Genomic DNA, 57,671 nt, shown 5'->3' with positions numbered 1-57,671 from the left:
GAGAGCAAGGACCAAAAAAGTTATATTGGTTATCTTTGTGAAAAAGATAATCTGACTTTGGTGGAGAAAGTAAGCATGCTAATTCCATTTTTCGACATGCTATCTTCTGATAAAACTATGGAATTACCTATAATGGTATTAAAAAATATCTTTGGTACGCCATATAATTATATGCGTGTCATGACAGGAGAAATGTCATTGGACTATGCAGTGGAAGAGAGTGCTCGATTAATGGATGGATTATTTCTTAGCAGGTTTGCATTAGAAGATGTTCAAGTAGGAAGTAGACTGGTAAGGAAGGGCGATAAACTTAGTATACTTATATCAAAGGCTTCTCAGGATAGTGCTGTTTTCGAATGCCCTCATATGTTCTCGCCAAACCGTAGTAACCTGAATGATAGTTTGAGTTTTGGGGTTGGAGATCATCAATGTTTGGGAAAAAATTTTACAAATCAGATGATAAAGACTTTAGTGGGGCATCTATTACACCAAAAGTTAATTTTCTTTGAATTCAGTTGAGAACACAGTTATATTAAGTTCCACTGTCTGCTCTAATTACATTGTAAAACATAGATAAAACATGAGAGTATTGTTTTTGATTTTCAATCCCATAAGGAGAGTGATGACGGTGGTCAAGAAAAAAAGAGAGGTTATCCCCCCAAAAATTAACTCAGACAAACTGAAACATGTCAGGAACCTTACTTTGGAGGATGAAGATCACTATAAACGTGTGGCCCTTGTAAAAAGTGACCTATCCCATCGGATCACCAATCACCTTATTTTTTCAGAAGTAACACTTACGCAAATTGATTTCATAGCGACTAATTTTAATCGTTCTGAATGGTGTGATGTTATTTTTATAAAATGTGATCTCTCCAACACCGCGTTCGAACAAGCGATCTTCCATCGTGTCGAATTTATTGATTGCAAACTTAGTGGTGTAACTTTTACGGCGAGTGCATTTCGTCATGTTACTTTCAATAACTGTTATGCACCTCTTGTTATCTACGGTGATTGCGACTTTAAATATAGCGCATATTTAAAAAGTGTGTTAGATGAATCTAGTTTTTACAATAACAAGTTTTCAAATGTCGAATTAATCGAGATTAATATTAATGATGTCGAGATTCATCAAACAAGTCTTTCTGGTATTGACTTGAGCAAATGTTCATTTGAAAAATTACTCGTTTCGGCTGATGACTTAAAAGGTTGCATTATTTCTCCTGAACAAGCGGTCCCGTTTATACAAGCACTTGGACTTAAAGTGAAGTTTAATCAGTAAATACATAAAAAGCAACGAGAAGAATACAAATATTTTTATCCCTTTATATTGGAGTGAAACATTAAAGATAACAGTTTCAAGTGTCTTTTCTATATTTGATTAGGCTTCTATGCTCAAGTGCGTAAATCACCTAAACCGATAAATAGAATTAAAAGAATGCCACATGCATTCGGATCAACTGAGTTTTCGTTGATAGGAAAAAGGGGATAACAAAGTGCTGAAACCATCTCCTTCCTGAGACTAGGTAATTGAAGCTCCTATCAAAAGAGGTTTTAATAATCTTTTTCAGGTTGAGAAACAATAATCAGAATGTATCGATGATTAATAAACGACAACCTAAAGGTCATCCAAGGAAGGTTGCTGAATTTATTCCTATTGTGGGGATAACAAGAAAAAGTAAGAGTTAGTTTATTGAGAATAATCTTCTTGAGTAGTTAATAAGGTGATTTCAGTATGGTGCTGGGGTCGTCTTTTTTGGGGCCAAAAATAACAGAATATTAATTTTATTATGGAGGGGTAATGATATTAATGTGTCTCTTGAAAATAGGAGTAATTATATGAACGGAAATTGTGAAATAATATAAACTCAACGGATTTCAATAAAACAATCAACCGGTGCCATTTCTGGTGCCAAAAAGCAAATTAAACGAGGATAACCAAGGAAACCCATACAAAAAAATAACACTCGAAAGCATTGATTTATCAACACTTTCGAGTGTTTCAGGATAAAAGAGGAATATGACCAGGCGACCATGGTAAGGTGGGGGTCAGCGGTTCAAGTCCGCTTGGGAGCTTCACTAGAACCCTTGGTATGGTGCTGCACCCCAAAAGTTAGAGTAAAAAATCTAACTTAGGGGTGTTTTTGTATGGCAAAATACAGTGACGAATTCAAATTGGAAGTGGTCCAAGAGTACCTAGAAGGCTCCCTAGGATATGGAGCTTTAGCAAAGAAATACGGGATACCCGATACAAAATCTATTCGAAAATGGGTAGGTTCCTTTCGAGCTTTTGGTTTAAAAGGAATCAAAAGAAATATGAAACAAGAGATGTATTATGGAGAACCACTTTTATCTTATAATGATCTAAAACAAAAGATTGAAGCGTATATCCATTACCATAATCACAAACGTTTGAAAATAAAATTGGGTGGTCTAAGTCCAGTACAATACCGAACTCAAACCACCCTATTCTCTGCTTAATCATAACTCTAACTTTTTGGGGTCACTACCATTATCGGGATCTTACCTTTTTTATGGCGGTCAGGTCGCACCCAAACAAATACATCATTCCGTCTTTCTCATTTTCTATTGATCTTGCTTTCTTTTGCACTTGTGGCGATGATACGTTTCTTCCATGATCCAACTGCAGATATGACATATACTGCGAGCATAGAACAAACTGCAAATGTGCTCGCTAATCTTAGCTTTTCCTCATATTTATTTTTATTCGTTGCGGGCTGGCTCGCAAGCACAGCGCTCGTGTTGCCGGGTGTGAGTGGCGCTTTAATTATGTTAGTGCTTGGTGTATATAATACAGCCACAACTGCACTGAAGCATGTCCACATTCCTGTCATTGTCACTATTGGTCTTGGAGTTTGTGCGGGGGTTCTTACTACAAGTCGTGTTTGTCGCTTCTTTTTTAACACATACACACAAGCGACGTATGCAGTTATGATTGGTCTTGTTGCAGGTTCGGTCGTTGTGATTTTTCCGGTAGGTGTGCCTCATTCACTCCTGTACGGAATCATTTGTGTTCTCTCCCTGTTTGTTGGATTTATGACCGCAATTACATTTGGGAAAGCAGAACGAACATAGATAGAAACATGCACATTATGTGATAGTAGAGGAGATTTATGGTGACCTTTGTTAAATGACACGTTTAAAATATAAAAATGTGTTTATATAGACACATATAAATCCATCTATAAACTTTTATACCAAAAAATGTTTGACAAGCTCTCGCATCTGCAGTACATTAACGGTAGTTCCATAAGCATTATCAATCATTGGCTCTTTGAAAACTGAATAGTAGACAAGAAAGAACTTTAGAAGAGTTGCTCAGTTGTGTCATGATCTTATCCATCTAGGAGGGCTATTCAATGAACAAAAACAGAACAGTTCGTTTTACGAAAGTGGCATCTGCTTGTTTGTTAAGTACAGCTTTACTTCTGGCACCAACGACTTCCTTTGCAGCGACCGATGCCCCCGGGACATTATTTCGTGACGGGGTAGAAGTGAACTTGTCGGCGCAATTAAACGAAAGTACTTATTATCCCCAGCCTGACAAAGATCCTTATAAAGAGCCAGCGCAGTACATGACCGTTCAAACGAAAACGGCACCGATGACTGCTACGGATATGATTGAATTGAATACGAATGGAACGAACGCTTTAAAACTAAAAAATGGTGTACTATACATCGATATTGATGGATCAGGGCTTGCGCCGCTGGGGAATCCACAGGCACAGGCTTATAAAGAACTCGGGTTTACAGACGATGTGTTAGACGGCACCGAGTTTAAACAGGAGATTCGCTGGAAACGAATTTATAATCGACTCCAACCAAGATCCACGCAGCACCAATGGACATTGACAGAGACACATGGCGTGAGTACAGCGAACACAAAAGAGTTTGCTTATTCTGTTGGCGCAGAGGTGGGTGCCACACTTGACGGTGTGACAGGCAAAATCTCTGGGAATATTTCGCAAAAATTTAGTACGACGACCACGATTACAAATCAAACGACCAATACCGTAACAGATACGTTCCCAGCAAAACCTGCTTCTTACCCATATAATGATTACCGCGTAGCCATTTATCAAAAAGAAGAAGTATATACGGTTGTTCCAGGGGAAAAATTGACACGGGCCATGACTAATTTAGCAGCGAAGTTAAACACTTCAACAGCCAATGTGTATCCAACGTCGTTTACGTATACGACAGGTGAGTTGCGGCCAATTGTCACGCCAGATCAACCATAGAGAAAATATAAGGATGACCACTCTTTTACAAGGGAGGTCATCCTTTTTTGTTGCGACTAAATCGTTGTCGCATTCTTTGAGATGTGATACGATAATAAAAGCATAGTAAACACGTAGGTTTAATTAACTTTATGGTTGAAAGAGGTGTTTTTCGTGGGAAGAGAATTCGATCAATTGTTTGATGAATGGGCAGACACATACGATGAAACGGTTGCTGGCATCCAGCCAGAGTATAGACACGTGTTTGACCGGTATGATGAGATTTTGCAAGCTGTTGTCGATGCAGTAGACGGGCATGTAGTTGAGTTTGGTGTAGGAACTGGGAACTTGTCATTGAAATTACTTGAAAAAGGTGTCCGTTTGACAGCCGTTGAGCCGTCAAAAAATATGCGCAAGATCGCGCAAGAAAAGTTGGCTCCTGTTTTGGTACATGCGGGTGATTTTCTCTATTTTTCCCCTCCAGAAGCAACCGTTGACGCAATTGTGTCTAGTTACGCTTTCCATCACTTAACAGATGAAGAGAAAGCGCAAGCGGCGCGTTCATATGCAGCATTATTACAGCCAGGAGGCAAGGTTGTGTTTGCCGACACAATGTTCGCGAGTAAGCAACACCATGAAGAACAAATTGAAGATGCGCGTGCACGTGGTTATGAACGGTTAGCTGAAGATTTGCGGACAGAATATTACCCAACTGTAGAGACAATGGCACGTATCTTTTCTGAGGCAGGTTTTGAAACTTCCTTTACACAAATGAACACGTTTGTATGGGTGATGACGGCAGAAAAGCTAGCGTAAGGTGAAGAATTCTAAAGGTTTCATGCTCGGAATAATATCATGGGAGTGGTAAAATAAAAGACAGTACCATGATGTTGAGCGAAAAGGTGGGATCAATCATTGATTTATAAACGAATTCAATCTTTAATTGGCGAGACGCCGCTGTTTGAGATCAGTCGGATCAACGTGCCAAATGAGGCGACGATTTATGCGAAGTTAGAGTTTTTACATCCAGGTGGGAGTGTGAAAGATCGTCTTGGTGTATCATTGCTAAATGATGCGCTTGCCCGCGGGAAAATTACGGAAACAGGTACACTCATTGAGCCAACAGCTGGAAATACCGGGATTGGTTTGGCGCTTGCAGCAAAAGGAACATCGGTATCGGTCATTTGTGTTGTGCCAAAGAAGTTTAGTCAGGAAAAGCAAACATTGATGCGCTTGCTTGGGGCGACAGTCGTGAATACACCGACGGAGCAAGGAATGAAAGGTGCGATTGCAGAAGCGGAGCGGCTTGTACAAGAGACACCTGACGCTTACTCCCCAGCACAATTTGCCAATGCGGCGAATCCAAAGACGTATTATGAAACGATGGCACCAGAGATTTTGCAAGATTTGCCAGCGTTTGATACGTTTGTTGCTGGTGCAGGATCGGCGGGGACGTTTACGGGGTGTGCAACATATTTTCGCGCGCATGCGCCAAATGTCCGGACAGTGATTGTGGAGCCAGAGGGATCGATCTTAAATGGTGGCGAACCTGGACCACACCGCACCGAAGGGATTGGTATGGAGTTTATTCCTGATTATGTAGATACAAAACTTTTTGATGGTATTCATACAATTTTAGATGAAGAGGCATTTAAGTATGCGCGGTTATTAGCGGAGAAGGAAGGGTTACTTGTGGCCGGTTCTTCGGGTGCCGCGTTTGCAGCGGCATGGAAGGAAGCAGAGAACGGCCCACCAGGGCAAAAAATTGTGACCGTTTTTCCTGATAGTAGTGAACGATACATTAGCAGCAATCATTTTTAGAGAGGTGAGATATATTGCAAAAAAAGACACAGCTCATTCATGGCGGCATTTTTGGTGATGAGACGACAGGGGCGGTTTCAACGCCAATTTATCAAGTGAGTACCTACAAGCAAGACGGCGTCGGCAATTTCACATATGAATATTCGCGTACGGGCAATCCGACACGGACAGCGTTGGAAGCGTTAATTGCAGATTTAGAAGGCGGTCATGCTGGCTTTGCTTTCGCTTCAGGGATGGCAGCCATTTCCGCTGTTACACAGCTATTTAAAAGCGGAGATCATCTTGTTATTACTGATGACGTGTACGGCGGAACATACCGTTTATTGACGTCCATTTTGCAACGGATGAACATTGAGGTGACGTTTGTAGATACGAGTAATGCGGCACTTGTGCGCGCGGCCATTCGAGAAAATACGAAGGCAATCTATATTGAAACACCAACAAATCCGTTATTAAAAGTCACCAATTTGCAGGAAATGAAAGAGATTGCCGCAAGTCACGACTTGTTGTTTGTCGTAGATAATACGTTTAGTACACCGTATTTCCAGAACCCAATTGCGCTTGGTGCTGATATTGTGCTGCATAGCGCGACAAAGTATATAGGTGGGCATAGTGATGTCGTCGCTGGGTTGCTTGTTGTGAACTCAGAACAACTAAAAAAAGATATCCACTTCATTCAAAACTCAGTCGGTGCGGTACTCGGACCACAAGATTCGTGGTTGCTCATCCGGGGGATTAAGACATTAGGGTTACGGATGGATCAGACAGAGAAGAGCACCAAAGCGTTAGCGTCATTTTTAAATGAGCGTAGCGATGTGGTGTCGGTGTATTACCCAGGTTTGCACACACATCCGGGGCATGAGTTACACCAGAAGCAAGCCACTGGCTTTGGCGGGATGATTTCTTTTGATGTCGGCAGTAAAGAGCGGGCGGAGCAGGTCGTGAAGCAAACGCGCTACTTTACGTTGGCAGAGAGCCTTGGTGCAGTCGAGAGTTTAATTAGTATCCCCGCGCAAATGACACATGCGTCTATTCCGCGCGAACGGCGCTTGGAATTAGGAATTACGGATGGACTTGTCCGGATTTCAGTCGGGATTGAGGATACCGATGACTTGATTGCAGACTTGCGTCAAGCGTTAGATGGATCGATGTCATAAATAGGGGAGAGTGCTCCAATCGGAGCGCTTTTTTTTTTGCATCTACATGGAAATAAAAACCTATTTGACAAAAAAAGCGTTTGCATGTACAATGAAAGCGTTCAATCGAGAAAGGGTTTTACTCGATCTGGATGCACAGTACTTTATAAATCTCGATGTAATCGCAATCATTAGGGTTGTAACTTTGAAAAAAGGCAAAACCTAAGTTGGGATGGTCGCACGATACGTGTGTACTATTTTAGCTTAGGTTTTTTTGTGTCTTTTATGGTAGGGAGCGTGAAGGGAGGTTAAAGCGTGTGATCATTAAAAAGGTGCTTAACAATAATGTCGTGTTGACAGAAGACGAGCTTCACCATGAACTTGTTGTTATGGGCAAAGGAATTGCCTTCGGTAAGAAGAACGGTGATGAAATAGAAGCTGAAAAGATCGACAAGACGTTTTCGTTAACGAGTGTGGAGGTCTCACGCAAGTTCGAGCGACTTTTAGCAGAAGTGCCTGAAGTGTATTTACACATTGCAGAACGGATTGTTTCTTATGCAGAAGAGACCCTCGGAGAGACGCTTAATGATTATGTATATGTGGCATTAACCGACCATCTTTATTTTGCGGTGACACGCCATCAGGAACAAGTGGTGTTAAAAAACACACTGCTGTGGGAACTGAAAAAGTATTATCGCAAGGAATTTGAAATTGGTTTAAAGGCACTTGATTTTATTGCTGAGATGACGGGGGTGCGGCTAGACACGAGTGAAGCAGCATCGATTAGCTTACACATCGTCAATGCGCAAAAAGAACATGCGCGCATGACAGATACGGTTGAAGCAATCGAAATTGTCGATACACTGTTGACGATTGCAAAGTACGATTTAAAGATGGCGTTTGATGAGACATCAATTAATTACGACCGCTTTTTAACACACTTACGTTTCTTTGCTTACCGTATTGTGCATGGCGAAACGCTTTTAGAAGAAGAGGATGACTTCTTATTTGAGCAAGTAAAGCGGAAATACCCAGTCGAATACGAAACAAGTACGAAAATGAGTGCTTACATTATGCACCGGTTTGGGCGCGCGGTGTCAAAAGATGAGCGTGTATATTTAACCGTTCATTTACATCGGGTCGCGTCTCGCGAAAATAGGCTGACGTAAGTAGAAAAAGAAAAGGGAGGAGAACAATATGAAAGACCCAAAAACATTGGCGCAAGCAATTCTCACACATGTTGGTGGAGAAGAGAATGTCATTTCGGTTGTTCATTGTGCGACGCGGCTGAGATTTAAATTGAAAGATAAGAACAAAGCAGTGAAACAAACGATTGAACAACTGACAGGCGTCATTCAAGTTGTCGAGAGTGGTGGACAATTCCAAGTTGTGATCGGTAATGAAGTGGCTGATGTATACCGGGAATTGACACAAATGATGTCACCAACGGAAAACGCAGATGAGGTCCCGCAGGAAAAAGGGAATGTATTAAGCAAGGCGATTGATATTATTTCAGCGATTTTCACACCGATTCTTGGTGTTTTAGCCGGGGCGGGGATTTTAAAAGGATTGTTGTTAATCTTTGAAGCGGTTGGTTGGTTAAGTGAGGCAGATGGGACGTATCATATTTTATTTGCTGGTGCAGACAGTTTGTTTTACTTTTTACCAATCCTGTTAGCAATCACTTCGGCCCGGAAATTCGGGGCAGATCCATACGTAGCAGTTGTTGTTGCTGGGGCACTATTGTATCCGACAATTGTTGATGCTTTCGAGTCCGGTGTCAATTGGACATTTCTTGGCATACCGGTTGTCCTGGCAAGTTATGCGACGTCGGTGATTCCGATCATTTTAGCAGTGTATGTGTTAAGTCATCTGCAAAAGTTTATTACGCCACGTATTCCGTCGAGTGTGCGGTTGTTCTTCGTACCACTGATTCTTATTAGTGTCACCGTTCCATTGACATTGTTGCTTTTTGGACCATTTGGTTCAATGGTGAGTGGTTGGCTCGCTGACGGGTATAGTTTCTTATATGCATTAAGTCCAATTGTTGCCGGAGTCTTTATTGGTGCGGTATGGCAAGTGCTTGTCATTTTTGGTTTACACTGGGGATTAGTGCCAATTATGATGAATAACTTATCGGCATTTGGATCTGACACACTTACCGCCTTAATTGCGCCGGCTGTTTTTGGACAAGCGGGTGCAGCGCTGGCCGTATTTTTCAAGACACGTGTGACATCAGTAAAAGCAATCTCGGGCTCGGCATCTCTTTCTGGCTTGTTTGGTGTGACGGAACCAGCTGTGTATGGTGTAACCCTGCGCTATAAAAAACCTTTCGTAATGGGTTCGATTGCCGGAGCCATTGGTGGTGGGATTGTCGGTCTGTCTGGTTCGGCGGCCATTGCTTCCGGGTTACCAGGTTTGGCATCATTGCCGATCTTTTTCACAGATGGTTTTGCTGGCCTAATTGTTGCAATTACAGTAGCTTTCGTGTTGGCCATTCTCTTGACTTATCTTTTCGGTTATAATGATCGGATGGTGTCCGGAGAGAATGATCAAAAGAAAGAAGTCGCTCCTTCCGAGTCATTAAACAAAACGTACACGTTAACGAGCCCTTTAAGCGGGAAAGTTGTCCCATTATCACAGGTGAGTGATGAAGCATTTTCAAGTGGTGCTTTAGGGGAAGGTGTCGGGATTAAACCGCATGAAGGGAATTTATTTGCACCGGCAGATGGGGTCGTGCAAACGGTGTTTCCGACACATCATGCATATGGCTTACAAAGTGACGATGGGGTTGAAGTGTTAATGCACATTGGTATTGACACGGTGCAACTTGATGGTGCTCACTTTCAAGCGCATGTAAAACAAGGAGCCCATGTGAAACAAGGCACGTTACTTGCAACATTTGACATCGAAGCGATTGAAAAAGCAGGGTACGACGCAACAACGGTGGTTGTTGTCACCAATAGTAAAGCGTATTTGGATGTTGTTCCGGCAGATTCAGGTACAGTCACTGGCAATGATCGTCTAGTTGAAATTATGATCTAAAAAGGAGAGAGTAGAAATGACATTTCCGGCAAATTTTTTATGGGGTGGCGCGACGTCAGCAAATCAAATTGAAGGAAACTATGATGTAGATGGAAAAGGGCTATCGACAGCGGATGTCGTAGAGTATGTGAAACCGGAAGACCGGACGAACATGGAAATCCCGTTCCCGTCTTCTGATGAAATAAAACATGCACTAGAAACGGAATCTGGACGGACGTTTCCGAAGCGATTTGGCATTGATTTTTACCACACGTACGAATCAGATTTGGCTTTAATGAAAGAAATGGGTTTTAAAACATTCCGTGTTTCAATTGCATGGGCGCGCATCTTTCCAACTGGTGTAGAGTCTGAACCAAACGAATCCGGGTTAAAATTTTATGATCGATTGTTTGCGGAGATACGTGCAAATGGGATGGAGCCACTTGTGACCTTATCTCATTATGAAATGCCGCTCCATTTGACATTAGCATATGGTGGCTGGCTCAACCGTAAGCTCATTGACTTGTTTACGCATTATGCCAAAACAGTGTTTGCTCGTTACAAAGACCAAGTGAAATATTGGTTGACGTTTAATGAGATCAATTCATTATTAATGGCGCCGTATATTGGCGGCGGTTTTACGCGTGATCAAGTAGAAGATGGAAAACTGCTTCAAGCTCAATATCAAGCAGCACACAATCAACTTGTTGCAAGTGCGAAAGCGACGAAAGCGTGTCATGAAATTGTTGACGGTGCAAAGGTTGGCTGTATGGTGATTGGCATGATCAATTATCCGCAAAGTACGCATCCTGATGATGTTTTTGCGACACACGAATCGATGCGTAATACGTTCTTCTTCACGGACGTACATGTGCGTGGGAAGTATCCAACGTATATGAAACGTTTCTTCCGAGAAAATAAGATTACAATAGAGAAATCGCCAGAAGACGAGGAAATTTTGCAAGCCGGGACGGTTGATTTCATCTCGCTTAGTTATTATATGTCGGGTGTCGCTGCGCGCCAAGAGGTAGAAGGCGAGCACGCCGCAGGAAATCTGTTAACCGGGTTGAAAAACCCGCACTTGGAGGAGTCTGAATGGGGTTGGCAAATTGATCCGGTTGGCTTACGCACATTGTTAAATGTCTTTTATGAGCGCTACGAGATGCCTTTATTTATTGTAGAAAATGGATTAGGGGCAGTCGATCATGTGACCGAAGACGGGCGTGTCCATGACTCATATCGCATCAATTATTTACAAAGCCATATCGAACAAATGAAAGAAGCAATTGCCGATGGCGTAGACCTTTGGGGTTACACGACGTGGGGACCGATTGACTTAGTTAGCTTCTCGACTTCGGAGATGACAAAGCGATATGGTTTCATTTATGTCGATCAGGATGACTACGGGCGCGGCAGTAAAAAGAGATTGAAAAAAGATAGCTTTTACTGGTACAAACAAGTTATTGCAACAAACGGTGAAGAACTGTAAAGATATGATAGAAGGCGGGAGGGAGATCCCGTCTTTTTTTGTATGTTTATGGAGAAATAATATATATATGATATTGTTTTACACTTTGCTTTTTGATAAGCTAGCATAAAGGGGAGGTGCATGGCATGAACCATGAACAGCGGGTGCTTAAAGCATGGTGGGTAACGGAGCTGCTTCAAATGCCGTCTATAGATGAAAAAAATTCTTCTATAGAGAGGCTGAAACTGCGACAAGGAAAGGAAATGCCATGGACACAAAATAAAACGGAAAATCATCAGAACATTGCGGGTTATCGCATTTACATTGGAATTATGCCACTAAAAGGTGTCATGACATTTGTTCGCGATACATTTGCTTCAACCGAGACTTTTTATCAGCTGCCAGGCGAGAAAAAATTTATGGCGGTGGTTCATGTTGCACCTGATGGGCAATATCAGGGTGATGGTTTGCAATTGCCATACATGAGCGTGCTCTTAGGGAAACTTAGGACATTTGTTGGAGAAAAAGGCTACGATGATTTTATTGATTATTTCAACACAATAGAAAAGGAGCTGCAAGCTCTCTTTAATCAATTGTTTTATGGGAAACATCTTGGTGAAGCGCATGTGAAGGAAATGAAAGCAGTGCTCGTCAATGCGTTACAATTCCCTGAACACTTATTTGTCCAAGTAGAACAAGGATACTTATTTGATTGTCGGATCGAGAAGCTAACGAAACGGTCATCGGCACTGCTGATGAAAAGCTCCTTTGCTGAGGAATTACAAATGTTATCAAAAAAGAAAGCGCTTCCTCCTGCTTTATTGGCGTACTTAAATGGCTGTCAGCAGCGTACCGATGTAAATGAAGTCCGCGAAGTGCTTGAAGATTGGATTGACCCTGGCAAAATGCCACCAGCGCGCTGGCCGGCACCGGCGCATCATCACTTGTCGCTAATGCAACAGGTAGCAGTCAACGTCATTTTGAGTGGTGAATCGCCACTAGATACAGTTAATGGACCACCGGGGACAGGGAAAACGACGTTATTAAAAGAAGTGTTTGCTGCACGTGTATTTGAGCGGGCAAAAGCCATGGTGGCGTTTCAACATCCCGCGGATGCGTTTACACCAATGGACACTGTGCTAAAAACAACCAATTTTTCACACCAGCCCTTTCAACTTGATCCAAGCATTACCGGTTATAGCATAGTTGTCGCTTCTTCAAACAATGCTGCGGTCGAAAATATTTTTACAGAGCTGTCGAACAGAAAAGCGGTGGCGCGAGAGAAGGATGAGAAATTACATGCCGCATCGCAAGCGCGTGAACAAGAAATTGCGCATCTTGCGGCAGAGGTCGACTATTTTTCTTCCGTGGCGGATGGGGTTGGTGGCGTAGAGACAGGTTCATCGTGGGGATTGTTTTCTGTTGCGTTAGGGAACAAAAAAAATAACGACAATTTTTCACAAGCCTTTTGGTATGATAAAGCCGCTGATCATAAAACAATGGCCGCATATTTGGATGGCGAGGATGCTTATGATCTGACAGACTGGGAAAGAGCAAAGGAAGCATTTTTGTTGCTTGCAGAAGAAATCGAGAAGCGGAAATCACGGCTTGCACAATGTGCGTATGTGTTACGTCGGTATGAAGCGCTGCAGGAACGGAAAAAAGAAGTGAATGAGTTACTTTTAAAGATGGGTCACAATTTATCAGTGCGAAAGCAGCGAATGATCCAAGTTGCACATGAATTAGCAGAGACGAAAGCATCAATAAGGTCGATGTCGATGGAGGGACTTTGGCCGCGGATAAAAGGGAAGTGGATAGGGCGGAAAACAAAGTTGACGGAGTTGAAACAACAACTAACGGTGTTGGAACGAGAATTGGGAGAAGTACATATATTGTTGGTTGAATTAGAGAAAGAAATAGAGGCAATGAAACGGGAACGCGATGAATGGAATGAAATGATGGATGATGTGGCTGCGTTGCTGAAAAGGTTGCGTAAAGAAGGTGTGATCATTCCTGATGATGATTATTGGGAAGGTAGTTACGCGCAGCGCCAAAAAACAGCGCCGTGGTTATCAGAAGAGCTCAATCATTTACGCTCGCAAGCCTTTTTACTGGCGCTAAAGGTACACAAAGTGTTCCTCTTTTTGGCAAGAGATCGTGTAAAGCGCAACATGCGGGTTTATTTTAATCGCAAGCAATTTGATTTAAATACGGAAGTAGCGCGTCAGGCTGTATCGGCATCTTGGCAAACGTTGTTTTTGATGATCCCAGTCGTATCGACAACGTTTGCTTCGGCAGGTCGTTTGTTTTGCGAGTTAGGCGCAGAAGAGATTGGCGATTTGTTTATTGATGAAGCGGGTCAAGCAGTTCCGCAAGCGGCTGCGGGGATGATTTATCGGTCTAAACATGCTGTAATCGTCGGTGACCCTAAGCAAATTGAGCCAGTGGTCACAATGCCTGAGACGTTGTTGCATGATATTCGCACACTTTATAAGGTAGAAGAAGCGTATATATCATCGTCATCTTCTGTACAATTAGTTGCCAATCTAGGGAATCCAATGGGAACGTTTATTGGTGAGCAGTGGATTGGTCTGCCATTATGGGTACATCGGCGTTGTACTGACCCGATGTTTACAATTGCAAATACAATTGCTTATGAAAACAAGATGATCCTTTTTTCAGATAAACATTCCCCTCACAGCCGTTGGGTCAATGTGACTGGTAGCGCGGTGCGCGGTCAGTATATTGAGGAGCAAGGACAAATGGTGGAAAAGCTTGTATTTCAGGCATTTGAGCAGGGAGTGATACCTAGTTTATATGTGATCACACCGTTTACAATTGTGAAAGAGGAAATAAAAAAGAAGTTACGTCGCAAGAACGAAGCACTCGCACATCTATCAGGGCATCCCGTCGAAGAAATAAATCATTGGATTCAACACAATATCGGGACTGTGCACACATTTCAAGGAAAAGAAGCAGACACTGTTGTCTTCGTAGTGGGGACAGATGAGTGCCAGACAAGTGCAGCGAATTGGATTGTCGCAAAACCGAACTTGATTAACGTTGCAGTGACCCGTGCAAAAGAAACGATCGTGATGATAGGTGATCGTGAGCGTCTGTCAAAGTTGCCGTACTTTAATGTGGTAGTTGATATATTGGAGGAGTTTGCATATGTAGAATTGACATGAACATAAAGTTAGTAGTGTTAAAAGAGGTGAACCCGGTCATACCGGGTTCACCTTTTTTATTCTTCTGGTCGTTTTCCTGGATCCATTTGTTCGTTTGTTGCTGTACGTAATGGTTTTACTGTTAAATCAGAAGAGACACGAATCTGGCATGACAATCGGAGAGAGTCGTCTATAATGCCCTTTTTTTCTCGAATGGCCGTTTCGGCTTCATTAATTGGGCCAGGATCTCCGGATTGGATCTCACATAAACATGTTGTGCAGCGGGCCTGTCCTCCGCATCGGTGTAGAATGTCGACACCATGATCTTCTAACGCGAGAACAAGTTTTGTTCCTTCTTTTACTTGAAAGGTGCGGTACCCTTCGACATGAATCGTTGGCATCATAAGCATCCCCTTATTTTTAGTCTATGTCTATAAATTAGTGTACCACAAGAGGGGAGTATAAGGTGCATTTCATGTCTGTTTTCGTGTGCGATAAAGAATGACAATAACTTTGTCAATACATGGGTATTTGAGATTGCCCGGGAAATGAAATATGGGGAATATTAGGGAGTGAAGGAAAAGGAGTAGATGTCTTGACATTTGTATGAAATAGATGAGGATACAATTGTCTGGAATCGTAGAATAATGGCAGAGAAGAAGCCTCTTTAGAGAGAGGCTAGAAGCGATGTCGTTTATTTTTAGATGGTGCAGTCAAATGTTGCTGTTGTTGACCATAAATTGGGGGACATTGCTGATGAGATGTTGTCTGTGGAAAGGTATGAACGTGCCGATAGACATGGTCGGTTACATAGGTCGTTAATACGGGTTGGATTTCTCGGACGACATATTCTTCTACATAGCCAGATGGAGAGAAGTGCTGGCAATGTGCACGTGTCTTTTTCGGTTGTGGAAACAGGCGATCAAACATTGTTGTCACTCCTTTCTTCTATTCGGCAATGTATGGAAAAGTCTAACACTTATTTATTATATGTTTGTAAGCTTAGATTGATCTAGGCACTAAAAAAAGAAGCGTTGCATGTGCACGCTTCTTTAAGGAATGCTTAAAAAACATTTTGTCTCACTATGATTTAACCGGGGGCGTATGTGACGTTCTCATACGAATACGAATGAGACGATAAGTATGTTGAACAATGACTTTCCCTACCGCATAGGTTGGTACGGCAAGTAAGATGCCAACAAAGCCTGCTAGCTGACTTGCAACGAGGAGGACAAAGATAATGGTGATTGGGTGAACCGATAATTGACGCCCCATGATTTGTGGGGAGAAAATATTGCTTTCGACTTGTTGGATGACAACGACGCCAATAATGACAAGCACAGCGGTGAATGGCTCATGAAACAACGCTACAATGACAGCAGGGGCTGTACCAATCCATGGTCCGAGGAACGGGATGACATTTGTAAATAGCGCTACAACAGCCAATACAAGTGCATAATCTAGTCCAATAATTAAGTACCAAATTAAACAGAGCGTTCCTACGCATGCGCTCACCAAAATTTGCCCTTGGATGTAAGAGCTTAACGCCTTGTCCAAGTCTGCAAGTACCTTTTTTCCTTCTTCTTGTTCTCGACGTGGGAACAAGTTAAGAATCATAAGGGGCGCTTTCTTCCCCTCTTTGAGCATGTAAAACAATACAAAAGGAATGATGACAGCGACAATAATAATATTGGCGATCGCTCCGATAAATGCACCGATGCTTGCTAGAAACGACTCAATATACCCTTGGAGGTTGTCACTGAATGTTTCTGAAATGTTGTCAATGGATAAATCACTGCTATGTAGCAGGTTTTGTACGGCAGGTTGTTGTTGTAAATCCATAGCAAATTGTTGTACGACTTTTCCATAACGCGGGGCATTATCAATGAAGTCTAGAATTTGTGCTTGGATGATTGGCACGATATATAAAATAGCGGAAGTGATCACACCAATTAATGCCAAAAAGACAATCAAGATGGAAAGACCACGGGGAATTTTCTTGTTCAGTAAATTAACAAAGGGTCTAAGTAAATAGTAGATGACTAAAGCAATGACAATCGGTGCAAACAATGTTTGTACGAGCACCGCGAGCGGCTTAAAGATGAAATTGACTAGCGAGCCAAGATAGATAATAAGGAAGATCACAATGATCCAACAAGCAAAACGAAATAATCTACTTTCCATCATTATGTAGTACCGCCTCTCTTTTTTCGTATATCGTATTGATTCATTACTTCTATATTATAGGGAGAATCATTTGAAAGCAAGTCTAACGTAGGGATGGGCGTGGTTGCTGTGTCTACTTAGAAATAGTTTTTAGTATTATTTTTCAAGAGAATATCTTACTTGTTAAAAACATAGTAATGAGTATACATCATTTGATTACGAGGTTCCCGACACGAAAGAGAGAGGGGTTGATTGATTGACAATCGAGGAAGTGTTACAGAAGCATGAGCACCATTTATTAAGCATTCCTGATGTGATTGCGATTGGTGTTGGGAAAAAAAACGGACAAGATGTCATTCAAGTGTTTGTCGTGAAAAAGGTGGGTGAATTAAAGGAGGCAGTGCCACATCACCTTGAAGGATTTTTGGTGGATGTGATAGAGGCAGGCGAGATTACACCGCACGTGTAAAATAGAGAAGGTGGGTGAGGGTGTGAAAGAGAAAGGGTACACATTGACGACGCAAATGCAACAGGATTTGCAAAAAGTTCAAGTAGAGACAGAAGAAGCATTGTTAAAGTTAAAGAATGTCAATGGTGTTGGTGTAGGTCTCAAACAAGTGGACGGTAAGGTCACGAGTACGCCAGCGCTTACGGTCATGGTCGAACAAAAAGCGGATATGGAAACATTAGAGAGCAGTCAAATTGTACCACCAGAAGTGAACGGGATGAAAACCGATGTCATCCAAGTAGGTCATTTAATGACAGGTCAGCAGATGGCTATGGAGACTGGCATCACAACACTTGCGAATCGTGTACGTCCAGCAAAAGGAGGGTATAGCGTTGCACATCGCCATGTAACTGCAGGAACAATCGCGACGTGTGTATATGATGTTTTGCCAAATGGATCAACGAACCCGCCTACGCACGGGTACGGTGTGCCAACAAGGTATTACTTGTTAAGCAACAATCATGTGCTTGCCAATACGAATAGTGCAAACATCGGTGACCCCATTTTGCAACCCGGTCCAATTGATGGAGGAACGGATCCAACTGATCGCATTGGGACATTATCGCACTATATCCCCATTATGTTAACACCGCAAGTGCCATTGTCGAATCAAAATAATTTGGTTGATGCGGCAATTGCCCAAGCACCTTTCCATCAAATTGACCGATCGATCTATTGGTTAGGGCACGTACGTGGCTGGCGCTTAAAACAAAATGTGACCGTTGGGACACGAGTGAAAAAGACGGGACGAACAACAAATACGACTTATGGCATCATTACAACGGTCAATGCAACGGTCGATGTAAACTTTGGTTCTGGACGGGTAGGGCGTTTCCGAGAACAAATCATCACCACAAATATTTCAGCAGGGGGCGACTCCGGGTCGTTGGTCATGACCGATGATAATGTGGCTGTCGGTTTGTTATTTGCTGGTTCTTCCGCAGTGACGATTGCGAATCAGATTGAAAATGTTCGCGCGTTGCTTGATGTGGAAATAGCTGATCAAATATTGTAGAGAGAATATGCCTGCCTCAGTGTTCGTTTAAAAGAGGCAGGCATATTTTAGGTTAAAAAGATAACTTTTGCTTGACGTCTGCTGTGTCGCATACGCACATAGTCTGTGACCAATCCAGAACGGTGGCGATAAAGTCTCGGACATCTAATTCGCTTGTGTCGTATGTACCACCGTGATTGACTGTGGCAGTGGCGTCTTCAATGAACGTTACATCATAGCCACGGTCATATGCGGCAATGGCAGTAAAGAGACAACAAAATTCACTATTAAAACCAGTAATATATAATTGACTGACTTTATGTTTGACTAGCGTTTCTTGCAAGTCAGTATGATAGAAAGCACTTGGGCCGCTTTTTTCAATAATGTGGTCGTTCGGGAAATAGTGTAGCATTGGTGAGAGTGTGGCACCTTCAGCTTTGTAATAAAATGGGTCATCTTGATCATTAGAAATATGTTTTACAAATATCACCAACCAATCTTGTGTTTTAAATATAGAAATAAGGTCATTCATCCGTGCCAATTCTTCCGAAAAATCACCTTGTTTTACAAATGTTTGTTGCACATCAATAACAAGAAGCGCTTTCATATCAAATGTCCCCTTCATTTAGATGGTGTCCAATAAGTATAAGTGGCACAGGTACAATGGTCAATATGTTGGTGGTACTTTCAGTTGACGCGTATCGCATTGTCAACTAAACTATAAGAATAGCGCGAGAAAAATATTAAATAAACGTTTGTTTGATGGGAGGAGGATGTTGTGAGCATGACGTTCCAAGCGAAAGAACAAGTATTATTGTCCAAGTTAAAAGAGCAATGTTCGCCGTCATTATATCGTTACGCCGAACGAGAATTGACCGATTTTTACACGAATTGTTATAAGACATTTGATGAGCGGGCGGTCCATACAGATCGAGAAGGACAACCAAGGCTTATTCGGTATGATCGTTTTGGTGAAGAAGTTTCTCATGTTTGGGTTAATGAAGGATATAAACAGACGGTAGACGCTACATATAAGACGGGGATTGTTGGTTATATCCATAAAGATATTCCGGAACTTGGGGAAAAAGGAAATTATACGTATTCGTTTGCGCAAGGATATATTTTATCTCAAGTGGAACCAGGGTTTTATTGTCCAGTCACCTTGACGATGGCTGTGGCTTATGTTGTTGACCATTTTGCTAGTGATGCGCTAAAAGAACGGTTTTTACCGCATTTGCTTGCCACAGGAGACGTTGAATTATATGAAGGCGCAACATTTTTAACGGAGAGACAAGGGGGCTCAGATGTGGGTGCGAATGTCGTATGTGCAGTGCCTGATGAGAATCATTACCGTCTTTATGGTGAGAAATATTTTGCATCAAACGTTGGTCAATGTGGTGTCGCCGCTGTATTGGCACGGATTGAAGGGGCTGAATCAGGTACAAAAGGATTAAGCCTATTTTTAGTTCCATGGAAAGAGGATGATGGTAAGGTAAATCAGTTATATGTGCGACGCTTGAAAGATAAGCTTGGTGTAAGGGCAGTTCCTTCTGGAGAAGTGGTGTTTGATGGGGCGAAAGCTTATTTAGTTGGCGATGAAACACGTGGACTGGCGTATATGATGGAAGCGCTTAATTTATCACGCATATGCAATAGCATCGCATCCGTAGGAATCATGAAACGTGCACTAAATGAAGCTGTGACTTATGCAGAGAAAAGAGAAGCATTTGGGAAAAAATTAACGGAGCACACAATGATACAAGAAACGATCGCAACGTTATATGCCCGGCAAGAGATTCAGTTATCAGCGTTGTTTGAATCCATTGCTCTATATGAACAAGTCGCGTCGGAACCAGAAAAAGCACGTTCAGATGATATTGCGCTTAATCGTTTGTTCATTGCTTTATTAAAAGCAAGAACAGCCAAAGAAGCGATCACATTTTCGCACGAAGCCATTGAATTGCACGGGGGCAACGGATACATTGAAGATTTCGTGTTACCACGTTTGTTACGAGATGCGCAAGTACTTACGGTATGGGAAGGTACGGAAAATATCTTGGCGTTGGAAGTGCTACGCTTGCTTCATACGTATCAAGTAGACCAATTGTTTTCACGGGCACTTCAAGAAGCGCTATCTCGTGCGAAACAAGCGATGGCACCAGTCGTGTTGGCACAAGTAGAAAAGAAGCATGCATCACTGACAGTTTTCCTTGCAAAGCTGAAAAAGGCGAGCCGAGAGGAGCAAATGTATCATGCGAAGAGGCTAGCAGACCAAATGACCGACTTATGGCTCGTTGTACACGGTTATGCACGTAGTGTGGATAAGCGATCACGCTTACTTGCTGATATATTGAGAAGACACCTTTGGATGGCAGACGAGTATGATGACACGATGTTAGAATCTTTTGCGGTTGTGATGGCACGACGAGAGGGAGCACAGGCGCTATAAAAATGTATGTATGTTCATCCCCTTTTCTATTAAGTTGGAGAAGGGGATGAACGTTTATGGACAACGGGCTTATTTTTTGCTTTTGTAACATATTGCGTCAAAATGGCATTCGCATGTTCGTGATGCCCTTTGTTTTGGTACGATTCAGCAAGCTCGATTGCATATGGGACGAGGTTTGGTCCGTGATCAGCTTCATTAAAATAAGGCAACATGACATTTTCAATAAAGTGATCGATACGATTGCTGCCCTTCAGATGGAGCAGTGAGTATCGCGCCTGCAGATTTAAATGAGGAAAACCATGCTTCTCACTCAACGCCATGACTTCGTGGAGCATGTTGGTAATTTGGTCGTGGTTCATGGATAAGCGTGCGCACACTTGTGCAGTAGCTAGTAAGCAATGGCAATAAACTTCGCTTGATTTTTCGAAGTATTTCAGGCATTCGCTTAAGTACTGATAACTTTTTTGATCGCACTTCATCTTTTTTAGGACAATGCCATAATGGTAGTGGGTTTTGTAGTACAATGCTTGCTGATTGAACAGGCGCGCATGACGCAATAAGGTTTTAAATAGTCTCATTGCATCTTCAATCATATTCATGCTTGCATAATTAGTTGCCAGTAACAGTTGCGCTTGAAACGTATGGATATAGTTATCTGTTTGTTTGAATATACGCAAAGCGTCTCGCGCATGTATGACTGCTTTCTCGTGCTCGTGCAGTCTCGTGTAACATTGACTTAATGCAAAATCAATCTCTTGCATGGGAGTATGGGTAGTGCAGTGATCTTTTCTGCGTATATCTAGGAGTTGTTGCTTCGCCTCTGAAAATCGGTGTTCAGTCATAAGCAATAAACTGTTAAAAAACGCGCAAAGCAATGTTTCATCATAGGTGAGGCTCGATTGGTTTTTTGATAAAATTTGTTGCTGTTTTTTTGCATTGATAATGTCATCATTTTGCAAGTGGTACCGCAGCATGTACAAATGGTACGTATAAAGAAAGCTTGTGCGGGTAATCATTTCTTCTCTTTTGTGAAGGAATTGTGCAAGCTCTTTTGCTTCTTGCATGTCAATAAACTGAATAGCCTCTATAAATGAGTGAAGAGCCTCTTTTAGCTGCGTATACTGCGCTTGTTCTTCCTTCATATCTACATTGAGCTTTTTTAATAGTTGTTTTGCGGTATTGTGGTTGACGTCGTAAACACCGTTTTCAATTTTGCTCAAATGAGGAATAGAACAAATTCCAAGTGCTAGTTCTGCTTGTGTCATGTCTTGCTTCAGCCGATAATATTTAATTGTTTTTCCTAGATTCATGGTCCACCAGCCTACTTTGTAAAATACGTTAATTCAACCTATTCGACATCGAAGGCAATATTTCCTGCAAAAAGTATGAAAAAAAGCGTGCATTACTCCGAGGCGTTGCTCGCATGTATGAGTTCATTGATTGTATAACCAAAGGTCATTTGTAGATGAGGATAATCTTTGAAGCCATGCCAATCGCCGCCCCACTCGAAGCCCAGTTCTTTTGCGAGTGCAGCCACTTCAAACCAATCAGGTTCCCCGTTGTTGTTTCCGTCATAAGTAGTGTCCCAAATGATCGTCTCGTTTTGATCAAGTAAGGCAAAGTCAACAGCAAGGCCATAATTATGGTACGATTGCCCCCCTTTTGCATGGGTCACGATGTTGCCCCCTGTTTGACGTCCTTGATGATACAGTTCATCTTGCTTTTCGTGTGTGCGGTAACCATCTGTAATGACAATGTCTATATGAATCTCTTTGGCAGCTGTGATGAGCTGTTCGGTTTTTTCTGCAACGGTTGCATGAAGTTCATCAAGTACGGCAATTTCTTTTAACTGTGGATCATCGGCTGTTGTTTGCAGTGAAAATAAAGTGTGTGTCATCGCATATAGTTGTGCCCGTTCTTTCCAGACAAAAAATGCGATAGAGCCGAGCGCAAACGCAATAAGTAAACGTTTTGTTATTCGATGCATCTGTATGTCTCCCTCTCATGTTCCTCCTATTTTAATGTGTAAAGGTGGTTATGTCGATGCCGTGCTCACATTTGGATAAATGAGGAAGTTGAACACCTTTTCCGCGCATAACAAGGAAAGGTGTTCATTCATCACTCTTTATCTCTAATGTGAAAAGAAAAGTCTGGATTGTGCCGACGTCGGAAAATATAGTAGATGAGTCCGAGCGTGAGCCAAGTAGAGCCGATGAAGAGGGCATGTTGATCTATGCTCGCTAACAACCATAAGCAAAAGGATGCTCCTAGAGACGGAATGAATAAGAAACGGATCATGTCAAGTAGTGAACGTTTTCGCTCGCGAATAAAGTAATGACCAATGACGGACGCATTTACACTAGTGAATCCAATGAGTGCCCCGAAGCTAATAAAGGAGTAAATGATTTCTAGTTCTCCAAAAGCGGCTGTTAAAGAAATAACCCCGATTAACAATACATTGAATAGCGGTGTTTTCAAACGTGGATGCACATAGCCAAAAAATCGCTTCGGTAATGCATTGTCTCTTCCCATTGCAAACAAAATGCGCGCAGCACTTGCGTGTGATGACAGTGAGGAGGAAACAACAGCTACCATTGTTCCAGCGAGAAAGAATGCGTGTAAGAAAGCACCGCCAGCATACAGCGCAATCTCTAATGAAGCCGAGTCGGCCGATTGGAACTGCTGGAAATGCGGATACACTTGTTGCATGAGATAAGAAATACTGACAAAAAGAACACCGCCAACGAGGACAACGAGCATAATGGCACGGGGGACGGTTTTCTCTGGATTTTTCGTCTCCTCAGATAAAGTAGATACGGCATCAAAGCCAAGAAAAGAAAAGCAAAGGATTGATGCGCCAGTAAAGACAGTGGTGAATTCAAAGGAAGGGCTAAAAAATGGTAATGGAGAAAGTAGTTCACCTGTACCGAGCCCGTTTTGTAGACCGACGACCATGAAATAGGCGAAAACGCAAGCGACAATGATTTGAAAAGTGACCAACAAAGATGTAATATTTGCGGTTAATTGAATACCGAAGGCGTTGATGGTTGTAATGCTGATCGCTAAAATGAGTACCCAGACGAATGGAGAAACATCTGGAAAAGCAGCTGATAAATAAGCCATTCCGATGGCAAAGTTGACCATCGGTAAAAACAAATAATCGAGTAGTAAAGTCCATCCGGCAACAAATCCGACGTGTGGATGGAGACTATGGTAAGCATACGTATACGCTGAGCCCGCTTTCGGATAAGCTTGGACCATTTTCCCGTAACTATAAGCTGTGAGAAGCAAAGCGACAATGGTAAATAAATATGCAGCGGCAACATGTCCTTTTGTTAATTGCGCAACAATACCATATGAGTCAAACACAACTAATGGGTCCATATAAGCGAGACCGATGACGAGTAACGGTACCAGCGTAAGCGTACGCCGTAACTGTTGTTCCTTCTCCAAAGGAACCACCCCCTAAAAAAATGTCCACCTTATTGTAAATTGTTATGGCAGGAAGTGCAACAGTGAAGGAGAATAATGTATGAAAGAAATGAAAAAAGGAGAGAAACCAATATGTTCATTTCCGCAAAGGAGCTTGTGCGTAACGAAAGATCGTTTTTAATTTTAGATGTGCGACATACACTAGAGGACGTAGATGCGGGACAAAAACTGTATGAAGACGCCCATATTCCGCATGCGCAGTTTGTGAATATGGCGACTGAGCTGGCCGATAAGACGAAAAAAGAGGGAGGGCGCTATCCGCTGCCCTCTGTTAAAAAGATGACTCAGTTGTTTCAAGAAAAAGGTGTCTCACATGACATGCCTGTCGTTGTGTATGACCAAAGTGGTGGGATGATGGCGGCGCGAGCGTGGTGGATGCTCTATTATTTGGGACATAAGCAAGTGATGGTATTAGAGGGTGGTTTTTCACGTTGGTGTACGCTTGGGTATGAAACGACGTCTGAGGTTTCGCGAGCGAAGAAAACAATATTTGTACCGCGCGTACGTGCGGATATGTTGCTTTCTGCTTCGGAAGTATACGCACGTGTGAATGATCCAAAAACAACGTTAATTGATGCACGTGCACCCGAGCGTTTTCGTGGTGAGCATGAAACACGTGACGCAAAATCGGGACACATTCCAGGTGCAAAAAATTATTTCTGGAAAGGTGTGCTGCGTGAGGATGGTTCATGGAAAAATGAGGAAGAATTAAAACAACATTTTTCCGTGCTCCCAAAAGATCATGACATTGTTGTTTATTGTGCGTCTGGGATCTCTGCTTGCACAAACGTCATGGCATTGAAGCGAGCGGGATTTAAATACGTGAAGTTGTATGCGGGTAGTTGGAGTGATTGGATCACACACGTTGGGTATCCAATTGAAACAGGAAACTAATACGCACATGTGAAGGTTTTGATTCCCGTCTTCTCTTGTTATACTTAGAAGAACTAACGATTGTTGATGTTTGAACAAGACACATATATTTTTAGAAGAAGTTGGTGAGCGTATGCCAAGTGCATATAAGCACTTTTTACATCAGGCATTTTTATCACTGGATGAGTTTGCAAGTCAGCTAGCAGACGTACTTTCCTGTCCGGTAACGATTGAAAATTTAAATCATGAACTAGTGGCATATTCGCAACATGGAGAGGGGGCAGATGCTGCGAGAATTTCAACCATTATCTCACGGAAAGTGCCGGACCATTTAATTCAACGTTTTTGGAAAGAAGGAATTATGGAGGCACTTCATGCCTCTTCGGAGCCGGTTGCCATTCAAAATATGCAAGATGTAGGCTTAGGTCCACGTGTAGCATTGTCGATTCGCAATCAAAAGGGTTCGGTTATTGGCTACATTTGGGTTTCTGAGACTAGGCGTTCACTCACGCTTGATGAAAAGCAGTGGTTGAAAAGAGTCGCGACGAAAGCGTCTACTTTATTACAAAAAGAGGGGCGTGCCGGACAGAACAGTAGTGATATGGAAAGGTTATGGCGATTATTAACCGGTACCTTCTCTGAAAGTGATATTCCTCCTGAATTGCACAGAGAAGGTATTCGTGGCTGTGTGCTTATTTTAGATGCGATAGAAGAAACGAAATCCGTTCATTTTCAACGTTTATTAACGGAAAAAAGGTTTCTTTCTATTGTTGATGGCGCGCGTATGATCATCCTTGTTCTAGGACAGGATGTAATAGAGGAAGTCACTATTTTAGTAAAAGCTGTTTCAGTGTCATGCGTTTATGCTTGCGGAAACCCGACTGATATGGGTGCGGGGTTGTCACGCTCGTATGAACAAGCGCTGCGGCTCCTTTTGTTAAAAGAACGGTTTACAAAACAGTTGGAGACAGCAATATTTTACTATGAGTCAGGGCCATTACGTTATATTCCGGCATATGAAGAAGAGTCACGTGCGAGCGACTGTCACCCGGCATTGTCTATTTTGTTAGCGTATGACCATGTCCATCATACAAGTTTACTACCGACACTCGCGATCTATGTGCAAGAGGGCGGGCACATGATGAGAACAGCAGAAAAGCTGCATATTCATCCAAATTCACTACAATACCGTTTAAAGCGTATTAGCGAATTGACGGATGTGCAATTAAAGTCTTCATTAGAGAGAAGCGGTCTATTACTAGACTTACATCAACAATCTTGGCTGCATTTGTGGAAAACACACAAATGATACCCCGTAGTTTGGCGTGTCCACCTAAAGAAAAAACGATGATCAGATTATATACTGTAGAAAAGTGATTTCATCAGGAGGAAATGGCATGATTATTGGAATTCCAAAAGAAATAAAAAGCTATGAAAATCGGGTCGCGATGACACCTGCAGGCGTCGTCTCACTGATTGAAAGCGGTCACCAAGTCATGATCGAGACTGAAGCTGGTGTTGGTAGCGGCTTTTCAAACGCTGAATATAAAGAAGCAGGAGCCGTCATTGTAGACAATGTAGCAGATGTATGGGCAACATCCGATATGATCATGAAAGTAAAAGAGCCACTAGCTGCGGAATATGGTTATTTTCGCCCGGGCTTAATTTTATTTACGTATTTACACCTAGCAGCCGAAGCAAATTTAACGAAAGCACTTGTGGAATCAGGAGTCACTGCCATTGCTTATGAAACAGTTGAGGTTAACCGCGCACTGCCATTGTTGACACCAATGAGTGAAGTGGCGGGACGGATGGCAACACAAATTGGTGCCCAGTTCTTGGAGAAGACGCATGGTGGGAAAGGTGTACTCCTATCAGGTGTGCCAGGCGTGAAACGTGGGAAGGTCACAGTCATTGGGGGCGGTGTTGTTGGAACCAATGCAGCAAAGATGGCGATTGGTCTAGGAGCAGATGTTACGTTACTTGATGTGAACGCCGATCGTTTGCGACAATTAGACGATCAATTTGGGACAGACATGCAAACGATGATGTCAAACCCATTAAACATTGCGACTGCTGTGGCGGAAGCAGACTTGGTCATCGGTGCGGTACTCATCCCAGGAGCGAGGGCACCAAAACTTGTGACTGAAGCGATGATTAAAAGCATGAGCCCTGGAAGCGTTGTGGTGGATGTGGCCGTTGATCAAGGTGGCATTATTGAAACAGCAGATGCCGTAACGACACATGATGCGCCAACGTATACAAAACATGATGTCATCCACTATGCGGTGGCAAATATGCCTGGTGCAGTGCCACGCACGTCAACAATCGCACTAACAAATGTGACGATCCCGTATGCGAAGCAAATTGCAGACAAAGGGGTTAAAGCTGCCTTGCAGCAAAATCCTTCTTTAGCAAAAGGGCTAAATATTGCCGGTTCAAAAGTGACATATGAAGCGGTTGCTCGTGATTTAGGTTATGAGTACAGTGATGTAGAAGTGGCACTAGCGTCGTTGTGAAGAAAAGATGTAATGAGACGTAGGATATCCTGCGTCTTTTTTGTGTTTATTGCTTTTACCCGTGTCTAACTTCCTCTCGAAATCATAAAAATAAGTAAACAGCTTTGTTTGCGAGGGGGGTTAAAGATATTTATGAAGAAAATTGTAAAGCCACGCGCCTTGAAACGGGGTGACAAAATAGCTGTGATCGCACCAGCCGGTCCCCCTAATATGACTAAGGTTGTGCGTGGAAAACAGATTTATGAGCGATTTGGATTGGAAGTGGTGTTTTCCCGGTCTTTAGGGAAGCAAGATGGTTACTTGGCAGGCAGTGATGAGGAGCGGTTGCAAGATATAGAGGAAATGTTTTATGATCCTAATATTCGGGGCATTTTTTGTGCGCGTGGCGGATACGGGACGCCTCGTATTGTTGATAAGCTTGATTATGAGATGATTGCTCGTAATCCAAAGGTTTTTTGGGGATATAGTGATGTGACGTGTTTACATGTCGCGCTGCATCAACAGACGGGACTGGTGACGTTTCATGGTCCGATGCTTGCGAGCGACTTACACATCGAACCATTGCCACAGGTGACGTACAAAGGTTTAAAACAAATATTACAACCGCAAGTGATGCGCATTGATGAAGAAAGTGGGCCGCTTGAGACAATGATTGGTGGTGAGGTAAGTGGCAAATTGATCGGTGGGAATTTGACGTTGCTCGTAAGTTTGCTTGGCACACCTTATGAAATAGATACAACAGGTGCAATTTTATTTCTTGAGGAGATCGGTGAAGAACCTTACCGAATTGATCGGATGCTCAATCAACTAAGATTAGCAGGGAAGCTTCATGATGCTGTTGCAATTGTACTTGGGAGCTTTCGACATTGTGATGCCAAGGATCCACACGGTTCTCGCTCCTTGGCAACAGTATTGGATGAATATATTTTAGGAAGTGGAAAGCCGGCGCTCAAGCATGCGCAGATCGGGCACTGTATGCCCGTACATGCTGTTCCTTACGGCGCAACGGCCCACCTAGATACAAATAAAAAGTTATTGCTCGTTGAAGCGGGTGTTTGTCTGTCACGATGAGGAAGTCATAGATGGATGAAATGGGTGTGTATGAAAGGCTGTAAACGTATCATCGGTAAAGATTGCTTGGTGGTGATATGGCTTTTGATCGAACAAGACGATCGGTAAAAAGCGCCGTCCAATGATGTCAATGCCTTCATTTTGTGGGTTGAGTAACCATGAAATCGGTTTCCAATCTAGGAGCCCTTCCTCGGTGGCGAGTGGTGTTTGGATGGTGCGTTGCGTAATCTTGGCGACGAACACAAACATCCCATCTGGTTTAAACGCACCGCTGGTTTCTTCCCATGTCACAACCCCTTTTTCCTGGATCATCTCTTTATCGATCACGAGTGTTGTTTCTTCTTCAATTTCACGAACAATGCAATCAAGAGGTGATTCGTTGACGTTCATTTTACCACCAACCCCAGTCCATAAGCCTTGTAACGGGGCATTGTTGCGGTTAAGCATTAAAATGTGGTCATTGTGTCGGATGAAGCATAAGGTTTGCTTGTACATAAAAAACATCCTCTCAATACAAATGGATTGTCATCGTTTAGTTTACGGTGACAGTTCTTTTTCTTCAGGAAAAGGATCGTCTTGAACGCATACATAATTTTACATAGAAAAAGGATAGGCAGCGTAAATGATTTATGATATAGTGTGTCAATAGTATAATACAGAAGTCAGGTGATTGAAAGTGAAAAAAATGATATTGATAAGCTTGGCGAGTGTGATCCTTTTATCGTCTTGCGGAATGAAGGACGCACCACAGAACAGTGAAGAAGTGAACAAAAAACAGCCGACGACAACCGAAGTGACAGAAAAAGACAAAGACAAAGAAGATGAACTGACACTTGCAGCGGCTTTTTTTAATGAAATAGAGGAAGTGAACGGAGAACGTATCATTACAAATCCAGACAATATTGCAGTAAAAGTAAATCAAGAAGCGCGATTGCCTGATGAATACCGTCCGGAGGATCTCGTTGAAGTCGATGTTCCGTTTATGTATGAGACAACAGATGAGCGTAACATGCTACGTGAGGAAGCGGCAAAAGCGTTAGAACAGTTATTTGCCGCAGCGGAAGAAGAAGGGTATCAATTGTATGCCGTCTCTGGTTTTAGACCGTTTTCTCGTCAACAAATGTTGTACAACCAGGCAGTTGAAAATCAAGGTAAAGACCAAGAACTTGTGGCAATGCCAGGTCATAGTGAACATCAAACCGGTTTGGCGATGGATGTCGCGACGGATGCATTAACAGAAGAATTTGGCTTAACGTCAGAGGGCATATGGGTTGCAGAAAAGGCGCACCAATATGGCTTTGTTATTCGGTATCCAAAAGGAAAAGAAGAGATTACAGGTTATCAGTATGAGCCGTGGCATTTGCGCTACGTTGGCAAAAAAGTTGCGGCTGATTTGGTGGCGTATGACTATACGTTAGAGGAATATTTCGAAAACGTAAAGAAGATGTAAAAAAAGTAATTCCTCTGTAATACTTTTCAAACGTCTGGTTTTCTGTTAAACTATATCTTTGTAACCTGTCATGTAAAGCAAAGACGGTGCGTATTGCCCATAAGTGCGATATGAGGAGAATGAAGGATTTGGTGATAATCCTAAAAGAACATTCTATAGACTCAGTGATTGTAAACTTCGTAGATAAATACTAGAAGACCCGTATTAGAAATGTAAAAAAGAGAGGGGATAGTGTGATGGTAGCCAATGTTAAAGCTGGTTTTAGACGGCTAAAGTTCTTTTGGTTAGCAGTGTTGTTGTTGTCAGTTAAAACGTATGTGCTGTATAAAGTGGCATTCATGATCCCTACAGATAAGATGTTGCAGGAATTTTTATTGCTTATTAATCCAATGAGTTCAGGGATTTTACTTTTAGGGATTAGTTTATTGTTTAAGAATCAAATGAGGAATACGATGGTTGTTGTGCTCTCTTTAGTGGGAACTCTCGTTTTGTATTTCAATCTATTGTTTTTCCGTTTTTACAATGATTTTGTGACGTGGCCAATTTTATTACAGGGAAAAAACGCCCAAAACTTGTCCAGTAGTGTGTTGGAGTTAATGAGCATCTGGGATTGCTTATTATTCATTGATGTCGCTGTGTTGTTCTTCCTTGTTTTGCGTAAAAAAGTTCCTGTTGTTGGACGCTTAAAGCGAGAAACGGCGATGATTTATGCGTTAGCTGTTTTGTTATTTATGGGGAACTTGACGATTGCGCAAGCAGAACGTCCACAATTATTAACACGCTCATTTGACCGCCAAATGCTTGTGAAAAATATTGGTTTGTTTAATTATCATGTGTACGACATGTACTTGCAAATGCAGACAAGTACACAGCGCGTGCTTGCTGATAGTTCTGATATTGTTGAAGTGAAAAATTATACGGATGCAAATTATAAAGCGCCAGATCCGGACATGTTCGGCATTGCAAAAGATAAGAATGTGTTCGTCATTTCGATGGAATCCCTTCAGTCGTTTGTCATTGATAATGATGTATATGGTCAAGAAATCACACCGTTTTTGAACAGCTTGAAAGATGAAAGTTATTACTTCGAGAATTTTTACCATCAAACAGAACAAGGGAAAACATCAGACTCTGAGTTTATTGTTGATAACTCTTTGTTCGGACGTGATAGTGGGGCGGTTTTCTTTACTCATGGTGACAATAAATACCGTGCTACACCTGAAGTGTTGGGCGAGCATGGGTATACGACATCGGTGATGCATGCGAATAATGGGAGCTTCTGGAATCGCGATGTCATGTATAAATCTCTTGGGTATGATGAGTTTTACGATGTTGCAGACTACAATGTCACAGAAGAAAACTCGGTTGGTGAATGGGGTATGAAAGATAAGGAATTCTTTGAGCAGTCAATTCCTCATTTACAAGCACAAGGAAAGCCATTTTATACGAAGCTTATTACGCTAACAAATCATTTTCCATTTGATCTTGATGATGAAGACAAATTCATTGATGAGTTCGACTCTACTAGCAATACTTTAAACAAGTATTTTACAACAGTGCGTTATATGGATTATGCACTCGAGAAATTTTTCGAAGATGTGAAAGCTGCTGGCCTCTATGAAGATAGCATTTTCATTATGTACGGTGACCACTATGGTATTTCAGCAAACCATAATCGTGCAATGGCGCAATACCTTGAAAAAGACGAGATCACGCCATATGATTCAGTTCAATTACAGCGTGTGCCACTGTTCATTCATATTCCTGGTCAAGAAGGCAAATTGGTTGATACAGTGAGTGGTCAAATTGATCTCCGTCCGACCATTATGCATCTACTTGGTTTTGATACAAAAGGTGATATCCAATTCGGATCTGATCTTTTCTCACCAGATTATGACCCGTACATGATATTCCGTAACGGTGGCTTTGTAACAGATGAAGTGGTATTTACAAATGAAACTTGCTATGACCGAGCGACAGGAGAAGAAAAGGAGCTTGCGTCTTGTGAAGCTGTTTCTTCAAAGGCGACGGATGACCTAGCATATTCTGATAAAGTTGTGTACGGTGACTTGTTACGTTTCTTAGATGACGCAAATGCTAACAAAGATGATGAAGAAAGTACTGACCCTTCCTCAAATGAGAACAAAGATAGCAAAAAATAGCAAAACAGCCGGTGCAGTGCATCGGCTGTTTTTTGGACATGCGTGATTATTTTAGTGAAAGTGTGGTGGTTCGACGTGAAGATGAGTAACAAAAAATTGTTTATCATAATTGCGGTGGTTGCATGTTTATATGGCATCGCGTATTGGATTTTTCGGGGTGATATCGAGCTGCCTTAAAGAGATAGGTGGTTGTGTGTATGACCTCCGCCCCACGCAGTAATCATTGTTGTTGCAATGCCGGTAGCAATGACTGCAATAGTTGACAAGATAATTTCATCAAAACTAACGATGGGGATCCCTGCTACAACAACGGCAAGGTCGAATCCAACAATTAAAATTCCGACATTCCAGGCCGTTCTTGCGGAAATCATTTGTGCAAGCAGGTCGAAACCGCCTGTGCTAATGTCAAGTAAGAACATGATGCCTGCGCCGATGCCGAGCATGAGTCCACCAACAATAGCGCTTGGTAAGGGCGAGAGAATGGGCGTCGTCGGTGTAAACGCTGCAAGAAGATCGATGAGAAATGAAGAAGTAAGCACGCCTGCTAAAGAATGATAGAAGAAAGGGCGATAATAAAACCAGGCACCAATGTATATTGGGATACTGATAATAAGAATGGTCATGCCGACAGGGACACGCCAAATATAATGAGCGATCAATCCTGCCCCGAAAATACCACCATCAAGTAAATGGTAGGACACAAAGAAAAAATTGATGCCGACACTAATGAGTATACATCCTAAAAGCAGCACGCTAATATATCGAATGATTTTCATCTAGAGACCACCCTTATGTTCTGTGACAAGCTCTTTTCATCCTATGCAGTGGATAGGACGACTATGACGAGCAGGGTGCAAAGTGAGAAGAGCCTCTGACCAATTATGGTGGAGGCTCTTCCTTCTTACATATTAAGGCGTGTATAAATGCCGATTGCAATGAGAACGGCGATAACAATTAGAACGATTCGTATGACTTTTTGGTTGCGTGCGCGATTTTTCCATCGGTTTGGTTTGAATGAAATGTCATCTTCATCGAGGTAGGTTTTACGACTTGTATGGCGCACTGCATAAAAGGGCTTTGCGTTGCGCGTGAATAAAGGCGCAAGGATGAGTCCACCTGCTAATCCGAATAAATGACCTAGAATATTAATTTGTGGTGAGACAAATGTCATGACAACTGAAATGGCAAGAATCGTTAGGACGAGCTGACTGTTTTGGGTGTCGAGCAAGTCTTTCCGCGCTAAAAACATATACAAGTAAACACCAAACAACCCGAAGATCGCACCTGAAGCACCAACGTGTGTGTACATGGGTGTTTCTAGTAAAAACGTAGCAATATTGGCAACAACGCCAGCTAGTAAATAAACGGCAAGAAACTTGAATCGCCCAAGCATGATTTCGAGTGCAGGAGCGAAGATGACGAGTGAAAATGTGTTGAATAACAAGTGGAAAAGTGATTGCGTTGAATGTAAAAAGATTGGTGTTAGCAGACGCCAATATTCTCCTGTACTAATGAGAAAATTTGCGCCAACACCTTGGCGGTAAAGTTCCGCTCCATACGGTAAAAACAGCACCCATAGGTGGATGATGATATTTAAGCCAGCAAGGGTTGTAACGACAGGGTATCGGTGGACAAATGTTGAAAAGGATTCGTTTCGGATAAACATCATTGATTTCACTCCCTATTGCTTAAATGTATGTATGAGTAAAAAATTTCCTTACTGTTATAGTATCACACTTTTTCCTATTTAGACGTTTTGTTGTCTATAGACCTTTCAAACCTGCTTTTTAAAACGACTTGTCTGCATATTGTCTAATGTCGCCTCATATAGTGTACAGCAACGAAGGGTGGACGACTTTGTTCACATTTACAAGTAGATTAGAAGGGGTGAAGGGAGTTTATGGCGAAGACAAAGTGGTTGACCGTTGTTATGTGCTGTATGTTGGTCATGCTCGCAGCGTGTGGTGAGAAGTCAAAGGAAGATGTATTAAATGATATTGAGGGTGCACTTGAAGATGTAACAAGTTATAGGTCGAAAGGAACAATGGTACTTGAGACAGGTCAAGAACCACAAACGTATAATGTGGAAGTATGGCAGAAAGACAATGCTTACTATAAGGTGATCTTGACGAATGCGAATAACAAGCAAAGTCAAATTATCTTAAAAAATGATGAAGGTGTATTTGTGCTCACACCTGCATTGGATAAGACGTTCCGGTTTCAAAGTGATTGGCCAAAAACAAGTAGCCAAGCATACTTGTATGAGTCGTTGTTAAAAGACATTAGTTTAGACGCAGATGTCGTGTTTACACAAGATGAAGCAGCATATGTGTTTAAAACGATGACCAATTATCAAAACAAAAATTTAAGCAACCAAGAGATACGCTTAAATAAAAAAGATTTATCGCCGGTATCAGTGAAAATTATGGATGCCGATGGTCAAGTGTTGGTTGATTTGAACTTTGAAGAGTTTGAGAAAAATCCTGCGCTTGCAAAGGAAGATTTTGATACAGAAAAAACCTTAACAGGTGCAAAAATGTCGGAGCCAACAATTGCAGCAGCAGAGGAAAGTGAAGAAGAGGAATTGGAAGTTCTTTATCCGATGTTTGTTCCGGATGGGGTGAGTGATCAACCAAACACTGAGATTGTTGAAGTGGACGATAGAAAGACGTATGTTCAGCAATACGAAGGAGAAGCGCGATCATTTACGCTTATTCAAGAAGAGAGCGCGCCGGTTGAGGAAGCATCAGCATCGTTTAATGTCATTAAAGGAGACCCGGTTGATTTAGGTTTTACAATTGGTGTTCAGGCATCAGGGCGTGTCATGTGGTCTCACAATGGTTCTGATTTCTTCCTTGTGTCAGATACGATTGAACAGGAAGAGTTAGTTGAAGTTGCCCGATCTGTCTATGGTCGGACGATGAAATAAATTTAACAAGTTTTTGACCGCGTAGGCGGTCTTTCTTTTGTTATTACATGGGAATTAGTGGATATCATCAACATTTAACACAATTTCCTCGACAATTTTTTTTACTGCTTTTATAATAGTAAGGATAGGAGAGGGATGTTGGGGGAGAAAATCGTGAAAAAGAAACCCTTGTATTATAGAGATACATGGATTGAAGTGGACTTAGATGCGATCGCAACCAATGTGCGTTCGCTTTTATCGCTGTATAAACAACAATCACGTCCTGTGAAGGTGATGGCAGTTGTAAAAGCAAATGGTTATGGACACGGCGCATTTGCGGTGGCTAAAACAGCACTTGAGGCAGGAGCAACGCATGTGGCAGTGGCCTTGCTTGATGAAGCGTTGTCATTGCGAGAGCAAGGAATTGAGGCGCCAATTTTCGTGATGGGTAAGATTCGTGCTGAAGACGTGTGCATTGCTAGAGAACACCGGATCGCTGTCACTGTTTGTGAACGGGAATGGCTCAGAGAGGCTGAACAATATATGGACGGGGAAGATCCAGTCGAACCATTGCGGATGCATGTAAAAGTTGATACAGGGATGGGACGTTTAGGTGTGCGAACATCGCAAGAGATGATCGCAATTATGGAAGACATTCAACATGCTGAGGGGATGATGCTTGAAGGTGTGTTTACGCATTTTGCTACAGCGGATGAACAAGATACGAGGTATTTTCAGTTACAAATGCAGCGGTTTCGAACGTTTTTAGCGCAAATGCAAAAAGCGGGTTTATCGGTGCCGTATGTTCATTGTGGCAACAGTGCTGCCGCATTGAGGTTTCCGGACGACATGTTTTCAATGGTTCGGTTTGGGATCGCTATGTACGGTTTAGTCCCCTCACCCGAGATGAAGGATGAATTACCTTTCCAGTTAAATCCAGCACTTTCTCTAAAAGCAAAACTAAGTTTTGTCAAAGAAATTACTGCTGGAGAGGCAGTCAGTTACGGTGCGACTTATCGAGCGACTGAAAAAACGATTGTTGGAACAGTCCCTATCGGTTACGGTGACGGATGGCTTAGAAACAACAGCGTTGATGGAAGCTATGTGCTTGTAGATGGTAAAGAAGCGCCATTTCTAGGGCGTATTTGTATGGACCAATGTATGGTTTCACTCCCTTACCGTATGTCGGTAGGGACAGAAGTGACGTTAATTGGTGGTAGTAAAGAAGCATATATTTCTATGGATGAGGTGGCAAAGCGTTTAGGGACAATTAATTATGAAGTCCCGTGCTTGTTGGGTGCGCGTATTCCACGCATATATTTAAAAGGCGGAGACGTTCTTTCTTAAAGGTCATGCATAAAATTTTTATTTAAGGAAAAAATGACGAACAAGTAAGAGTCTATGTGAATGTACATTTGACGTCGAGATTCAAATTAAATATGAAAAAGGGCTTTTCAAAACGGGGCAAGAATGATATGATAAACGGTGTAACATGTGTGAAAAACAACGTGAAATGTTGTAAAATGATGTGAGACGATTGATTCATTAGGGATACATGTGTGCTCTGTAACTGATGACGAAGATGAGGTGGACGCTGTGTTGGAACAACAAAACTGGGATGATGCCAAAAAGCTAGCTGCTCACGCGAGACGTCAAGCGCGACTAGAAGCTAAATATGACATACGCGAGTCGATGCAACAAGGTTATATGGAAATGGCGAAGATCAACTTGAATATTGCATCAGAAGCCTTTCTGGCTGAGGAGGAAGCGGACCACACGCTGACACGTCTCGTTAGTGGGGTGTAGTTTTGATAGTTAAAAGAGGAGATGTTTATTTTGCCGACTTGTCACCTGTTGTCGGTTCAGAACAAGGTGGCATTCGACCTGTATTGATTATCCAAAATAATATCGGGAATCGCTTTAGTCCAACAGTGATTGTCGCTGCGATTACGGCAAAAATACAAAAAGCAAAATTACCGACACATGTTGAAATTAATGCACGTAAATATGGTTTTGACCGAGATTCGGTCATTTTGCTTGAGCAAGTCCGTACGATCGATAAACAACGATTAACAGACAAAATTACGAACTTAGACGATGAGATGATGGCGTCTGTTGATAAAGCTTTGACAATCAGTTTAGGTTTAGTCGATTTTTAATTCATCATGTTTGTTAATTGGATAATAGTGGTTGACGCGCCATTTTTTCTCTTAAAAAGATAATTTTACATATTAAGGGATAAGTATGCAAAAAAATAGGTCTATAGGCTCATTTTTAGAGAATAGGAGCCTTTTTTGTTGTGCTTCCTATCAGGACATGCTATGATCAATACCGGGATTGGAAGATCCCATAAAATGTCCAAGGATGGTGGAAGACGAATGAAGGGTCAATTCGATTACAAAGAAAAGATGCAGCGAAACAAGCGCCGTCGCACTAATTTTGTGAAACGCATGACAGCTTTGACGCTCGCGGCAACAGTGGCTGTTTCTGTACCTGCAGCAGGAACAGCGTTTGGTGCGACAACAGATGCAATTGATGAAGTGAAATCAGTTGAGAAAGTAGTTAACGTGCTGACAAAAGAAGATGTGTTGGAAAAGAAAGACGAGGTACTAGCAAAAGGTGAGAAAGATGAAACAAAAGAAGGCGAAGTTGTTAAAGAAAACAACGACGACAACAAAGGTGTCGAAGCCGATAAAGATGTGAAGAAAGACGAGGAACCAAAGGTTGAAGAAAAAGTAAAGAATGAAGAAGAAACAAAGACTGAAGAAAAGACTTCTGAAGAGGTAAAGAATGAGTCTCAAAAAGAAGACAGCAAAGAAGATCAGTCTAAAGAAGAAGTGAATCCAGAACCAGAAAAGGTTAAAGAATTAAGCGAGCTTATTTTTGGTGAAGATTTTATTTTTGATGTTGTTCATGCGGATGGAGAGTGTGAAGTCGTCTTCTTTGGTCCTGACCTTGAAGATGAGATGATTGATGTACTCTTAGAAGAGTGGCTTAACAGTCTTTCTGAAGAAGAATATGACATGTACTTCGGTGAGTGTGATTTGGAAAATGGTGAAGAACAAATTGTCACAAAAACTAAGAGCATAAATAACGCTTCTGGTGAGAAATCTACAACACCAGCAGTGGCGAAGGTTTCAAAAAAAGAAGCTAACAAACAAGAAGCTAATAAGCAAGAAGTCAAGAAGACTTCAGATGGAAAAAAAGAGGTCAAGAAAAATACAAAGCCAAAAACAGAAGTGAAGGCAAAAGAAGGTAAGAAATTACCTAATACAGCAACAGATACAGGTATGTATGCTGTGGCCGGTACAATGGCTGTATTGCTTGGCTTTGCAGTGAAGTTAATTTCTCGCGTTCGTCGCACGGCATTATAAGATATAACATAACATAAATGATGATAGGTCTGGAGCCAGTGATGGTTTTAGGCCTTTTTAAGTATATGAGTATTCAGTTTCAACCTGCTATTTCTTTTGGTTTCTTTCAGTGTCTTTTCTGCGTATAATTAAAAATGAAGGAGGTTGATAATCGTGATGGAAACATTATTTGATCAACTAGCGAGTGAGATCGGTATTTCTGAACGGCAAGTGAGGAAAGTTGTGGCGCTGTTAGAAGAAGGCAATACGGTGCCATTTATCGCCCGTTATCGTAAGGAACAAACAGGAGGACTCGACGATCGGCAAATAAAAGAGATTGAAGACCGTTACGCATATGCGGTTCAGTTGCAGCAACGTAAAGAAGAAGTACTACGCTTAGTGGACGAGCAAGGAAAACTGACGACTGATTTAAAGCAAAGCATTTTGAAGGCAGAGAAACTGCAACAAGTGGAAGACTTATATCTCCCTTATAAGAAGAAGCGGCGTACGCGAGCGACCATTGCGAAAGAGCAAGGACTCGAGCCGTTAGCGACGCAAATTTTAACCTTTCCGCGTGTAGATGATCTTTCAGCAGCAGCGAATGAATACATAGCTATCGAAAAAGGATTGGACAGTCTTGAAAAGGTATGGGCTGGTGTGCGTGATATTATTGCTGAGCAAGCCGCAGAATCTCCCCAAGTACGTGCCCGGTTGCGTGATCTCGGGCAGAGACAAGCAACGATCGAAGCAGCAAAAAAGGCAAATGGTGAGCTCGATGAAAAAGGTACTTATGCAATGTATTATGAATATCATGAAGCAGTAAGTAACATCGTGCCGCACCGAATATTGGCATTGAATCGGGGTGAAAAGGACGGTGTGTTAAACGTTCGGGTGCGTTTTCCTAAAGAAAGATTACTGGCAGAAATGAAGCGGATGTACATAGGTGCGCGTACTTCTCCAGTTATTCCACTGGTCGAAGTGGCAATTGAGGATGGTTATGCGCGTCTGCTGGAGCCATCGTTGGAACGAGAGACACGGACGATGTTAACGGAAAAGGCGGAAGAACAAGCGATGCGCGTGTTTGCGAAAAACTTGCAGCAATTGTTATTGCAGCCACCGATGAAAGGGCGTATCGTTCTTGGAATTGATCCTGCTTTTCGAACCGGTTGTAAATGGGCGGTCGTGGATGAGACGGGGAAGTCATTGGAAGTAGGTGTATTTTATCCAACAGCGCCACACCATAAGACAACAGAAGCAGTGGCGATGCTTACGCGTTTAGTGAGGCAGTACGGCGTCAAAATGATTGCGATTGGAAATGGAACGGCTTCGAGAGAGACGGAGCAGTTTGTTGCAGACGCATTAAAACAACTCGATGAGGCCATTTACTATGTCATTGTGAATGAAGCGGGCGCAAGTGTTTATTCAGCGTCTCCGCTGGCGCAGGATGAATTTCCGTCTTTATCAGTTGAGCAACGCAGCGCCATTTCAATCGCGCGACGTCTGCAAGACCCGCTGGCTGAGTTAGTGAAAATTGACCCAAAGTCGGTTGGTGTGGGTCAGTATCAGCATGATGTGTCACAAAAGCAGTTAAATGACTCGCTCCGATTTGTCGTTGAGACAGTCGTCAACCGTGTAGGTGTGAATGTCAACACTGCTTCTGTAGCGTTGTTGCAGTATGTGGCAGGTTTAAATAAAACGCAAGCGACAAATATTGTGCGTATGCGTGAAGAGGGAGGTTCCTTTTCTTCTCGTACAGCGTTAAAAAAAGTCCCTCGTTTAGGTGCAAAGACATACGAGCAATGTATCGGATTTTTGCGGATTCCATCTGGACGTCATGCGCTCGATGCGACAGCCATCCATCCCGAAAGTTACAATCACGCTGAGTCACTGTTAGCGTTGACGGGTTCAACAGCCAAGGACATTGGTACAACGGTGTTAAAAGAGCGTTTAGAAAGTTTGTCGTTAAAAGAATTAGCCGAGAAAATCGGTGTCGGTTTGTTAACGTTGCAAGATATCGTTGATTCACTCATTCGTCCAGGACGAGATCCACGTGATGAAGTAAGTGCACCCCAATTGAAGCAAGACGTGCTCTCGTTAGAGGACCTAGAGGAAGGGATGTCCTTGCAAGGAACGGTGCGAAATGTTGTAGATTTCGGTGCTTTTGTTGATATCGGTGTAAAGCAAGATGGGCTTGTTCATATTTCAAAGCTGACTAATCGGTTCGTGAAGCATCCATTAGATGTCGTGTCCATTGGTGACATTGTGACTGTCTGGGTCGAAGGTGTTGACAAGCAAAAAGGGCGTGTGAGTTTGACAATGAAGGCGCCTGATGGGGCAAATGTTTAGTCGTAGTGGCAGGCGCCGGGGTGTGGTTCTTCATTCGTTGTGTGATAATAAAACCAGCACTGATTGAGAACAATTAATTGATGACGATTTTTCTCAGCAAACGCTTTTCGCAGTTGTTTCTTTAACCAATTAGGCATCTGAGGCGCTCCTTTGCTGTTTTGCAGTAGTATATGTCGGGCAGTTTGTCTTTGTGCGGTTGTTTTTGTAGAGGTGAATAAATATGACGGATCAGGAGTTGCAACGGTTGGTGGAGCGCATTTCATTAACAGTGTTTGGCCGCCCATTTTTACATGAGGCCCGTTTTAACCGGCGCTTACGTACAACAGGTGGACGCTACTTGTTAAAAAGTCATGCAATCGAGTTTAACATAAAACAGTATGAGAAGTTTGGCTTAGAGACGTTGGAAGGGATTATTAAGCATGAACTCTGTCATTATCATTTGCATTTGCAAGGAAAAGGGTATCAACACCGCGATAAAGATTTTCGCTTATTATCACGAGAAGTAGGTGCCCCGCGGTTTTGTCTGTCTACTGAGCCTGAACAGCCAGTCCACCGATACCAATGTTGCCGATGCGGTCATATATACCAGCGTAAGCGACGTTTCGACACGGAGAAGTATGTGTGTGGGAAATGTCGTGGGCAGTTGTATTTATTATAATTTTGATGGACTAATTTTTTAAAGTGGAGGTGCAACATTTTCTTCAAAAAAAGTGTTGCACTCTCGGTTTTGCTATGCTATATTATAATAGTCGCTAAAAGAGACGTTCTTTGTTTCTACATATTCCACAGTAGCTCAGTGGTAGAGCTATCGGCTGTTAACCGATCGGTCGTAGGTTCGAGTCCTACCTGTGGAGCCATATGGAGAAGTACCCAAGTGGCTGAAGGGGCTCCCCTGCTAAGGGAGTAGGTCGCGTGAGCGGCGCGAGGGTTCAAATCCCTCCTTCTCCGTTCAGAGTATCAGATAGGTACAGATAAAACCTCCAAAAACGTTGATATATCAATGTTTTTGGAGGTTTTTATGTTGGAGAGAATCATACCAAAAACGATAGGTTTTGAAAACTTTTTGGTGTGATTTAGTATGGAGATCATGCTGGGAGTGGGTGTTCTTGAAGTGCTTATGGGAACAGAGAAAGCGCCCTGAGTGATGAGTTGTTCATCATACGGGACGTTGACCAAATGGATGAGTGGGGTTCACACACATCTAATGAAATATTTGTTTATACTGAAATAACTTATATATTGGCAACCCATTCCATTCATTTGAAAAATATGTTAGTATTTCAGAGTAATACTTTTTAAGATAGTGTTACCAATACCACATACGATATTTAGGAGGATGTTAGCAATGAAAAAAGTATTATCGGCTTTAACTGCTGTAGCTTTACTTACTGCAGGAGGTTTTGCGTCTGCAGGCACGAAGTATGAGAATTACAGCCTCACTGTACCTAAAATGAACGGAAGTGTCAAAACAAGTGCGCAAACGAAGTCTAACGCAGGTAAGAGTGCAAATTTGAAAGTAACCACTCTTGGTAAACACGTAGATGCTCGCGCGTATTCAGCAAAAGGTGGCACTGGGAAGTGGGTTAGGGTTTCAACGACAGGCACGTATGACCTTCATAATGAGATTTCAAAGAATGATGCTACGCGAGTTCATGTGAGCAGTGATTTACTAACGGTGGTTGCTTCATCAATGAAAGGATCATGGAGAAGCAACTGATGCCCGTGGACTAACCACATTTTAAACCTATACTTCATTTAAAAACATAAAGCAAACGGATCGAGTATCGATCTGTTTGCTTCTATATCTTAGATTTGGAGGGTCTCAATACATGTCTCAAGTGAACATAGAATTAAGAAAAACTTCCTCTACATCCCAATTGGTCATTTGGATACTGGTCATGTTATTGTTACCAGTAATTAAGTTCATGTTAATCAAGGATAATTACGTCTTCTACCGGCAGTTAGAGGTGTTTTTGAGAGTCAATTCTGATTTTGTACCATTGCTCTTTCCGCTTCTAATGATGTTGGTTTACCCGATTCGTTTTGTGGGGGAACAAAAATATAATTTTTTAACTTATGTTGGTGCAAGAATTACCTTACATAAATATTTTAATGCAAAATTGACCACAAATGTATTGTGTGCCTTTTTTATTGCTTTTGGAATGGTTTTTGTCCCGTTTATATTTATTATGTATGTTGAACCAATTTTTGGTTTCATCGCTTTGGAGGATGCTATGGGAAATCCGATCCCATACACCACGTTTGAACAGTTTCTCCCTTTTGGTGATTTAACCTATGGAATTTTATATTCCATGTGGGTTGGATTGAACGGGGCATTATATGCTACGTTTGGATTATTATTATTAATGATAACCCAAAAACCTTTAACAGCACTCACAACCCCATTTATTTATTACTTCATGGGAATGTTCGTTACTCAATTACTAGATTATGAACAATTCTCCACAGGACTAACTATTTTTCCGTTTTCAACATCTCAACATCCATTGTGGACCGTCTTAGTTCCTTTCGGTGTACTCTGCGTCATTATTACCGGACTTTATATTAAGTTAAGAAAGAAGGTTAACTCCGGCTATGAATGATTATAGGTTTAAAATAAGGCGCTTCATAGAAAAGGAATCCGCTGTGCAGTGGATATTGGTTATTTTGGGGGTTCTCTTATATGGATTTTCGATAAGGCTGAGCTTGTTTGAAGAATCTATTTCTTATGGAGCAACTTTAAATAAATGGGATCTGGTTATCCATGTGATGAACAATCCTTACCTGTGGTCTTTTATTTTGCTGTGGTTGCTATGGCTGTCCTTGAGATCAACTAACAGTGAATTCAATTATAATGTGTTAGTTCGGATGCGCTCTTATAAAAAGTGGATTATTTCAACGCTACGCTTATTTTTTTTAAGAATTATTCTGTTGGTTGGCTGTTTAGTAGCGGTAATGATAGTATTAATGATAGGTGTACCTTCTGGTTTGGGATGGAGTGATTTCGCACTTATACAAGGAGAAGAACACTCGATGATACTAGCTCAAGGGATTAACCATCCACTCATTGCTATCATTTTTCATGTGCTGTTACTCTTTCTTTCAGGTGTCACAATACATCTTTTCTTAACTTGGATTTATTTGTTCACATATAAATTATTTATAGTGAGCGTGGTAGCGATTTCTTATTGGGTAATGTTTATCGTTTCATTCAAATGGTTTCCTGCTGAGTATAGCATATCAAATTATTGGAGTTTATCCCAAAGCTATTTGTCCTTCGGGAATTTATGGGCTGTCTTTTTAGTTGGTATGATATTTTTCATAATCGCTTTGGGTTTGTGTGAAACTCTCGATATGAATTTTAAAAATAAAAAAGGTGGAAGATCTATTATGATGCTATTATATTTATATCGAGAAGAAAGGAACAGTGAATGAAGGGATTAAAAAAGATATCATCCGAGCAACTGGTAATGAAATCAATCGTCTACAGTGTGTGTATATGTTTTACCATAATCATTCTACTAGGAAGGGAAGAGGTTCATTCTTTGCCAGAAGGATTCGTAAAAGTCTTATATGGCTCTTCGAAAAACGGTTTTGATTTGCTTTCTTTTTTAGTTTATATTGTAATGAATTATGGGTTCATTTACTTCATTCAGCTCTTGTTGCAACGAGAAGTAACATCACTTGGTTACTACAAGATTTTACGATTTAGGTCTGTATATGTTTGGCTATGGTTGTTATTGAAAAAAGTGATGCGTATGTCTGTTCTTTTTTTAGTTTGTTTGTTTCTGGTGATCACAGTAGGTTATTACATTTATACTTCTAATGGAAGCTTTTCCTATAGTTCTCAATTAGATGTAGAGATAGTGTCTATCATCTATCATTTTTTTGTGAATGGATTTTTACAGTTACTACTGTATAGTCTGCTTTCCTTTTTTATTATGTGGATAAGTAAGGAAATGTTTTACGGCTTCCTTACGCTTTTTGTATTATCTGTAAGTATGTTTCCTGGAATGAATCCCGGGAATATTATTCCGGTTGGATTAAATAGTATGGGGTACTTAATTGATGGCGTTCCATTATTTCAAGTCACGCTAATACTATTGTTGTGTATAATCGGGATCATGGCGATACTAATCTATGTGACTACGAAAAGTGATTTTAATCCTTGAAGATGAAAATGAGGAGTGATGGAAATGATTAAGTTGGACGGTGTTTGCAAATCGTTTGGTGGTTTAACGTTGTTTGAATCCATCGATTATGAGTTTCATAAAGGCAAAATTTACGGTGTTGTCGGTCCAAATGGATCTGGTAAATCAGTTTTATTTAAAATGATATGCGGATTTATTTTCCCAGATCAGGGTAAAATCTTTGTTGCAGGTGAAGAAGTAGGCACGAAAAAAAACAGATTCCCCGAATCTGTGGGTATAATTATTGACGGCCCAGGTTATTTACCTCATCGGACTGGTTTTGAAAATTTAAAAGATCTGTCACTTATTAATAACAATATCACTGATACGGATATTAGGGAATCAATGGTTAAAGTAGGATTGGATCCTTATACATCACAAAAAGTTAAGCATTATTCATTAGGGATGAAACAAAAGTTGGCGATTGCACAAGCCATCATGGAAGATCAACAAGTACTCATTTTGGATGAACCTTTTAATGCTCTGGATGAGGATAGTGTTGAAAAAGTTAGAGAAGTATTACGTTCTTCTCGAGAAGAAGGGAAGACCATTGTTATTACCAGTCACATAAAGGAAGATATATCCGTGTTGTGTGATGAGGTTGTGAAAATTAATGGTAATAAACTGACTAAAATTTAATTTAGGTAAGATAGCACCAATAAGAGGCGACTGGGATATATTCCCTGTCGCCTTCAATCATTTTTATAGCACAATTCCATTCTTAAACAGTGAGGTGGGCTATCAGCGCCTTGTCATGTTTCCATGATTAGGTTTCCAATAGCCTCCTCCCGAACCGTACGTACACCTCTCAATGTATACGGCTCTCCATTTACAGAATTCCTATCGTTTTTGTGCTTTCTTTCCACCATGTGCAATCTTTCTATGACAGTCACGACACAAAACCAGTGTTTTACGTTGTCTTGCAATCATTTTTTGTTCCCACGGTTCTTTCCCTTTTAGGTCTTTTAGGCGTTTAACATGATGTATCTCGAACGGTACATCTTCTTTTCCACACCATTCACATTTTCTAGCACTAATACGTGCTTCCAGTTCCGTCCGACCCATGTACTTTTGGGTGCTTGGGATTGAATCAGGGTCTGCCTTTGCTACCGTTCTGTTCCTCTTGAATCCTTGGTTATAAAAATAGCAGAAGGCTTTCCCAGACTTATTCTTATACCATATTCCCCAACCATTTTCGTGGCGATACTTGTTCTTTATCTTCGCTACAGAGGATTTATGCTTGTTTGCTAAAGTTTTAAGACAACTGTATTCCATTACATAATGTAGTTGCCCCATTTTGGCAGATACATTTTCTGCCAACCTATAGTAGTTATACATTCCTCTAATCTCTGCGTTGTAGGTGTTCACGATTTCTAGGTCCCGCAAGTTCGTCAGAAAGGGTCTATGTTTGGGTTTCCGGTTTTCAGAGTTCAAGTCCTCGACCCACTTTTTATTGGTTATGAACGATTCTATGGATTCTTTAGGTACCATTAGGCGTATTCTTCCTCTATGGCTTCTTCTTTTGACCCCGTTTATGTCTTTAGAGACGCTGTTAGATTTATTAACAGTAACGTCGTACCCTAAGAAGCGTGCTGGTTTGGAACTGTGTGTAATGAGTGTCTTTTCTTCTGATAGTTCAAGTTTCAATTTTCCGCTCAAGAAATTTTTAACCTTAGTTTTGACTTCTTGGCAATCCTCTTTGCTACCATGTACCCCAATGATAAAATCGTCAGCATATCGAGCGTATCTGAGACTTTTATAGTCCGTAGAATCAGAGTATACCTGCGTGCCCAGCTTTTCTTTCCTTATTATCTTGTACTTCTCAATGAGCTGTTGCCTGTTCTCGGTATCTTCGCATGTAGTAATCTTCTTCTTGGTTCTTTGTAGTTTGCCATCTAGTCTCTTGTACTCGGGGTTTACCTTTTGTTTCTTTGGACTTCCCAAGTCAAATTCCTTCTTTAGACAGTCGTTTACGTATCTGTCTAGTTCGTTCAGGTAAACGTTTGCGAGAATAGGACTAATGATTCCACCCTGCGGCGTGCCGGAGAAAGTCTTGTTATATCGGAAGTCCTCCGTATAACCAGCTTTCAGGAATTTCCACATCAACCGTATGAACTTCTCGTCTTGGATCCTTTTTCTAAGTAGATTGATCATGACGTGATGGTCAATGTTGTCAAAGAAGCCTTTGATATCTCCCTCAACGAACCAATTTACTCCCGTGAGGGCACGTTCAATCTGCTTTAATGCTGTGTGACAACTTTTATTGGGTCGGAAGCCATGAGAACTATAATGGAAATTGGGTTCGTATATCGCTTCTAGTATCATGCGACATACTTCTTGAACTATCCTGTCATAGAATGCCGGAATCCCTAGAGGTCTCTTTTTCCCATTCTTCTTAGGGATGTAGACTCTTCTTGCGGGCGCTGGTTGATAGCATTCGTCTTTCAGTGCGCTGATAACCTTTGTGGTATTTTCTTCACTGAAATTGCTTGCTGTTTGTCCATCCACTCCCGCAGTTGCGCTCCCGTCATTCTTGTAGATGTTGCTAAACGCCTTGATATACATTTGTGGGTTGTACAGAATTCTATACAATCTGTCATGCACATAATCTTTCTTGTGAGCTTGTCTCGATAGGTTGATTAATACTACTTCTGGATTTTGCACGAAGCTTTTCGCTCCTTCCAAACATCGTTTAATCTCTGTAAACTGTTCTCCTTCGCCATGTAATGGGCTTTCCCCATCTCCGACTACTACGAGAACTCCGTTACCATATGGAATATTCAGGATCGATACCCATAGCCTTTTGGCGTTTCCACTTAGGTAATCCCCGGTTAGCACAATAAGTATAGGTAGATTGTTGTCGGATAGTCCTTTTACGCTTTTCTTACATCCGTAAGTGCTCAAACTCTTTTAGTGGAAACTACCATTACCTAGTTTGATCAATTAGGAACGGATTTTCCTTCAACACCTGCGGATGTGATGTTAAAGTAGAGTTTGTATTAGGTTTCAGTTGGCTTTCCTAATCGTTCGATCTGGCACCGCTCGCGCTCGGACTTCAGGAGTGTCATCCTTTATCCTCGTACAATCCTTTATGTCTCGACGTTCAGTCGCAATCTTTCCAACTAGATTGACTTACGCCTTTACAACCATGCTACACTCCCTGTTCACTTTCGATTCCAGATAAGGTTGTTGACATTACTCCGGTTTCCTTAGAGTAGCGTTTACCTATTTACGCAATACTTATTGCCCATCTCGGGCGCACCCCACACGATCGTGTATTTCCGTTTTTTAAAGATGAGTCCAAAACCTCTGCTTCTTTCTCGCAAAAGCATTTACACAACCAATATAAGCACGGCTTGTCCAGAAGTGGTGATTGCATTTGTAGATATGACAATTTTGCGGACGGGAGATTGATAGCGCTTTTCTTCCTGTTTATTAGCAAAACGGAAATCATGAACCCCTATTGTTACGTAAGAATTTGCCCATCTAACCCCCAACTGAAAAAAGTCTTTTGGAACGGAAAAGTTTCTATTGACTTTTTTGGTGCGATTTTGGTATAGTATAGAAGTCGGCAAGAGAAAAGCCTTGATATGAAAGAGATTGGAAGAGTGAGCTCCACTCCCTCCTTCTCCGCCATTTTATGGCCCGTTGGTCAAGCGGTTAAGACACCGCCCTTTCACGGCGGTAACACGGGTTCGAATCCCGTACGGGTCATCTTTAAAAAATTTATTGGTAAGAGCACATTTCTTACCACTAACATATAAATTGGAGGATTAGCTCAGCTGGGAGAGCACCTGCCTTACAAGCAGGGGGTCGGCGGTTCGATCCCGTCATCCTCCACTCTTTTTTATGGTCCGGTAGTTCAGTTGGTTAGAATGCCTGCCTGTCACGCAGGAGGTCGCGGGTTCGAGTCCCGTCCGGACCGCCATGATTTAAAAGAATATCCACACGAAGCGGGTGTGGCGGAATTGGCAGACGCGCTAGACTTAGGATCTAGTGTCTTTATGACGTGGGGGTTCAAGTCCCTTCACCCGCACCAATTAAAAATACAATATGCGGTTGTGGCGGAATGGCAGACGCGCTAGGTTGAGGGCCTAGTGGGAGTTAAATCCCGTGGAGGTTCGAGTCCTCTCAACCGCACTATAGTAAGATAGATTAGGGTACTCATGACAAAATGGGTGCTCTTTTTTGTGGGAGGGGGGTGTGACTCATGCCTGTGTTACTGGTGGCGGTTTTTGCTATCCATCAGCCAAAATGGGACTTTTTCAACAATCTCTTGGCTCGATAGAAGACTCGCCGTCTCTGGCGAGCGCTGTATGCCAAAATTTTTTTTATGAAATAAACAAAAAAAGTTGACATTTCGTATTCGTACGTCATATACTCTGTAATATAAAGTACTCTACTTAAGGAGTGATGGAGATGAACAAAGAACAATCTGTATTGTCTCATGCAGAAGCGCTGGAACAATTAGCGCATATTCGGACAGTAACGGCTGAAAAAAGGCAGTATGGGTATCACATTAGTCCGTATTTCTTACTGTGGGGGATTATTTGGCTGATCGCTTTTACTTTACCAGCGTTATTCCCTATATCCCAACCGGTCAGCGGCATGATATGGACCGGTCTAAGCATTAGTGGTTGGGTTGTATCATTTATTGCACCATGGGAACGGCAGCGGCGGCCGTTGTTTCCGCGCTTACTTGTTATACAGATGCGATTCGTGTGGACGGCGTGGTTTTCGATTGTGGCAGTTTTTGCTTTCTTGGTGGCTTTTGGCGCGCTGGCGCTGTCTTTCTCACTTCTTTCCTTATATGCAGTGTTGCTTGTGGCAATGATGTACTTGTTGCTCGCTGTTGTGCTCGGGCGTGAAATCTTCTTTATGGGTATGTGGTTACTTGTACTTGCGGTGGTTACTGCAACATTACTTTTTAAGGCAATGCCGCTTATTTTCGGTGTGATCGGTGGCGGGAGTTTTATTGTCGTTGGATTATTTCTGAGACATAAAGGGAAAAGTCATGCGTAAGGATGGTCTTGGTAGTATTAATGATTTAATCCATGCGAAAGCGCGACTCGGTATTATGAGTATGGTGATGACGTATGAGTATTGCGACTTTACGATGTTGAAAGAGAAATTAAGGTTGACCGACGGTAACCTAGGTGCACATATTCAAAAGTTAGAAGAGGCGCAGTACATTATAACGAAGAAGACGTTTTTAGGACGAAAACCGAAAACGTATGTTTCTGTCACTGAGGAAGGGAGAGAGGCGTATAGGGAATACATTGCGACGCTAGAAGCTGTGCTATACGGAGAAATTTTTCATGAAGGAGAGGGTGACAAGTGATCCGAGTGGAAGATGTCAGCAAACATTATGGTTCAAAACAAGCATTAAATAAAGTTGAGTTGCATGTGCCAGCAGGTGTGTGTTATGGACTGATTGGCCCGAATGGTTCTGGGAAGTCAACATTAATGAAAATCTTAGCGGGTGTGATCAGAGAGTATGAAGGGAAGTTTATCGTTCCTGGGAGTCTTGGTTATGTTCCGCAAGAAATTAGCTTAGAGGAAACGTTAACGGCATTCGATAATTTGCGCTTCTTTGGGAAGATTTATGGGCTTACGGGTGCTCATCTTGCAGGAAGGATTGAAGCGGTGCTAGCGGCGATTGGTTTAAAGGAGCGCGCCACTGACAAAGTAAATACGTTTTCCGGGGGCATGAAACGACGCTTGAACATTGGTTGCGCGCTTTTACACGAACCGGAGTTTGTCATTATGGACGAACCGACCGTTGGTGTTGATCCGCAATCGCGCAGGCATATTTTTCTGCTGGTCGAGCAACTCAAACGGCAGGGAACAACGATTATTTATACAAGTCATCACATGGAGGAAGTTGAGTCGTTGTGTGATGATGTTGCGTTTATTGATCGGGGCAAAATCGTCGAACAAGGTTCAATTGATGCGTTGTTGCGACGTTACGCGCAGTCGGCGGTGTTTATAAAGGGTGAAGGTGTTGTGCGCGATTGGTTTGAATTGGTGGAGCGGGTGGAAGAAAAAGACGGTGGTTGGCTCGTGCATGCAGAGGAGCCACTTGAGACATTGAAGCAGCTCAGCATGCGCTGTCAAGAAGAAAAGATTAGTCCGACGCAGCTTGGGCTAGTAGAAGCGCGCTTGGAAGATATTTTCTTCTCATTGACAGGCACTGATTTACGAGATAGTGAAGGGGGTGACGAGTAATGTGGGCACTTGCGCGCGTGGAGATGAAAAAACAGTTGCAGGATAAAGCGCTCTTCTTTTTTACACTCGTTTTACCGATTGTGATGATTGTTTTGTTTATGAATATCTTTTTGGGGGATGAACCAAAAGAAGCGCTCGCTGGGCATATGGTGATGGCGCTTAGTGTATTTTTCTCAGTGTTTATCATCATTTCGATTGTGACTAGCTTTGTGAAAGATCGAGACAAAGGCATTGTCGCCCGGTTGGCAAGTACGCCGCTCTCGCTTACAAATTATGTGATTGGTAAGAGTTTGCCGTTCTTTGCGATTGTCGCTGCGCAATTGGTCATATTAGCAGCGCTTGGTATCTTCGCATACGGTATGGCCATTCATAATTGGCTGTTGTATATGTTGATGGTATTATTGTGGGCGCTTGTGATTGCCATCTGGGGAGCGGCAGTGGCCATGTTTTCAAAGACGGAAAATACCGGCATTTTAATTACTCAGATTGTGGCGATGGGCGGCGCGTTGGCGGGCGGCTTGTGGATGCCGTATGAACTGTTGCCAAATGTGATCCGAGTGATTGGTAAGTTTACACCGCAATATTGGACACACCAAAGTATGATGACAACAACAGTATCATCACCGGATTTAGGTACGATCGGTGTTGCGGTACTTGTGCTTATTGCGACTGCTGGGCTTGGATTGCTTGTAAGTATGGTCGGGTACCGGACGTTTTTGAAGCGGGCACGGAGTTGATAGTGCTATTAAAAAGAGCGAGTGGGCAATTTCAAAGCCCGCTTGCATACCTGTTGGTTTTTTAGCTCTGAAGATTCGGTTATTTTTTGTCGACTTAGGATATATTTTGTGATACGATTACAAATAACATACAAATTTGCATTTGCAGATAAAATGTTAGCTTTTATTCATACTACTTAATAAAGGAGACTGGGCATGAAACACTTTTCACTGAAGAAATTATCATTAAAATGTGCTGTCGTTGCTGTAGGTTCAGCGTTGCTCTTGGGCACCCCTTCTGGTTCACAAGCTGCAGGAACGTCAGTGCAAAGTGCACAAGAAGTCAGCACAAAGGAAGTCAAACCCACTGCCACTCTAGAGGAGATAAAAGCGATGTGGCGGTCGGATGTAAAAAGGTACGTAAATCGTACCGGTGGAACGAAGGACAGAGACAAAAGGCGGTTATACCGGAGATACTTATCTTACGACCATGTTTTCGGCTTAGAGTCTTGTGAGCTTCGTGACCGATATCATGGTCCGGTTGATTATATCCGCTCCCCGTTTGACTTACTATACACTGTCCCTCACCAACGAGACTCTGTTACGGAAAGGTTCCTGCGTCAAGCTGTAGCTCATGGGTATGCACATATCCATAAGCAATATCCTCCGGAATATGTTGAGAAAAGTTTGATTAAAACGGTGAGACGTATTCATGAGTATCAGTTGGTAAGATGAGACGTATGCAACAGTGATAAGTCATTCGTCTCTAGCATGTCCAGACAAAAACCTACCATTGCAAAATATAATGGTAGGTTTGTTCATTGTTATCTCTTCCCTATAAATCGAAGTTCTTCTACTGCGGTGGTGTCGAGCTTGCCATTCAAAATATCTTACATATACTTTAATGTATCTTGTATTGAGACGGACGCGCCTTTATACATAGTGACACATTTGTTGCTCTAATTTTAAATGCATTTGAGCCGAGTTTGTAATCTCTTTGTAAAGTATAAGAACGGAGTTGAACATAGATGGACAATAAGAAAGTAACGAAACTTGGTATTTTGGCAGGGATGGGACCGCGTTCAACCACCCCTTTTCTTGAGCTTGTCTTAGATGAATGTACGCGCCAATACGGGGCGGTGTTGGACGAAGAGTTCCCTCATATTGTAATTTATTCTTTACCTACACCATTTCATCCACAAAAACCGCTTGATCATTACGGCATGATCCAGTCATTGGAAGTCGGTGTAAGTTGTTTGGTAAAGGCGGATTGTGCTGTGATGGCGATGCCATGTAATACGGCGCACCTTTTTTATCCGCAAATTACTAAGATGACACCGAATCCATTTTTAAATATGATTACCGAAACCGTCGCTGCAATGCCTGAGCAACCAGGAACGGTGGGGTTATTAGCGACGCGCAGCACGGTCGATAGCGGTTTATACGAAGCGGCGCTAAAGGCAAAAGGAAAAGTGGTTGTTATAGACGAGGAGCTCCAAACACGTGTGGACAATTTAATTTGGCAAGTGAAGCAAAAAGGGGTTTGTGAGGATGTTGTTTGTTTATGGGAAGAAATAGAGGAAATGCTTTTGTGTATAGGAGTGACGGAGATCGTTGGTGGGTGTACGGATTTATTTTTTTGTCGGGAGCGGAGTGTTCTTCCTTATTATGATTCGGCACAACTGTTGGCCCGAAGATTTGTTGAGGAGTATGTGTCATTAAATGCGAAATAATAGGGGTTTTTTTCAAGGGGATGCTGGAGGTGTGCTTCTTTGAAGAAAATAAATAAGTTAATCCATATATAACTATTTACTTATATAATAAATTGGTTATATAATAAGTATTGAAAGGGGTGAGCGTAATGACTGTATCATCACATGCAACAATAGATGAGTTGTCGGCTTGCTTAAAGGTGTTGAGTGATCGCACCCGTTTACTAATGTTAAAAGTGATGACTAAAAAGGCGTATTGTGTTTGTCAGCTTGTCGAGATGTTTGAAATGAGCCAACCGGCTGTGAGTCAACATATCGCGAAACTGAAACAGATGCACTTGTTAACTGAGAGTCGTAAGGGGCAGTGGCGTTTTTATACATTAAATAAGCGGGCGCCACAATACGAATTGGCCATGGCGGTGCTAGAACAAATTGCAATTGATGATGTAACGTTATGCGCAGTGCTGGAAAATGAACGATCGGCTGATTGCTGATTGTTTGGAGCAAGATAAGTGAAAGGGGAGAAGATAGTTGGGAGAGGTCATATTAGCGGCGGCGATTTTTTTAATCACACTTGTGTTTGTTATTTGGCAACCGCGAAATTTAAATATTGGTTGGTCTGCTTGTGGGGGTGCGCTCATTGCGCTCTTGCTCGGTGTGGTCAATTTCACTGATATCATTGAAGTAACTGGAATTGTGTGGAATGCGACATTAACGTTTATCGCGGTCATTGTCATTTCACTCATTTTAGATGAGATTGGCTTCTTTGAATGGTCGGCGCTCCATATGACGCGGATTGCGAAAGGCAATACAGTGTTAATGTTTATTTATGTGTGTGTGCTTGGATCGCTGGTCGCTGCTTTTTTTGCAAACGATGGGGCGGCGTTAATTTTGACACCGATTGTGCTCGCGATGGTGCGGGCGCTTAAGTTTGATGAGAAAATGGTGTTCCCGTTTATCATCGCCAGTGGATTTATTGCTGATACCACTTCTTTACCGCTTGTTGTAAGTAACTTAGTTAACATTGTTTCTGCGGACTTTTTTGGAATTGGCTTTGTTGAGTATGCTTCGCGGATGATTATTCCTAATTTCTTTGCCCTTGTATCAAGTATTCTTGTTCTCTATTTATATTTTAGAAAACGGATCCCGAAGCGTTATGATGGTACGCAACTAAAAACACCGGAGGCAGCGATTAAAGATGTGCGGATGTTCCGGTTTTCTTGGTACGTGTTAGCGGCGTTACTCGTTGGGTATTTAGTTAGTGAGTTTTTGCATATACCTGTCTCCATTGTAGCGGGCGTGATTGCCATTATCTTTGTCATTGCGGCGCGATGGAGCCCGGCGGTGAAAACGAAAACGGTTCTTGCTGGGGCGCCGTGGAATATTGTCTTTTTCTCGGTGGGAATGTATGTCGTTGTGTATGGATTACGCAACGTTGGCTTGACAGATGTGTTGTCCGATGTCATTCAAATGGTCGCTGATCAAGGGGTATTTGCAGCGACAATGGGTATGGGTTTTATTGCGGCATTCCTATCTTCTATTATGAATAACATGCCAACTGTCATGATTGATGCGATCGCGATTGCGGGGACCGATACAGCAGGCCTTACACGCGAGGCGCTCATTTATGCTAATGTCATTGGTTCGGATCTTGGTCCGAAGATCACACCAATTGGCTCCTTAGCGACATTGTTATGGTTACATGTACTGTCGCAAAAAGGGGTGAAAATTTCTTGGTGGACGTACTTTAAGACAGGTATTGTCATTACGATTCCAGTGTTGTTCTTTACATTGCTTGGGCTTTATATGTGGCTGTTAGTGATTCATTAATAATCGAAAAAAGGGAGAGTGGTATGATGGCAAAAAAAATGATTTACTTCCTATGTACTGGGAATTCGTGTCGGAGCCAGATGGCAGAAGGGTGGGCGAAAAAACATTTAGGTGAAGATTGGGAAGTGTATAGCGCAGGCCTTGAGGCACATGGGTTAAACCCGAATGCTGTACGAGCAATGAAAGAAGTTGGTGTGGATATTTCTGAACAAACGTCAGATCAAATTGATCCAAACTTGTTGGGGAAAGCAGCGCTTGTCGTGACGTTGTGCGGACACGCAGCAGATAATTGTCCCGTGATACCGCCGCATGTCAAACATGTTCACTGGGGATTTGATGACCCGGCAACGGCGGAAGGGACAGATGAAGAAAAGTGGCAAGTTTTCCGCCGTGTGCGTGATGAGGTTGGTGAGCGACTGAAGCGTTTTGCGGAGACGAACGTGTGAAAATTTGGTTTTATGAATGGCACCTCTGCTCATGTGAGGGGGGCCATTCGATATAGCGTTTATTTTTTGAGCAATGATAGTGTGACCAGCTTTTGAATGACGTTTCTCAAGTTTTCTTCCTTGATAGAGTGGAGGTTTCGCCAGCCGGTTTTTATGCCGCTCTCGATAGGTGAGACGGATTCATTTGTACTGGTCAGCAAATAACGGAAGTCGTAATGCAGGTGTGTTGGTTCTGCTTTCTCCTTATTAGAGGGGATTGTGTGAATATTAATATCTATAGGGCAAAGATTTTCCCTGTGCCAACAATGTAAAGCTGTCTGGATACCTGTTTCTTCTTCGACTTCTCTTTGTGCAGCGCGTAGGGGGCTCTCGCCTAGGTCAACGTGCCCACCGGGTTGGAGCCATTTTTGCAGTGTCGGGTGAAAGACCATGAGCAATCTTTCATTGGTAAATACAATCCCACTGGCAGTAATGTGACCAGGGTAAGTCTTGCGCGAGACTATGTCTTTATGGCCTATCTCTACGTAGGGAATGAAGGGCTCAAGATGTGAGTGTTCATGTGGAAATTGATTTAGATAATGGTTTACTTGTTCTTCGACCGTTGTTTTATATAAAGAGGTTTGCATGACATCATCTCCAATAGGAATGTTGTATGTTTGGTCCACCTAATAATTATATAGAAAATAAGGCCGTTTGTATTGTGAGAGCAACAGAAGGAACATTTTTAATGAAAAAGTATTGCTCGATGCATTTAGATATGTTATATTACTAGGTGTCGTCACTTACTAAGTGACTAAAACAAACGTCTAAATGTATGCGCCCGTAGCTCAATTGGATAGAGTGTCTGACTACGGATCAGAAGGTTAGGGGTTCGACTCCTCTCGGGCGCGCCATTTTAAAGACGGGAAGTAGCTCAGCTTGGTAGAGCACTTGGTTTGGGACCAAGGGGTCGCAGGTTCAAATCCTGTCTTCCCGATTTAAAAAGAGATGCGGGTGTAGTTTAGTGGTAAAACCTCAGCCTTCCAAGCTGATGTCGTGGGTTCGATTCCCATCACCCGCTCCAATGATACTTAGTACGGTGGCTTGCTCTTTTTTTATGTCTTTTGTATCTTAAATAAGGGCCTGTAGCTCAGCTGGTTAGAGCGCACGCCTGATAAGCGTGAGGTCGGTGGTTCGAGTCCACTCAGGCCCACCAAAAAAAGTTTCAAAAAGTACTTGACGAAACTTCAGCTGTCCTGTATAGTACTAAGAGTCGCCAACAAACAGCGACACAAGCTCATTGAAAACTAAACAATAGCCAAGCGTAAAAAGAGATCAATAGATCTCAACATGTAAGCCACAAAGAAATTTGTGCATAATGAGCAAATCAAACACTTTAATGGAGAGTTTGATCCTGGCTCA

54 protein-coding genes, 11 tRNA genes and 2 pseudogenes are annotated in these 57,671 nt (G+C 42.1%); 54 read left to right on the top strand and 13 right to left on the bottom strand.

Annotated elements, in window-relative coordinates; all coding sequences use genetic code 11:
• The first annotated feature begins 75 nt into the window (after positions 1-75).
• The 13 genes and pseudogenes from BLT29_RS11505 to BLT29_RS11445 all read left to right on the top strand — a co-directional run bounded on the left by BLT29_RS11505 (position 76) and on the right by BLT29_RS11445 (position 14,878).
• Entirely contained in the window at positions 76-519 is a 444-nt protein-coding gene (locus tag BLT29_RS11505; protein ID WP_141769892.1) for a cytochrome P450, read from the top strand.
• A gap of 184 nt (positions 520-703) precedes the next feature.
• Positions 704-1,282, top strand: coding sequence for a pentapeptide repeat-containing protein (locus BLT29_RS11500; RefSeq protein WP_176763909.1), 579 nt, complete (start codon positions 704-706; stop codon positions 1,280-1,282).
• A gap of 866 nt (positions 1,283-2,148) precedes the next feature.
• Positions 2,149-2,298, top strand: a pseudogene (locus BLT29_RS13730) (transposase); the annotation flags it as partial.
• Positions 2,299-2,316: 18 nt separating this feature from the next.
• Positions 2,317-2,481 carry an IS3 family transposase gene (locus BLT29_RS13935; RefSeq protein WP_437182647.1) on the top strand — a complete coding sequence of 55 codons (165 nt, stop codon included), beginning with the start codon at positions 2,317-2,319 and terminating at the stop codon, positions 2,479-2,481.
• Between the two features lie 138 nt (positions 2,482-2,619).
• Complete coding sequence (locus tag BLT29_RS11490) at positions 2,620-3,096, top strand: undecaprenyl phosphate translocase family protein (RefSeq protein ID WP_245701253.1); 477 nt, start codon at positions 2,620-2,622, stop codon at positions 3,094-3,096.
• Between the two features lie 284 nt (positions 3,097-3,380).
• Positions 3,381-4,262, top strand: coding sequence for a hypothetical protein (locus BLT29_RS11485; RefSeq protein WP_090776461.1), 882 nt, complete (start codon positions 3,381-3,383; stop codon positions 4,260-4,262).
• Positions 4,263-4,415: 153 nt separating this feature from the next.
• Positions 4,416-5,057 (top strand): class I SAM-dependent DNA methyltransferase, encoded by a 642-nt coding sequence (locus BLT29_RS11480; protein ID WP_090776460.1) that lies wholly within the window; start codon positions 4,416-4,418, stop codon positions 5,055-5,057.
• Between the two features lie 99 nt (positions 5,058-5,156).
• On the top strand, positions 5,157-6,062 hold the full coding sequence (locus BLT29_RS11475; protein WP_090776459.1) for a PLP-dependent cysteine synthase family protein: 906 nt from the start codon (positions 5,157-5,159) through the stop codon (positions 6,060-6,062).
• Between the two features lie 14 nt (positions 6,063-6,076).
• Positions 6,077-7,219 carry a bifunctional cystathionine gamma-lyase/homocysteine desulfhydrase gene (locus BLT29_RS11470; RefSeq protein WP_090776458.1) on the top strand — a complete coding sequence of 381 codons (1,143 nt, stop codon included), beginning with the start codon at positions 6,077-6,079 and terminating at the stop codon, positions 7,217-7,219.
• Positions 7,220-7,515: 296 nt separating this feature from the next.
• On the top strand, positions 7,516-8,367 hold the full coding sequence (gene licT / locus BLT29_RS11460) for a BglG family transcription antiterminator LicT (RefSeq protein ID WP_090776456.1): 852 nt from the start codon (positions 7,516-7,518) through the stop codon (positions 8,365-8,367).
• A 28-nt stretch (positions 8,368-8,395) separates the two neighbouring features.
• Positions 8,396-10,243, top strand: coding sequence for a beta-glucoside-specific PTS transporter subunit IIABC (locus BLT29_RS11455; protein WP_090776455.1), 1,848 nt, complete (start codon positions 8,396-8,398; stop codon positions 10,241-10,243).
• Between the two features lie 16 nt (positions 10,244-10,259).
• Positions 10,260-11,711, top strand: a complete 1,452-nt coding sequence (locus BLT29_RS11450; RefSeq protein WP_090776454.1) for a glycoside hydrolase family 1 protein — start codon at positions 10,260-10,262, stop codon at positions 11,709-11,711.
• A gap of 125 nt (positions 11,712-11,836) precedes the next feature.
• Positions 11,837-14,878 carry a DEAD/DEAH box helicase gene (locus BLT29_RS11445; protein WP_090776453.1) on the top strand — a complete coding sequence of 1,014 codons (3,042 nt, stop codon included), beginning with the start codon at positions 11,837-11,839 and terminating at the stop codon, positions 14,876-14,878.
• A 56-nt stretch (positions 14,879-14,934) separates the two neighbouring features.
• On the opposite strand, the gene BLT29_RS11440 is transcribed toward BLT29_RS11445, so the two are convergent.
• From BLT29_RS11440 to BLT29_RS11430, 3 genes are all read right to left on the bottom strand, one after another.
• Positions 14,935-15,258: a 2Fe-2S iron-sulfur cluster-binding protein gene (locus BLT29_RS11440; protein ID WP_090776452.1), complete on the bottom strand. Its 324-nt coding sequence runs from the start codon at positions 15,256-15,258 to the stop codon at positions 14,935-14,937.
• A 277-nt stretch (positions 15,259-15,535) separates the two neighbouring features.
• Positions 15,536-15,787 carry a CotD family spore coat protein gene (locus tag BLT29_RS11435; RefSeq protein WP_090776451.1) on the bottom strand — a complete coding sequence of 84 codons (252 nt, stop codon included), beginning with the start codon at positions 15,785-15,787 and terminating at the stop codon, positions 15,536-15,538.
• A 153-nt stretch (positions 15,788-15,940) separates the two neighbouring features.
• Entirely contained in the window at positions 15,941-17,044 is a 1,104-nt protein-coding gene (locus BLT29_RS11430) for an AI-2E family transporter (protein ID WP_090776450.1), read from the bottom strand.
• Between the two features lie 235 nt (positions 17,045-17,279).
• Between BLT29_RS11430 and BLT29_RS11425 the strand changes: the two genes are divergently transcribed.
• Both BLT29_RS11425 and BLT29_RS11420 read left to right on the top strand, forming a co-directional pair.
• Complete coding sequence (locus tag BLT29_RS11425) at positions 17,280-17,492, top strand: hypothetical protein (protein ID WP_090776449.1); 213 nt, start codon at positions 17,280-17,282, stop codon at positions 17,490-17,492.
• A gap of 22 nt (positions 17,493-17,514) precedes the next feature.
• Entirely contained in the window at positions 17,515-18,546 is a 1,032-nt protein-coding gene (locus BLT29_RS11420; RefSeq protein WP_245701251.1) for a chymotrypsin family serine protease, read from the top strand.
• Between the two features lie 52 nt (positions 18,547-18,598).
• On the opposite strand, the gene BLT29_RS11415 is transcribed toward BLT29_RS11420, so the two are convergent.
• The gene (locus BLT29_RS11415; protein WP_090776448.1) at positions 18,599-19,132 is read right to left on the bottom strand and encodes a cysteine hydrolase family protein; all 534 of its coding nucleotides are present in this window, start codon (positions 19,130-19,132) and stop codon (positions 18,599-18,601) included.
• A 177-nt stretch (positions 19,133-19,309) separates the two neighbouring features.
• Between BLT29_RS11415 and BLT29_RS11410 the strand changes: the two genes are divergently transcribed.
• A complete protein-coding gene (locus tag BLT29_RS11410; protein ID WP_090776447.1) occupies positions 19,310-20,974 on the top strand; it encodes an acyl-CoA dehydrogenase family protein in 1,665 nt (554 codons plus the stop codon).
• Positions 20,975-21,003: 29 nt separating this feature from the next.
• Here BLT29_RS11410 and BLT29_RS11405 read toward each other — a convergent pair whose 3' ends face one another.
• From BLT29_RS11405 to BLT29_RS11395, 3 genes are all read right to left on the bottom strand, one after another.
• Positions 21,004-22,284: a helix-turn-helix transcriptional regulator gene (locus BLT29_RS11405; protein ID WP_090776446.1), complete on the bottom strand. Its 1,281-nt coding sequence runs from the start codon at positions 22,282-22,284 to the stop codon at positions 21,004-21,006.
• Between the two features lie 92 nt (positions 22,285-22,376).
• On the bottom strand, positions 22,377-22,961 hold the full coding sequence (locus BLT29_RS11400) for a M15 family metallopeptidase (RefSeq protein WP_281241421.1): 585 nt from the start codon (positions 22,959-22,961) through the stop codon (positions 22,377-22,379).
• 131 nt (positions 22,962-23,092) lie between these two features.
• Positions 23,093-24,427, bottom strand: a complete 1,335-nt coding sequence (locus tag BLT29_RS11395; RefSeq protein WP_090776445.1) for an APC family permease — start codon at positions 24,425-24,427, stop codon at positions 23,093-23,095.
• A 111-nt stretch (positions 24,428-24,538) separates the two neighbouring features.
• Here BLT29_RS11395 and BLT29_RS11390 point away from each other — a divergent pair, with 111 nt between their 5' ends.
• From BLT29_RS11390 to BLT29_RS11375, 4 genes are all read left to right on the top strand, one after another.
• Positions 24,539-25,360, top strand: coding sequence for a sulfurtransferase (locus BLT29_RS11390; protein ID WP_176763907.1), 822 nt, complete (start codon positions 24,539-24,541; stop codon positions 25,358-25,360).
• 70 nt (positions 25,361-25,430) lie between these two features.
• Entirely contained in the window at positions 25,431-26,648 is a 1,218-nt protein-coding gene (locus BLT29_RS11385) for a PucR family transcriptional regulator (RefSeq protein WP_141769891.1), read from the top strand.
• An 88-nt stretch (positions 26,649-26,736) separates the two neighbouring features.
• The gene (ald, locus tag BLT29_RS11380) at positions 26,737-27,858 is read left to right on the top strand and encodes an alanine dehydrogenase (RefSeq protein ID WP_090776442.1); all 1,122 of its coding nucleotides are present in this window, start codon (positions 26,737-26,739) and stop codon (positions 27,856-27,858) included.
• Positions 27,859-27,990: 132 nt separating this feature from the next.
• Positions 27,991-28,929 (top strand): S66 peptidase family protein, encoded by a 939-nt coding sequence (locus tag BLT29_RS11375; RefSeq protein WP_176763906.1) that lies wholly within the window; start codon positions 27,991-27,993, stop codon positions 28,927-28,929.
• Here BLT29_RS11375 and BLT29_RS11370 read toward each other — a convergent pair.
• Positions 28,921-29,424 carry an NUDIX hydrolase gene (locus tag BLT29_RS11370; protein WP_176763905.1) on the bottom strand — a complete coding sequence of 168 codons (504 nt, stop codon included), beginning with the start codon at positions 29,422-29,424 and terminating at the stop codon, positions 28,921-28,923. The genes BLT29_RS11375 and BLT29_RS11370 overlap by 9 nt on opposite strands.
• A 190-nt stretch (positions 29,425-29,614) precedes the next feature.
• Here BLT29_RS11370 and BLT29_RS11365 point away from each other — a divergent pair, with 190 nt between their 5' ends.
• Positions 29,615-30,379: a M15 family metallopeptidase gene (locus tag BLT29_RS11365; RefSeq protein ID WP_245701254.1), complete on the top strand. Its 765-nt coding sequence runs from the start codon at positions 29,615-29,617 to the stop codon at positions 30,377-30,379.
• A gap of 236 nt (positions 30,380-30,615) precedes the next feature.
• Complete coding sequence (locus tag BLT29_RS11360) at positions 30,616-32,541, top strand: LTA synthase family protein (RefSeq protein ID WP_090776439.1); 1,926 nt, start codon at positions 30,616-30,618, stop codon at positions 32,539-32,541.
• A gap of 173 nt (positions 32,542-32,714) precedes the next feature.
• On the opposite strand, the gene BLT29_RS11355 is transcribed toward BLT29_RS11360, so the two are convergent.
• Together BLT29_RS11355 and BLT29_RS11350 are read right to left on the bottom strand one after the other, a co-directional pair.
• Positions 32,715-33,317 (bottom strand): YitT family protein, encoded by a 603-nt coding sequence (locus BLT29_RS11355; RefSeq protein WP_090776438.1) that lies wholly within the window; start codon positions 33,315-33,317, stop codon positions 32,715-32,717.
• 125 nt (positions 33,318-33,442) lie between these two features.
• Positions 33,443-34,210, bottom strand: a complete 768-nt coding sequence (locus BLT29_RS11350; protein WP_367576297.1) for a rhomboid family intramembrane serine protease — start codon at positions 34,208-34,210, stop codon at positions 33,443-33,445.
• A gap of 231 nt (positions 34,211-34,441) precedes the next feature.
• Here BLT29_RS11350 and BLT29_RS11345 point away from each other — a divergent pair, with 231 nt between their 5' ends.
• From BLT29_RS11345 to BLT29_RS11320, 6 genes and pseudogenes are all read left to right on the top strand, one after another.
• Entirely contained in the window at positions 34,442-35,470 is a 1,029-nt protein-coding gene (locus tag BLT29_RS11345; RefSeq protein WP_090776437.1) for a LolA family protein, read from the top strand.
• A 153-nt stretch (positions 35,471-35,623) separates the two neighbouring features.
• Positions 35,624-36,796: an alanine racemase gene (gene alr, locus BLT29_RS11340; protein ID WP_367576296.1), complete on the top strand. Its 1,173-nt coding sequence runs from the start codon at positions 35,624-35,626 to the stop codon at positions 36,794-36,796.
• 324 nt (positions 36,797-37,120) lie between these two features.
• Positions 37,121-37,255 (top strand): annotated as a pseudogene (locus tag BLT29_RS14075) (antitoxin); the annotation flags it as partial.
• A 2-nt stretch (positions 37,256-37,257) separates the two neighbouring features.
• Complete coding sequence (locus tag BLT29_RS11330) at positions 37,258-37,608, top strand: type II toxin-antitoxin system PemK/MazF family toxin (protein ID WP_090776435.1); 351 nt, start codon at positions 37,258-37,260, stop codon at positions 37,606-37,608.
• Positions 37,609-37,827: 219 nt separating this feature from the next.
• Complete coding sequence (locus tag BLT29_RS11325; RefSeq protein ID WP_090776434.1) at positions 37,828-38,823, top strand: hypothetical protein; 996 nt, start codon at positions 37,828-37,830, stop codon at positions 38,821-38,823.
• A 156-nt stretch (positions 38,824-38,979) separates the two neighbouring features.
• Complete coding sequence (locus tag BLT29_RS11320; protein WP_090776482.1) at positions 38,980-41,148, top strand: Tex family protein; 2,169 nt, start codon at positions 38,980-38,982, stop codon at positions 41,146-41,148.
• On the opposite strand, the gene cmpA is transcribed toward BLT29_RS11320, so the two are convergent.
• Positions 41,145-41,285: a cortex morphogenetic protein CmpA gene (gene cmpA / locus BLT29_RS11315; protein WP_090776433.1), complete on the bottom strand. Its 141-nt coding sequence runs from the start codon at positions 41,283-41,285 to the stop codon at positions 41,145-41,147. The genes BLT29_RS11320 and cmpA overlap by 4 nt on opposite strands.
• A gap of 83 nt (positions 41,286-41,368) precedes the next feature.
• On the opposite strand from cmpA, the gene BLT29_RS11310 reads away from it, so the two are divergent.
• The 8 genes from BLT29_RS11310 to BLT29_RS11275 all read left to right on the top strand — a co-directional run bounded on the left by BLT29_RS11310 (position 41,369) and on the right by BLT29_RS11275 (position 45,977).
• Positions 41,369-41,806, top strand: coding sequence for a SprT family protein (locus BLT29_RS11310; protein ID WP_090776432.1), 438 nt, complete (start codon positions 41,369-41,371; stop codon positions 41,804-41,806).
• A gap of 124 nt (positions 41,807-41,930) precedes the next feature.
• A tRNA-Asn gene (locus tag BLT29_RS11305) sits at positions 41,931-42,005 on the top strand.
• A gap of 3 nt (positions 42,006-42,008) precedes the next feature.
• Positions 42,009-42,096 (top strand) — tRNA-Ser (locus BLT29_RS11300).
• 397 nt (positions 42,097-42,493) lie between these two features.
• Positions 42,494-42,865, top strand: a complete 372-nt coding sequence (locus BLT29_RS11295; RefSeq protein WP_090776431.1) for a hypothetical protein — start codon at positions 42,494-42,496, stop codon at positions 42,863-42,865.
• Between the two features lie 112 nt (positions 42,866-42,977).
• A complete protein-coding gene (locus tag BLT29_RS11290) occupies positions 42,978-43,751 on the top strand; it encodes an ABC transporter permease (RefSeq protein WP_090776430.1) in 774 nt (257 codons plus the stop codon).
• A complete protein-coding gene (locus BLT29_RS11285; RefSeq protein WP_090776429.1) occupies positions 43,744-44,583 on the top strand; it encodes a hypothetical protein in 840 nt (279 codons plus the stop codon). Before BLT29_RS11290 ends, BLT29_RS11285 begins: the two co-directional genes overlap by 8 nt.
• A gap of 110 nt (positions 44,584-44,693) precedes the next feature.
• A complete protein-coding gene (locus BLT29_RS13510; protein WP_218124008.1) occupies positions 44,694-45,320 on the top strand; it encodes a hypothetical protein in 627 nt (208 codons plus the stop codon).
• 18 nt (positions 45,321-45,338) lie between these two features.
• The gene (locus BLT29_RS11275) at positions 45,339-45,977 is read left to right on the top strand and encodes an ABC transporter ATP-binding protein (protein ID WP_090776427.1); all 639 of its coding nucleotides are present in this window, start codon (positions 45,339-45,341) and stop codon (positions 45,975-45,977) included.
• 201 nt (positions 45,978-46,178) lie between these two features.
• On the opposite strand, the gene ltrA is transcribed toward BLT29_RS11275, so the two are convergent.
• The gene (gene ltrA / locus BLT29_RS11270) at positions 46,179-48,002 is read right to left on the bottom strand and encodes a group II intron reverse transcriptase/maturase (protein ID WP_090776481.1); all 1,824 of its coding nucleotides are present in this window, start codon (positions 48,000-48,002) and stop codon (positions 46,179-46,181) included.
• Positions 48,003-48,980: 978 nt separating this feature from the next.
• Between ltrA and BLT29_RS11265 the strand changes: the two genes are divergently transcribed.
• The 14 genes from BLT29_RS11265 to arsC all read left to right on the top strand — a co-directional run bounded on the left by BLT29_RS11265 (position 48,981) and on the right by arsC (position 56,270).
• A tRNA-Glu gene (locus tag BLT29_RS11265) sits at positions 48,981-49,052 on the top strand.
• A gap of 53 nt (positions 49,053-49,105) precedes the next feature.
• Positions 49,106-49,178, top strand: a tRNA-Val gene (locus tag BLT29_RS11260).
• A gap of 11 nt (positions 49,179-49,189) precedes the next feature.
• Positions 49,190-49,266 (top strand) — tRNA-Asp (locus BLT29_RS11255).
• A gap of 25 nt (positions 49,267-49,291) precedes the next feature.
• Positions 49,292-49,377 (top strand) — tRNA-Leu (locus BLT29_RS11250).
• A gap of 16 nt (positions 49,378-49,393) precedes the next feature.
• A tRNA-Leu gene (locus BLT29_RS11245) sits at positions 49,394-49,478 on the top strand.
• A gap of 279 nt (positions 49,479-49,757) precedes the next feature.
• Positions 49,758-50,360 carry a hypothetical protein gene (locus BLT29_RS11240; RefSeq protein ID WP_090776426.1) on the top strand — a complete coding sequence of 201 codons (603 nt, stop codon included), beginning with the start codon at positions 49,758-49,760 and terminating at the stop codon, positions 50,358-50,360.
• Entirely contained in the window at positions 50,353-50,679 is a 327-nt protein-coding gene (locus BLT29_RS11235) for a winged helix-turn-helix domain-containing protein (protein WP_090776425.1), read from the top strand. Before BLT29_RS11240 ends, BLT29_RS11235 begins: the two co-directional genes overlap by 8 nt.
• Complete coding sequence (locus BLT29_RS11230) at positions 50,676-51,566, top strand: ABC transporter ATP-binding protein (RefSeq protein ID WP_090776424.1); 891 nt, start codon at positions 50,676-50,678, stop codon at positions 51,564-51,566. Before BLT29_RS11235 ends, BLT29_RS11230 begins: the two co-directional genes overlap by 4 nt.
• Positions 51,566-52,303: an ABC transporter permease gene (locus BLT29_RS11225; protein ID WP_090776423.1), complete on the top strand. Its 738-nt coding sequence runs from the start codon at positions 51,566-51,568 to the stop codon at positions 52,301-52,303. The genes BLT29_RS11230 and BLT29_RS11225 overlap by 1 nt, the downstream gene beginning before the upstream one ends.
• 195 nt (positions 52,304-52,498) lie before the next feature.
• Positions 52,499-53,017 carry a hypothetical protein gene (locus tag BLT29_RS11220; RefSeq protein ID WP_090776422.1) on the top strand — a complete coding sequence of 173 codons (519 nt, stop codon included), beginning with the start codon at positions 52,499-52,501 and terminating at the stop codon, positions 53,015-53,017.
• A gap of 293 nt (positions 53,018-53,310) precedes the next feature.
• Complete coding sequence (locus BLT29_RS11215; RefSeq protein ID WP_090776421.1) at positions 53,311-54,015, top strand: aspartate/glutamate racemase family protein; 705 nt, start codon at positions 53,311-53,313, stop codon at positions 54,013-54,015.
• A 128-nt stretch (positions 54,016-54,143) separates the two neighbouring features.
• Entirely contained in the window at positions 54,144-54,488 is a 345-nt protein-coding gene (locus BLT29_RS11210; RefSeq protein WP_090776420.1) for an ArsR/SmtB family transcription factor, read from the top strand.
• Between the two features lie 37 nt (positions 54,489-54,525).
• Positions 54,526-55,824 (top strand): arsenic transporter, encoded by a 1,299-nt coding sequence (locus tag BLT29_RS11205; RefSeq protein ID WP_090776419.1) that lies wholly within the window; start codon positions 54,526-54,528, stop codon positions 55,822-55,824.
• A 26-nt stretch (positions 55,825-55,850) separates the two neighbouring features.
• Positions 55,851-56,270 carry an arsenate reductase (thioredoxin) gene (gene arsC, locus BLT29_RS11200; RefSeq protein ID WP_176763903.1) on the top strand — a complete coding sequence of 140 codons (420 nt, stop codon included), beginning with the start codon at positions 55,851-55,853 and terminating at the stop codon, positions 56,268-56,270.
• A 59-nt stretch (positions 56,271-56,329) separates the two neighbouring features.
• Here the strand turns inward: arsC and BLT29_RS11195 are convergent, their stop codons facing one another.
• Entirely contained in the window at positions 56,330-56,896 is a 567-nt protein-coding gene (locus BLT29_RS11195) for an NUDIX hydrolase (RefSeq protein ID WP_090776417.1), read from the bottom strand.
• A gap of 190 nt (positions 56,897-57,086) precedes the next feature.
• On the opposite strand from BLT29_RS11195, the gene BLT29_RS11190 reads away from it, so the two are divergent.
• The 4 genes from BLT29_RS11190 to BLT29_RS11175 all read left to right on the top strand — a co-directional run bounded on the left by BLT29_RS11190 (position 57,087) and on the right by BLT29_RS11175 (position 57,465).
• Positions 57,087-57,163 (top strand) — tRNA-Arg (locus tag BLT29_RS11190).
• Between the two features lie 9 nt (positions 57,164-57,172).
• Positions 57,173-57,246, top strand: a tRNA-Pro gene (locus tag BLT29_RS11185).
• A 13-nt stretch (positions 57,247-57,259) separates the two neighbouring features.
• A tRNA-Gly gene (locus BLT29_RS11180) sits at positions 57,260-57,333 on the top strand.
• Between the two features lie 55 nt (positions 57,334-57,388).
• Positions 57,389-57,465 (top strand) — tRNA-Ile (locus BLT29_RS11175).
• The last annotated feature ends 206 nt before the right edge of the window (positions 57,466-57,671 follow it).

This window comes from Shouchella lonarensis (assembly GCF_900096965.1).
Classification (GTDB): domain Bacteria; phylum Bacillota; class Bacilli; order Bacillales; family Bacillaceae_D; genus Shouchella; species Shouchella lonarensis.
The sequence above is the reverse complement of the archived record's forward strand: the minus strand, read 5'-3'. Positions and strand labels throughout refer to the sequence as shown.

Bases quoted from the DNA above. Each gene is read 5' to 3' on its own strand.
- BLT29_RS11405 (WP_090776446.1), bottom strand. From the start codon at position 22,284: ATGAATCTAGGAAAAACAATTAAATATTATCGGCTGAAGCAAGACATG.
- BLT29_RS11290 (WP_090776430.1), top strand. From the start codon at position 42,978: ATGTCTCAAGTGAACATAGAATTAAGAAAAACTTCCTCTACATCCCAA.
- BLT29_RS11490 (WP_245701253.1), top strand. From the start codon at position 2,620: ATGATACGTTTCTTCCATGATCCAACTGCAGATATGACATATACTGCG.
- BLT29_RS11365 (WP_245701254.1), top strand. From the start codon at position 29,615: ATGATATTGATAAGCTTGGCGAGTGTGATCCTTTTATCGTCTTGCGGA.
- BLT29_RS11310 (WP_090776432.1), top strand. From the start codon at position 41,369: ATGACGGATCAGGAGTTGCAACGGTTGGTGGAGCGCATTTCATTAACA.
- BLT29_RS11225 (WP_090776423.1), top strand. From the start codon at position 51,566: ATGTGGGCACTTGCGCGCGTGGAGATGAAAAAACAGTTGCAGGATAAA.
- BLT29_RS11450 (WP_090776454.1), top strand. From the start codon at position 10,260: ATGACATTTCCGGCAAATTTTTTATGGGGTGGCGCGACGTCAGCAAAT.
- arsC (WP_176763903.1), top strand. From the start codon at position 55,851: ATGGCAAAAAAAATGATTTACTTCCTATGTACTGGGAATTCGTGTCGG.
- BLT29_RS11390 (WP_176763907.1), top strand. From the start codon at position 24,539: ATGTTCATTTCCGCAAAGGAGCTTGTGCGTAACGAAAGATCGTTTTTA.
- BLT29_RS11430 (WP_090776450.1), bottom strand. From the start codon at position 17,044: ATGATGGAAAGTAGATTATTTCGTTTTGCTTGTTGGATCATTGTGATC.
- BLT29_RS11320 (WP_090776482.1), top strand. From the start codon at position 38,980: ATGGAAACATTATTTGATCAACTAGCGAGTGAGATCGGTATTTCTGAA.
- BLT29_RS11355 (WP_090776438.1), bottom strand. From the start codon at position 33,317: ATGAAAATCATTCGATATATTAGCGTGCTGCTTTTAGGATGTATACTC.
- BLT29_RS11370 (WP_176763905.1), bottom strand. From the start codon at position 29,424: ATGTACAAGCAAACCTTATGCTTCATCCGACACAATGACCACATTTTA.
- BLT29_RS11345 (WP_090776437.1), top strand. From the start codon at position 34,442: ATGGCGAAGACAAAGTGGTTGACCGTTGTTATGTGCTGTATGTTGGTC.
- BLT29_RS11235 (WP_090776425.1), top strand. From the start codon at position 50,353: ATGCGTAAGGATGGTCTTGGTAGTATTAATGATTTAATCCATGCGAAA.
- BLT29_RS11295 (WP_090776431.1), top strand. From the start codon at position 42,494: ATGAAAAAAGTATTATCGGCTTTAACTGCTGTAGCTTTACTTACTGCA.
- BLT29_RS11195 (WP_090776417.1), bottom strand. From the start codon at position 56,896: ATGCAAACCTCTTTATATAAAACAACGGTCGAAGAACAAGTAAACCAT.
- BLT29_RS11440 (WP_090776452.1), bottom strand. From the start codon at position 15,258: ATGCCAACGATTCATGTCGAAGGGTACCGCACCTTTCAAGTAAAAGAA.
- BLT29_RS11435 (WP_090776451.1), bottom strand. From the start codon at position 15,787: ATGTTTGATCGCCTGTTTCCACAACCGAAAAAGACACGTGCACATTGC.
- cmpA (WP_090776433.1), bottom strand. From the start codon at position 41,285: ATGCCTAATTGGTTAAAGAAACAACTGCGAAAAGCGTTTGCTGAGAAA.
- BLT29_RS11220 (WP_090776422.1), top strand. From the start codon at position 52,499: ATGAAACACTTTTCACTGAAGAAATTATCATTAAAATGTGCTGTCGTT.
- BLT29_RS11400 (WP_281241421.1), bottom strand. From the start codon at position 22,961: ATGCATCGAATAACAAAACGTTTACTTATTGCGTTTGCGCTCGGCTCT.
- BLT29_RS11445 (WP_090776453.1), top strand. From the start codon at position 11,837: ATGAACCATGAACAGCGGGTGCTTAAAGCATGGTGGGTAACGGAGCTG.
- BLT29_RS11505 (WP_141769892.1), top strand. From the start codon at position 76: ATGCTAATTCCATTTTTCGACATGCTATCTTCTGATAAAACTATGGAA.
- BLT29_RS11240 (WP_090776426.1), top strand. From the start codon at position 49,758: ATGAACAAAGAACAATCTGTATTGTCTCATGCAGAAGCGCTGGAACAA.
- BLT29_RS11415 (WP_090776448.1), bottom strand. From the start codon at position 19,132: ATGAAAGCGCTTCTTGTTATTGATGTGCAACAAACATTTGTAAAACAA.
- BLT29_RS11375 (WP_176763906.1), top strand. From the start codon at position 27,991: ATGAAGAAAATTGTAAAGCCACGCGCCTTGAAACGGGGTGACAAAATA.
- BLT29_RS11455 (WP_090776455.1), top strand. From the start codon at position 8,396: ATGAAAGACCCAAAAACATTGGCGCAAGCAATTCTCACACATGTTGGT.
- BLT29_RS11410 (WP_090776447.1), top strand. From the start codon at position 19,310: ATGACGTTCCAAGCGAAAGAACAAGTATTATTGTCCAAGTTAAAAGAG.
- BLT29_RS11285 (WP_090776429.1), top strand. From the start codon at position 43,744: ATGAATGATTATAGGTTTAAAATAAGGCGCTTCATAGAAAAGGAATCC.
- BLT29_RS11210 (WP_090776420.1), top strand. From the start codon at position 54,144: ATGACTGTATCATCACATGCAACAATAGATGAGTTGTCGGCTTGCTTA.
- BLT29_RS11360 (WP_090776439.1), top strand. From the start codon at position 30,616: ATGGTAGCCAATGTTAAAGCTGGTTTTAGACGGCTAAAGTTCTTTTGG.
- BLT29_RS11325 (WP_090776434.1), top strand. From the start codon at position 37,828: ATGAAGGGTCAATTCGATTACAAAGAAAAGATGCAGCGAAACAAGCGC.
- BLT29_RS13935 (WP_437182647.1), top strand. From the start codon at position 2,317: ATGAAACAAGAGATGTATTATGGAGAACCACTTTTATCTTATAATGAT.
- BLT29_RS11215 (WP_090776421.1), top strand. From the start codon at position 53,311: ATGGACAATAAGAAAGTAACGAAACTTGGTATTTTGGCAGGGATGGGA.
- BLT29_RS11485 (WP_090776461.1), top strand. From the start codon at position 3,381: ATGAACAAAAACAGAACAGTTCGTTTTACGAAAGTGGCATCTGCTTGT.
- ald (WP_090776442.1), top strand. From the start codon at position 26,737: ATGATTATTGGAATTCCAAAAGAAATAAAAAGCTATGAAAATCGGGTC.
- BLT29_RS11275 (WP_090776427.1), top strand. From the start codon at position 45,339: ATGGAAATGATTAAGTTGGACGGTGTTTGCAAATCGTTTGGTGGTTTA.
- BLT29_RS11350 (WP_367576297.1), bottom strand. From the start codon at position 34,210: ATGATGTTTATCCGAAACGAATCCTTTTCAACATTTGTCCACCGATAC.